Here is a 57,671-nt window from a genome sequence, read left to right on the forward strand (position 1 = left end):
ACGACGACGTCGCCGCCTGGAACGTGAACGGCAGCGCGCTCTACACCGCGGGAAGCAACGGCCGCGCCGTAATCCGCCGCGACCTGACGACCGGCCAGGTCGTCACGGTCGAGCACCCGTTCGCGTCGATCGCGGCGCTGGCGGTGAACGCGGACGAATCCGCCTTGCTCGTCGCCGGCGACTACGACGCCGGCGACGGCAACGGCCTCGTATCGGGCCTGTGGCTGTACGACCGCGCCGCGGCGACGACGCGGCGCCTCGGCACGTGGGACGCCTACGGGATCGACATGCGCGCGCTGCGCTTCTCGCCCGCCGGCGGCAAGGCGCTGGTGCGCATCGACTCCTCGCAGGTCAGCGTGATCGATCTCGCCACGCGGCAGGTCGCCGTGGTGGCCGACGACGCGCTCGCGCGTCCGGTGTGGTCGCCGGACGGAACCTCCGTGGCCTTCTCGAGCGAATCGGATGGCGGCCTGCACGTGCGCCTCTACGACGTGCGCCGCGGCACGTCCAGCGACGCGCTGGAAGCCGATGCGCCGATCGAGGCGATCGCCTGGCGTCCGGACGGACAAGGTTTCGCGTTGCTGACGTGGTCCGACGCCACCGGGGCCGCCGTCGAAATCCACGCGCGGCGCGCCGACGGCGGCTACGACCTCGAACGCACCGATCCGGTGGCGCAGGACGGTGGCGCGGACCTGACCTGGACGCCGGCCGGCCGCCTGCTGCTGCTCGATTCGCACAGCGGCTACACCCAGCAGCCCGCCGGCTGGTTCTGCAGCGATGCGCTGCCGCTCTTGCCCGGCGCCAACCTGATCGACGCGACGGCGGCCGACGCCTCCGGCAACGTCAGCCTGTCCTCGCTGCCGATCGAGCTCGACCGACCGGCGACATCGGTGGCCGACCTCGCGGTCAGCGCGACGGACATCCTGTTCGCTCCCGCCACCGGCGCACCGGGCGGACGCTTCGGCGCGGTGGTCACGCTGCGCAACCGCGGCGGTGCGGCGGCTGCGGCCACGCTGGTGCAGTTCGATCTCACCGCGCCCGACGGCGGCCTGACGCACCCGCAGCCGGTGACGCCGCTGCACGCGCTGGCGCCCGGCGAGGCGCAGAGCCTCAGCCTCGATTTCGGCACGCTGGCACAGGCCGGCGCCTACCGCCTGCGCGTGGCGGTCGATCCGCAGAACGCGATCGACGACGCCGACCGCAGCAACAACGTCGCCAGCGCGACCTTGCAGCTGATCGCCGGCGACCTGCCGGCGATCACCGCCGGCGTCTCGCGCGGCGTGTACGCGCCGGGCGAGGAAATGCGCGGGGACGTCGACGTCGTCAATCCGGGTGCGCCGTTCTCCGGCCGCGTCGACGTCGCGGTGATCGACGCCGGCGGCGTCCTGGTGAAGAACCTGGGTTCGACCCCGCTCGACGCACTCGGCTTCGGCGCCGCGTGGCACACCTCGGTGCGCTGGATTCCCGATGCGTTCGCCGGCGACTACCGCCTGCGCGCCGAACTGCGCGATCGCACCGGCGCGCTGGTCGCCAGCGCCGCCGCGCCGTTCGCGATCGAGGCGTCGCGCACGTTCGACCTGCGCCTGCAGCCCGACCGCTCCAGCGCCTCGCCGAACCAGGCGATCGCGCTCGCCACCGACCTCGTCTTCCTCGCGGGCAACGCGCCGATGCAGGGCGCGCAGCTGCGCTGGACGATCCGCAACGGCAGCGGCGGCGTGGTGTGGAACGCCGAGCAGGCACTCGGCACGCTGCTGCCCGGCTACGCGCTGCATCGGACCGTGACCTGGCCCGGCGCCGCCGCGCCGGGGCCGTATCGCGCCGAGGTGCACCTGGTCGGCGGCGCGCTCGACCAGCTCGCCGGCGCCGACCTCCTCGTGCAGGCGCCGGGCGAGACGGCCGCGCTTGCCGGCACGCTCGCGTTCGATCCGGGTACGCCGTTCGTCGCCGGACGTCCGATGCAGATCCGCTATCACGCCGGCAACGTCGGCACGCTCGCGCTCGCCGGCGCCCAGCTGCGCCTGCGCGTGAGCAGCGCGCCCGCGCAGCCCGCGCTGGCGCAGCGCACCGATACGGTCGATCTGGCGGCGGGACAGGGCGCGGACGGCGTGCTCGATCTCGCCGCGTCGCCGCTCGCCCTCGGCAGCTACGCCGCCGTGCTCGATGCGCACGTCGCCGGCGATGCGGCCGGCACCTGGCGACCGCTGGCGCAGGCCGGCTTCGCGGTGGTCGACGGCCTGCCGCCCGACATCCGCGTGCTGCAACCCGATGCGAGCGTCGTGCAGCCGGCCGTGGTGCCGCTCGCCGCGGTGATCCTGGACAGCCACTCGGCCGTCGCGGGTGCGGAAGTGAGCGTCGACGGCGGCAACTTCCAGCCGCTCGCGCTGCGTGCCGACGGCACCTGGGGCCGCGGCCTGGTCGGCCTCGGCGACGGCGCGCACCGCCTCGCCGTGCGCGCCCGCGACAGCTGGGGCAATCCGGCGCAGACCGGCGAGCTGCCGTTCGTCGTCGACGCCACGCCGCCGCGCATCGACATCGCCGGCGTCGCCGACGGCGAACTGGCCAACCATCCGGTCACGCCGCTGGTGACGATCAGCGACGACCATCTCGCCTCCAGCGAGACGGTGCTGGGCAGCCAGCCATTCGTCTCCGGCAGCACGCTGGAGCAGGACGGCGTCTACGTGCTCACCGCGCGCGCCGTCGACGCCGCCGGCAACGGCAGCGCGCGCATGGTCCGCTTCACCATCGACCGCACCGCGCCGCCGATCGCGATCGGCGCGCCGGCCGACGGCACCGTCGTCGTCGAGAGCAGCGTCGAGGTGACCGTGCAGAGCGAGGCGGCGGCGCGCGTGCTGCTCGGCAGCGGCAGCTACCACGCCGAGCTGGTCGCCGACGCGGCCGGCATCGCGCGATTCGCCGCGGTGCCGCTGGTCGAGGGCGACAACGCGATCAGCGCACAGGCCGTCGACGCCGCCACCAACGCGAGCCCGACGGTCTCGGTCCACGTGCGCTACCAGGCCGGGCAGACCGCCGCGGTGACCGGTACGCTGCAACCGCCGGGAGCGGAAGTCGCCGCCGGCGACACGCTGCGGCTCGGCGTGCGCGTGACCAATCCGAACGCCGCACCGCTGCCGGCGCAGGCGTTGCGCGTCAGCGTGCTGTCGGCGACGCAGCAGCCGCTGGCGCAGCAGGAGTTCAGCCACGTCTTCGCGGCGAACGAGGTCTACGAGACGTCGTTCGACTTCGCCACGTCCGGCTGGGCGCTCGGCACGTTGTCGCTCAAGCTCGAGCTCGGCGACGGCGGCAGCTTCACGCTGCTCGACGCCAAGACCGTCGCGCTGGTCGACCGCGCGCCGCCGCAGATCGCCGCGGTGGCGCCGACGGCCGGCGCGATCGTGCGCAGCCCGGTCGCGCTGCAGGCGACGGCGAGCGATGCGCTGAGCGGCGTTACCCGCGTCGAGGCGAACATCGACGGCGGCGACTGGCTGGAACTCGCCGCGGGCGCACCGCCGAACTACGCCAGTGCTGCGCAGGCGCTCGCCGACGGCGACCATACCTGGTCGGCGCGCGCCGACGACGGCGCCGGCAACCAGGGTCACCTCGATCCGATCGCCTTCGTGGTCGACTCCACGCCGCCGCGCATCACCATCGGCGGCGTCGCCGACGGCGACCTGCTCGCGCACGCGGTGACGCCGACGATCGAGATCGTCGACGCGCATCCACGCAGCAGCGACATCCGCCTGAACGGCCAGCCGTTCGTCTCCGGCACATCGGTGACGGCGAGCGGCGACTACACATTGAGCGTGACTGCCGTCGACGCGGCCGACAACACCAGCGAAGCCGGCGTGCACTTCACGCTCGACTTCGATGCGCCGACCGTGGTCTTCACCGCGCCGGCCGACGGCGCCGTGCTGACGCAGCCGAGCGTCGAAGTCAGCGGCAGCACCGAAGCGCGCGCGACGGTGCATCTGACCGTCGGCGGCTTCAGCGTCGACGTCGTCGCCGGCGACGACGGCATCTTCACCGTGCCCGACGTACCGCTGCAGCCGGGTGTCAACGCGATCCAGGCGCAGGCGACCGACCGCGTCGGCAACGTCGGCCCGGCCGCGAGCCTGTCGGTGACCTACCAGCCGGCGGCGCCCGGCGCGATCGTCGGCACGCTCGGTGCGCTCGCCTCGCCGGTCGAGCGCGGCCGGCCGCTGGCGGTGCCGTACACGCTCGGCAACGTCGGCGACACGGCACTGGCCGCGCAGCCGATTCGTGTCGAGTTGCGGCCGGCCGCGAGCGAGGACGTGCTGGCCGAGCAGTCGTTCGACGTCGATCTGGCCGCGCACGAGGAGATCACCGACCAGACCTCGCTGGCCACGTCCGCCGTGCCGCTCGGCCGCTACCGCGTGCTGCTGCTCGCCTGGCTGCCCGACCAGGGCGGCATCTGGACGACGCTGGACACGGCGGCGATCGAGGTCGTGCGGGCCGGCTGCACCTACGATCCGGACGTGCTGTTCGCGAACGGTTTCGAGGCGCCCGCCGACCTGATCTTCTGCGACGGCTTCGATCGCCGCTTCGACCTGCGCTCGCGCGTCGGCGCGTCGTCGGAGGCGCTGCTGTCGCGCGTGCCGTACCTGGCGCGCAATGCCTTCGCGGTGATGCGTTCGCTGGCCGGATTCGCGCGCGTGGTCGGCGACCGGCCGCGACTGGCCGCCTGGTGGCGCAGCATCGGCTCGGACGGCCGGGTGCGCGTCGTGCTGCACGAGCGCTCGGACGAGCGCCGACACGGTGCGTTCGCGCAGGAACGCGTGAATGGGGGAGCGGGATGATTCGACGTTCGACTTCGGTCGCCTTGCGCGTGCTGCGCGTCGCGTTGCTGTCCGCGGCGCTGGTCGGTGCGTGCGGCATCGCCGCGAAGCCGAAGGCGTCCAGGCCGGCCGCGGCCAAGCTGAGCGCGCAGAAGCCGGCGTCGATGCCGCGCGTGTCTCCGGTGGTGGCGGATCTGCTGGCCGGCGTCGACGCGCGCGCGTCGGTGGCGCAGGCATTGTCCGAACTCGCGCCCTCCTCGCCGCGCAAGGTCGCGCCGGGCGACGGCGCGTTCGCCGGTTACGTCACCGCGCTGACGCGTGTCGGGCAGGGATTGGACGCCGCGCGCCGCGGCGCCGCGGCGAACGCGACGCCGGCGTTGCGCCAGGCGATCGACGCGGCGCAGGCGGAGCGCCTGCTGGTCGACGCGCGCCTCGAAGCGGTCGGCGCGGAGATCGCCGCGAAATCGCTGCCGGCGCTGGCGCGGCAGCGCTGGGAAAGCCATCGCGCCGCGCTGACGGCGATGATGGACTCGCTCGACCGCGACCTCGCCACGCTGCAGACGCAGCTCGCCGGCGGCCGCCCGCCCGGCTCCGCCGGACCCGGTGACCTGCCGGAACGACTGAAGCAAAGCGCCGGTGCCGTGCGCGTGTTCGGCGCGAATCCGTTGCCGGTGCATCGCCCGCATCTGCCGGCGCGTGCGCCGTCGACCGCGCCGGCGATCGCGCCGAGCTACGCCGACCGCTCGCGCGAGGTCGAACCGGTCGCGGAGGACCTCGGCAGCAGCGACGAGGCGCCGCAATCGACGGCGGTGCTGAGCAAGGCGCAGAGCCTCGGCTACGACTACACGCGCATTCTCGATTTCGTGCGCAGTCAGGTGCGCACGCAATGGTATGCCGGCGCACAGAAAGGCGCGGACGGCACGCTGGCCACGCTGGCCGGCAACGACGTCGACCAGGCCAGCCTGCTGATCGCGCTGCTGCGCGCGTCCGGCGCGCCGGCGCGCTACGTGCGCGGCGTCGTCGAGGTGCCGGCGGCCGATCTCGCCGCTTCGCTCGGCGTGCACGTCGACGAAGTGGGGCGTGCGTTGACCGTGGCCGGCGTGGCGAACGAGCCGGTCATCGCGGGCGGCCGCGTCGGCGCGTATCGCATCGAGCACGTGTTCGTCAGCGCGCGCGTACCGTTCTCGGCCTATCGCGGCACCAGCGCGGAGCGCTCCGGTGCGACCTGGATTCCGCTGCTGCCGGCGCTCAAGCCGCACGTGCTGGTACCGGCGAGCGGAATCGTCGCGCAGGCCTCGATCGACGTCGGCGCGCTGGTCGACGGCTACCTGGAAGAAGCGCAGACGGTGTCGCCGCTCGCGCAGCTCGAGGCGCGCGTCAATGCATATCTCAACACCTTGCCGCCGCCACAGTCGCTCGACGAGCAGCTCGGCCGGCACGACGTCGCCGCGCCCGCGTTGCAGGTGCTGCCGGCCGGGCCGCCAGTGCCGATCCGCGCCGTCACCGGCGAGTTCGCGGTGTTGCCGGACGAACTGCGCCAACGCGTCTCGATACGCGTGCGCGCCGGCGGCGAGGAAACCGCGGCGATGGCGCTCGAGCGCGACGTGCCGGTGTCGGCCTTGCGCGGCCGGCGCGTCACGCTGTCCTACGAGCCGGCCTCGATCGACGACGGCGCGATCGCCGACGGCTACGGCGGGCTCGGCTCGACGCCGCCGTACCTGATCAAGCTGCGCGTGGTGCTCAGTGTCGACGGCGTGCCGCTGGTGCACGGCACCGCGGCGGTCGACGCCGGCACGTCGCTGCGGCTGGAAGTCACCTTTGCCGGCCCCGGCGGCGAGGTCGACTACGCCCAGCAACTGATCGCCGGCGGCTACGACGCGCTGGTGTTCGACGTGCAGGGCGAGGCGCCGGCACTACAGGGCGACGACGTGTCGCTTCCGGGCGACAGCGAACCGCCGGCGGCGAAACTGCTCGCCAATCTCGGTGCGCGCTACCTGGCCGCGTGGAACGCCGAGGACGAGGCGCTGGCGCGCCTGCTCGGCGTGACGCCGCTGCGGCCGTTTCCGTCGCTGCTGCTGGTGACCAGCCAGTATCGCGTGGACCGCATCGACGGCACCGTCGACGCGCTCGCCTGGCAGGGCGTCGCGCTGGACGCCGGCCTGCGTCCGGTCGAGCCGGTGGCGCAGGGCGAGGACGCCGGTGTCGAGGCGGACTGGACGCGAATGTCGGCCCTGCAAGGCAGCGTGCTCGAGCACGCCGTGTTCGAGCAGCAGTGGGCGGTCGACAGCGTGTCGGCCGACAACGGGCTGGCGCAGGCGCGCGCCGCCGGCACGCCGATCCTGCATCTGGCGCCCGGCGCCGACACCGCTGCGCTGAACCAGCCGGCCGAAGTCGTCGCCGCCGTGCGCGGCTGGCTCGATCGCGGCTACGGCGTGGACATCCCGCGCGATCCGGTCCTCGTGCAGCACTGGCGCGGCGCGGTCTGGCGCGTCGAGAACGCCGCGAGCGGCGAGGCCGGCTACTTCATCGCCGGCGCGCTCGCCGGCGGCGCGACCGCGATGCCGCCGGAGCTGTGGTACTTCCAGGACCTGGCCGAGCTGCTCGCCAATCCGTACGCACAGCAGCCAAACGAGGATCCCGACGCCGCGGTGGCGATCTCGCTCGATGCGAGCACGCAGAACCAGAAGGGCGTCGCCGACACCGATCTCGAACGGCCGCTGCGCGCCGCGCTGCGCGACGTCAATGGCCGTCCGGTGCAAGGCGGCACGGTCGTGTTCGCCGTCACGGAAGGCTCGCCCAAGCTGATCGACCCGAACGGCCAGCGCGTCTCCCAGCTGAGCGTGCTCACCGACCGCCGCGGCGTGGCCGAGGCGCGCGTGCACCTCGGCGAGAAGGCCGGCGACTTCGGCTACTACGTGCTGGAGCCGTCGATGACCTACCCGCAGTGGGTGGGCCTCGGCCAGGTCAGCGTGACGGCGCCGAACGACCACGGCGTGCTCTACGCCGGGGAGCAGTTCCGGATGGGCACCTGGCCGGGCGAGCCGGGCAAGATCGACTTCGGGCTGGTCTCCGGCGACTGGATGAATCCGGGCGTGAGCTACCAGGCGATGGCCGCGACGGTCACCGATGCGCACGACAACGAGATCTCCAACGTCCACCTGTCGATCGGCGTGTCCACCGCCTATGGGCAGTCGCCGCCGGCGTGCGTCGACGAAGCTCCCGGCCCGATGTTCCCGGCCGCGCTGTTCGCTCCGGGGCAGTGTCCCGCCGGCGCCTACATGCTGACCGGAAACACCTGCGCCGGCGGTTCGCTCGACGTGATCTCGCGCCCGGCCGGCGCGCCGTTCAACGTGGTGCCGCCGAGCGCGGCGCTGGCGACGGTGACGGTGACGTTCAACGCCGGCAGCGCCTCCAACAGCGTCAAGCTGTACACCGACGACAGCTTCTACCAGCAGCTCGCCTGCCAGCACGACAACGCCCTGGCCTTCCTCGGCTGGGCCACCACGCCGCCGGTCGGGCAGGTGCCGCTGCTCGGCCAGTTCCTGGCGCCGATCGACGCGGCGCGGCCGGGGGAGGTGTTCCCGGTCACGCGGCGCGGCGACATCGTGCGCGGACGCATCCGGCGCAGCAGCCCGCCGACGGTGGAATGGACGCCCGTCAACGACGCGCAGATCACGTTCGCGCTGACCAACGCCAGCGGCGAGAACCTGCGCAACATCGGCGGCGGTTCGTACCTGTGGGAGATGCGTGCGGGCGCCACGCCGGGGCAGATCCGTGGCAACGTGTGGGCGTACATCCCGCCGGAGAATCGTCGGTTCGCGTTGCAGCTGCTGTCGCCGAACGCCGACCAGCCCGGCGGCGACGGCATCCTGCACGGCTGGGTCGTCGATCCGGCGGCGCCGCAGGTCGATCCGCCGATCGTTCCGCTGACGCCGTTCAACGCCAGCGACGCGGCGATCCGGATCACGGCGAACTTCCGCCCGTCCGACTACCGTGCCGCGCCGCTGAACCTGCAGCTGCTCGCCGACGAGGAGGTCGTCGTCGACTGTCCGGTGCCGCTCGGCGACGCGGCGATGTTCTGCAAGGCGGACCGCGGCCTGCGCATCGAACCGGACCGCCGCTACGTCGCGCGCACGGTGCTCAACGACGGCACGCCCTACCGCATGGTGTCCGGCGACACCGAAGTGCACTTCGGCCAGGGGCTGATCGCCGGCTACGGCGTGGTGCCGGTGTCTTCCGATCCGGGCGCGAATCCGCCCGCGCCGCCGCTCGATCCGCTGCAGGTCGCCGCGCTGATCGGCGGGCGCTATCCGCAGCGGATCAAGATGACCACCGATCTCGACGTGGCCACGCAGTACGTCTGCCCGATCGGCGAATCGTTCGCGTTCATGCTGGCGCAGGACGCGCACGTGACGCTGAAGTTCCTGCGCCTGGACAGCAGCGGCAATCCTTCGCCGATCTCGGCCTGGACGCCGCTCGACGACGAGGCGATGACGCAGGGCGTGCACACGCTGGCCTTGTCGCCGCAGGAACTGCGCTTCGGCGAGTACGCCTACGAACTCAGCGCGGTCGGCGCCGACGGCAGCACCGAGGTGCGCCGCGGCCGCGCCAGCAACGTGCTGAACCGGCACGACTCGCTGCCGCTCGCGCATCCGATCGTGAAAGGCGTCGACGTGTTCTCCGGCAACGCGACGATCAGCGAGCAGGACATCGCGCTCGGCGGCCGCGGTCCCGGCATCAAGCTGACGCGCACCTACGCCAGCCACCAGGGCGGCCAGCGCGGCGTGCTCGGCTACGGCTGGACGACCGAACTCGACGGCCAGGTGCGCGCGACCGGCTGCAACGAACGCATCGTCAGCGGCAGCGCGGGGCAGGGCATGACCTTCGTGCCCGACTACGTCGACGCCACCGGCGCGCAGGTGTTCAAGCCGCTGCACGGCTACCACGCGACGCTGGTGCAACGGCAGGGCGAGTACGACCTGTACGCCAAGGACGGCACGCGCTACCACTACGGCCAGTTCGACCCGACCGGTCCGCGGCTGAACCTCGTCGTCGATCCGAACGGCAACCAGGTCGATTACCTCTACGAGACGCAGGGCGGCGTGCCGCGCGTCGCGCACGTGCGCGACGGCGCCGGCCGGCAGATCGACCTCGTCTACCAGACGCTGTCGTTCACGCAGACCTTCGGCGACATCACCGTGCACGACAGCGCGCTGCTGCTGACCCAGGCCAAAGGTCCGCTCGGCCTGATCATCGACTACACCTACGACGCCGACGGCAACCTGCAGCGCGTGCAGCGCAGCGACGGCAGCGGCAGCGGACGCGCGCAGAGCTACGTCTACCACGACTACGGCGGCCTGATTTCCGGCAGCCCGACGGGCGATCCGCTGTACTTCCATTTCGGCTACCGGCTGGAAGAGGCGGCCAACGCGCTGAACAACGCCAAGCGCAGCTACGTCTACGACCTGCAATGGTCCGGCGTGGACACGCCCGACGGCATCCTGTACGTGCCCGAGCAACGCGTGAAGAAGCTGACCGAACCGGACGGCGGCGAGACCGCGTTCGTCTACGACGGCGTGCGCGGCCTCAGCCCCGTCGGCAGCACGGTCACCGACGCGCGCGGCCATCCGACCACCTACGCGCTGAACCGCTACGGCGCGGCCGAGCGCGTCACCGATGCGGTCGGCACCACGCAGACCGAATGGGACTTCGCACACCTGCTGCCGCACCGGGTCACCGATGCCGAGAACACGGTGACCACCTACGTCTACGACGCCAACGGCAACACGCTCAGCGAGGAGATCCAGCACGCCAGCGGCACGCAATCGCGCAGCTGGACCTATCGCGCGGCAGAGGAGTTCGATCCGCCGTACGTCAGGAACCGCCCCGGCACCTACACCGATCCGCGCGGCATCGTCGCGACCTATACCTACGATGCGCACGGCAACCGCCGCAGCGTCGAGCGCGGCGGCGTCACCGAACGCGACGACTACCAGGCCAACGGCGACCGCATCACGCACACCGACGGCACCGGCAAGATCTGGCGCTACGGCTACGACGACTACGGCACGCCGAGCACGGTCGAGGATCCGGCGCGCAACACGCGCACGACGACCTACGACGCGCGCGGTCGCAAGATCGCCGACACCGACCCGAACGGCAACACGACCAAGACTCGCTACGACGCCGACGACCGCCCGCTGGAGATCACCTATCCGGCCGTCGCGGCGGGCACCGGCAAGCGCGTCTTCGCCTACGACGACGTCGCCGACCGCAGCACCGAGACCAATCCGCGCGATACGCAGACGGTATCCGCGTACGACGCGATGGGCCGCCTGGTCGGCGTGACCACGCCGGCCGGCACGCGTTCGCTGCACTACGACCGCAACGGCAACAAGCTCGACGAAAGCGACTTCGCCGGCGGCGTGACGCGCTACGAGTACGACGAGGCGAACCGCCTCACCTACAAGCGCGAATCGGAAGGCCGCACGACGCGCTACGAGTACGACCGCCTCGGCCACGTCGTGCGCGAAACCGTCGGCGAAGGCGACACCGCCGCGGGCTCGGCGCGCGTGACCGAATACGTCTACGCCGACCCGGCCTACCGCCGCACGGACGTGCGGCGGCGGCTGACCGGCCCGGACGGCGACACCTGGGCCGTCGAGCACACTGGCTACGACGGCAACGGCAACGCGGTGCTGACGCGCGACGCGCTCAATCGCGAAACGACGCGCGAATACGACCAGCGCGATCGCCTGCGCGTGCAGCGCGAGCCGCTCGGTCGCACCACCACGATCGCGTACGACGACGCCGACCGCAAGACGAAGGAGACCCTGGCCAACGTCGGCGGCTCCGGCGACCAGGTGCGGGAATGGAGCTACGACGACGCCGGGCGCGTGCGCGCCACCGTCGACGCGGAAGGTGCGCGACGCACGACGGAGTACGACCGCAACGGCAACGTCACGCTGGGCCGCGACGGCAACGGCGGCACGGTCATCTCCACCTACGACGCGCTGAACCGCCTGCTGACGCAGAGCGGTCCGGAAACCGGGCAGGCCACCGCCTACGGCTACGACCTCAACGGCAATCGCACCCGCGAGGTGTGGGCGAACGGGCGCACGATCACGCACGTCTACGATCCGCTCGACCGGCGCACGGACAGCAGCGACGAGGAAGGGCGCTTCGAGCACCTGACCTACCGGCCCGACGGCGAGATCGAGACGCGCACCGACGCGAACGGCCGCGTGACGACCGACCACTACGACGGCCTGCGCAGGCTCGTCCGGCAGGAGCTGCCGCGCGTAGATGGCACGCCGCGCGAGCTCAAGATGCGCTACGACGTGCACGGCGACGTCGTCGGCGAGACGGATGCCGGCAACCACGAGACGATCCACGACTACGATAGCCTCGGCCGCCGCACCAGCACGCGCCTGCCGGACGTCGACGGCGCGAGCGCGACGCATACCACCGCCTACGACCTGGTCGGCAACGTGAAGTCGCAGACCGACGCGCGCGGCAACACGACCACCTTCGAGGTCGACGAACTCAATCGCCGCGTCCTGCAGACCGATCCGGCCGACGGCAGCGGCGAGGTGCACACGCAGTCCTGGCGCTACGACGCCGCCGGCAACGAAGTGGAGCACACCGACCGGCGCGGCATCGCGACGCTGACCAGCTACGACCGCATGAACCGCGTGACGGGCCGCATGCGCGACCTGCTGATGCTGGAGACGCTCACCCGCGACGCCGAAGGCAACGTGCTGACCAGCCTGGACGCCAAGCGCCGTCTCACCACCGACACCTACGACCGCGCGAACCGGCGCCTCAGCGAGACGCGCCCGCTCGACGCGAAGCGCAGCTGGACGTATTTCCCGCTCGGCGACGTGAAGAGCGAGACCGACGCCGACGGCCGCACCACGACCTACACCTACACGCCGCGGCGCTACCTGGCGACGCAGACCAACGCCGCCGGCGAGACGACGACGCACACCTACGACGGCGAAGGCCATCGACTGACCACGGAGCGCCCGCTCGGCGAGAACAGCACCTGGCACTACGCCTACGACGCGGCGGACCGCCTGCGGACCGTGACCGACCCGGAGCGCAACGTCACCACCTACGGCTACGACGCCGACGGCAACCGCACCTCGATCGAAGACGCCAACCATCACGTCACCACGTTCGGCTACGACGCGCGCCACCGACTGCGCAGCCGCAACTACCCGAGCGTGGGCGGCGTTGCCGCGGTGCACGCGTGGACCTACGACGCCGACGGCAATCCCGCGGTCGAGACGACGCCGAACGGCGACGCGATCGCGACCACCTACGACGCGCTCGGCCGACTCGCGCGCGCCACCTACGCCAATGCGCAGCCCGGCGCGGTGTCGGCGACGGACTACCGCTACGACGGCAACGGCAACCAGGTCACGCTGACCGAACAGGTGCAGGGCGGGGCACCGCGCAGCGAAACCCGCCGCTACGACCGCTTCGACCGCCTCGAGCGCGTCGCCGACGTGCTCGGTCGCAGCGTCGACACCGGCTACGACGAAGTCGGCAACCGCACCAGCCTGATCGACGCCGACGGTCGCACCACGGTGTGGACGTACGACGCGCTCAACCGCAACCGCACGGTCGCGGTGCCGGGCCAGGGCACCACGAACCTCGACTATTTCCCGAGCGGAAAACTGCAGCTCGTCACGCGTCCGGACGGCAGCACCAGCGAGACCGGCTACGACCTCGCCGGCCGCATCGAGAGCATCGCGCACGCCAAGGCCGGCGTCGCGATCGCCCGCCTGCACTACCGCTACGACCTCAACGGCAACCGCGTCGAGCAGAAGGAATCGAACGGTGCGGCGACGGCGAACGGCGAGGAGACGACCACCTACGTCTACGATCTCGCCGACCGGCTCACGGAGATCACCGAAGCCGATCCCGCCGGCGGCGCTGCGCGGCACGCGGTGTACCGCCTCGACGCGGTCGGCAACCGCATCGAGGAGACGATCACCGCCGGCGGCGGCCAGACGATCAGCCACAGCACGTTGGCCTACGACGCGCGCGACCGGCTGACGAATCGCGACGACGCGACCACCGGCACGCAGGCCGTACTCGGCTACGACGCCAACGGCAATGCCACCGAGCAGACGATCGGCGGCACTACGCGCACGTTCGGCTACGACCCGCGCAACCGGTTGATGACGCTGGAGCAGCCCGGCGCGCCGCCGTTGACGTTCGACTACGACAGTCAAGGGCAGCGCCTGCGCAAGGCGCAAGGCGGCGCCGAGACGCGCTACCAGTACGACGACGGCAGCCTGCTGGCCGAGACGAACGCGATCGGCAATGGACTGGCGCGCTATCACTACGGCGCCGGCCAGCTGATCAGCCGCACCGAACTCGGCACCACGCCGACGCAGCGGCACTACCTGCTCGACGCACTGAAGACGCCGATCGTGCTGCTGACGCAGGACGGAGCGATCAGCGCGAGAACCAGCTACGACGCCTGGGGCGAGGTGCGCCGCCAGCAGGGCAGCGGCGGCGCGACGGTCGAGCCGGACCGCACCCGGCCGATCGCGGATCTGGCCAACACCGACAACCAGCCGATCGGCTTCACCGGTTACGTGAAGGACGCCGAAAGCGGCCTGTACTACGCGAAGGCGCGCTACTACGACCCGGTGATCGCGCGCTTCGTCGCGGAGGATCCGGAGGCGGGCGATCCGATGCAGCCGCCGAGTCTGCATCGGTATTTGTATGCGTATGCCAATCCGACCGTCTACACCGATCCGTATGGCCGCTGCCCGCTCGAGTCGTTCCGCTGCGGTCTGGAAACCTCGGTCGCGTTTGCGCCGAACGAGAAAGCGCGCGAGACGGCGAAAGGGGTGCTCGCTCACTACGACGCGCAAATGCAGGCGCGTGCCGATCCGGTCGCGACCGGTATCGCCCACAGTTTCATCAATGCTACGCGGAGCCTGACTCAGCTCGCAGGAGACGCGCTCTACACGATTCCGGAAGCACTGCTGCCCGATAGTCTGGATGCGGGTTCGCGCGTGCGCCTCGGTGCTTTCTTCGTCGGCATGGGCAATCTCATCGCGCATCCGATCGACACGATCGGACAGAACTACGCGGCGACTCTCGACGAAGCGTCGAGTTTGCGCCAGAGCGGAAATGAGTTCGCCGCGCGGGCGAAAGCGACCGAAGCCAATACGGACATGGTCAGCCTCGCGTTCGGCGGTCCCGGACTGGCGAGGGGCGTGACACGCTTGGGCACTCGACTGGCTCCGAGCGCGTTGAGAGCCAGTTTGCCCGAGGCGCAGCAAGCGAGGAATGCCTTGCAGGGAGCTCTGCGGGCTGTGGAAAACCCGTCGGGCGGAGGCCCCGATCTCAGGCCGGTCAGCCCGGTCACTCCGGGCTACAATTTGGAGCGGCGACTGGAGTTGATTGCGGACTCCGAGTTCGATGCCTTGAATCGAACGCCGAAGGAACCCGTACCGAGTGGCAGCACCTATCAGGAGCGGTTCAATCAGACTCCCGCCAATAACGGATGGTGGTCCGGAGAACGCGGCGAATCGACGTTCTATTCAAGCGATCCCGGAGTGAAGAGCATCACGAGGGACCGCGGAGTCGGCTATGCGGACGCGCGCCCGAACTTCTCGCCGTACGCAGCAGCCGAAGTCGACATCCCGAACATGACGATCAATCGTCGAGCGAATTTCTCACAAGCGGACCAGGTGCTGGCCGACCAGATGGGAGTGCCGAAAAGGGAAGTCACGCGTTGGAGAGAAGAGAACAAGTACACCTGGCACGAAGACGATACGACGCGCATGCAGCTCGTTCCCACCGATATCAATGGAAAGCACGGACATCTCGGCGGCATCGGTGAACTTAAGCGGCAGAAACAGCCATAGGGAAAGAGCGATGCCAAAGTTGATTGACGCGGTGGCGGGTGAACTCGATTACGAGTACGGATGGTGTCGGACGGTGAGCGTGGAATTCCTCGGGAAGACGCGTTCTATCCAGCTGGCCTTCTCTGGCGAGGAAGATCGAGAGCTGGACGAGGGGCAGCGCGAGGCGTTTTCGGCGTTCTGGTCTTCGAAGGAACGATTGCTGTCGGACGCCGAAGCGGCGATCTTCGAGCACTATCAATCGATCCGCCCCGACGTACTGGCGAGAGTGTCCGCGGATGTCCGCGAGGAAATGGCTCCGCCTGTCGAGCGTACGGAGGACCTCGATCGAGTCGTTCGTCTGGAGACGCTGTTCTTTCCCGATGACTTCGGTTCTGGCAAACGGGTCGCGGGCTTGCTCGCAGATTGCAGTTGGGATCCCGCTCTCGGCTTGGCCGTGCGTTTCGAAGACGAACGCGTCGTGGAGGTAGGGCCGCAAGACATCGTGTTGTGATCGGCGGATGCCGAGACAGTCGCCGAAAAACCTCGTCGGCTTCCAACCGAATTGCTCTGCTTCCGTCACTCTCGGTGACGAAGACGAGGACATCGTGCTTCCATTACGACGAGCACGACGAGTGCCAGCAAGGCGCATAGACTAATCCACGTCGCAACGAGCCGATCGACCGTGGAACGAAATGCCTGCACGCCCCGGTGATCGCCAGCCGGCAACTGGAACAGCAACGCACCGATTCGATCGCAGGACGTGGCGACCTCCGCCCCGTCGACTTCGATCGCCCAGCCCGGAAAGCAGAGCGTCTTCACCCGCACGGTCGCTTCGTCGGCAGCTCGCACGTCCCATACGCGTCGTTCGTCGCGGTCTTCCAGCAGCGTGACAGTCGCCTCACCGCGGAGCGTGGTCCAGGCCGGACCGGAATTGCGCATCAAACCGAGTGGTGCCGCGCGCGGGACGTGTTCCGGCGGGTCGAGGCGTGGCGCTTCGAGCGCCCAGGCGATCTGCGCCGGCGTCGTGCGCGCGACCGGCGGCAGCACGATTCCGCCGCCGCAGACGAGCGGCAGCGACAGCGCGAAGGCGGCCGGCGGCAACGACGCGAGCGCGACGGCAGCGAGGCGCGAAGCGGGGCCTGCGTGGCGCACCGCGAGCGCGATCGCGGCACCGGCGACCAGCGCGAACAGCGGCAGCCAGCGCCAGCCGAATTGCAGCTGCGCGGCGCCGGGCACGTAGCGGTAGAACGCGGTGCCGAGCGGCGTGGCGAGTGCGAGCAGGACGAACGCGGCCACGCCGAGGCGCCGGATGGCGGCGCGATCGGACGACGTGGCGGATGCCGAGCGCTCCACGAACACCCAGGCTGCCGCGAGCGCGGCGGCCAGCGTCAGCGCGGTCGCTTCCAGATAGAGACCGTCGCCGCGCGCGCGGTGCAGCGAGTCGATCGACGGATCGAACAGCAGGTTGCGGCGCCAATCGAGCGCGCCGCCGAGCAGCGCTTCGGCGTGCACGTAGCGCAGCTCCCATAGCGCCGGCAGCCAGTAGAACGCGGCGAGCGCGAAGCCGAGGCCGAGGCCGGCGGCGATCGTGACGATTCGGCGCCGTCCTTCCGCCGAGGCCAGGTCCGGCAACGCGAGCAAGGCCAGCGCGACGCCGAGCATCAGCGCGCTCGGCAGGTGCGCCAGCAGGACGCACGCGAACGGCACGCCGATCGCCGCCACGCCGGCGCCGCGGCGCGCGCTCCAGGCGCCGAGCAGCACCAGTGGCGACAGCGCTGTGGCCAGCGCCGCGGCTGGCAGGTTGTAGCGATAGATCAGCATTAGCAGTGGTGGCGACAGGATGGCGGCCGCCGCCGGCATGGCCGCCGCGGTACCGCCGAAGACTCGATACCAGCGCCAGGCCGCGAAAGCGCCGACCGCGACGGCGGTGGTGTAGACGAGTTTCAACGCCGTCAGCGCCGAAGCGCCGCACGCCGTCGCGGCGGCGGCCAGCCAATAGGCCAGCGGTCCGTAGAACACGAACGTCGGCGCTCCGTAGCCGCCGTTCGCCGCGGCGATCCAGCGCGGATACGCGGTGCCCTGGCCGACGGCGCGCGAGAACTCCTGGATCCAGAACAGGTGCAGCGGCCAGTCGAAGTACGCCGCCACGCCCGGCACCAGCCACAGCGGCAGCACCGCGACGATCACGGCGATGCCGATCGCCCACGCGGCGCAGGGCGGCGTGTCGGCAGGACGGGTCAGCACGGCGGGCTCCGCATCGGAGTATTGAACGTCGTCGGTAACGGCTTGACCAGGACTTCGATTCGCAGGCCGCGCACGAGTCGCCGGCGCCGCCCGCTTCGGCATCGGTTGCGTTCGGAGTCGGAGCGGGTATGTTCGTTTCTTTTCGCAGTCCCGCTCCTGCATGCAGGCATTCCGGTTTCCCTGGCGCCTCGCCGCGCTCGCCGTCGCGGCGCTGACCTGCGGCTCGGCCGTCGCCGCGGCGGAATCGGGTCGGCGCTGGGTGCAGCATCACTACGGTTCGGTCGACGGACTGCCGGTCGGCAGCGCGAACTCGGCGCAGATCGACACCGATGGTTTCCTGTGGCTGGCGACGCACGACGGCCTCGCGCGCTTCGACGGCGAACGCTTCGAGGTGCACGAGTCGATGCGCTTCCCGGCGATGTCGGGCAACCGCGTGCATTCGCTGCGCAAGGACACGGCCGGTCGCCTGTTCGCCTATACCGAGCACGGCGACTGGCTGCAGGTGCGCTCCGGTTCCGTCGAGCGCGTCGATCTCGGCGCCGACGGCTCGCAGGACGTGCGCTACGTGGATGCCGGCAGTCTGTGCGTCACCACCGCCGCTGCGATGCATTGCCCGGACGGCAGCGGCGCGTTTCCGGCATGGGTGCGTTTTCCGGCGGCCGCGGATCCGGCGCTGGCGCTGCGCGGGCCGGACGACGCGGCTTGGCTGATGACGCGCTCGGGCGACATCTGGCGACACCGGCAGGGCGAATGGCGGCTCGCGCGTCGTGTCGCGGCACGCGCCGGCTCGTTGCCGCCGCTGTATGCGGCGACGCTCGCCGACGGCAGTTTCTGGACGGAAGTCTCCGGCCGCCTGCTGCGCGTGTCGCGCGACGGAACGGAGACGCTCTGGACCGGCGAGGAAGATCCGCATGCGGTCACGCAACTGCAGCGCGCCGCCGACGGCCGGCTCTGGATCGGCGCCGCCGACGGCGTCTTCGTGGTCGAGGCCGGACGGCCGCGGCGCGTCTTCGTCGACGCGGCGACGACGTCCGCGGAGGGATATCGCAGCTGGCAGGCGCCTGACGCTGCGGTCTGGGTCGCCGAAGCCGGGCGGTTGTGGCGACTTGCGTCGGACGCGCCCGCGGCGTCGCCGGCGCCGTCACCGGTGCTGGCCAGCAGCGGCGAGATCCGCGACGTGCTGTTCGGCGAGGAAGGCATCGTCTGGGCGATGACGTTGCGCGACGGGCTGTACCGCCTCAATCGCGCGCGCGTGGAACTGCTCGACGCGGCTGCGGGACTGGCCGGCGGCAACATCTACGGCGTCGCGCAGGGCACCGACGGCACGATGTGGCTGGGCAGCCTCGGCAACGGTCTGTTCTCGATCGACGCGGACGGCCGTGTGCAGCGCTACGGGCGCGAGCACGGCCTGCCCGGTGAGAATCCGTGGCTGGTCGCCACCGCGCCGGACGGCAGCCTCTACGTCGGCACCTACGCGCCGGGATTGTGGCGACGCGCGCCCGGCGCGGCGCGTTTCGAGGCCGTGCCGCTGCCGGAAGAACTGCTCGGCGAGCAGGTGCTGGCGGTGGCGTTCGACGCCGCCGGGCAGGCATGGCTCGGCACCACCGCGGGCGCGTGGCGGCGCACGCGCGAGGGATGGCAGCGGCAATGGCCGCGCGAGCCGCGCCGGGCGAAGGTGAACGCGCTGGCGATGGCCGACGGGAAGACCTGGTTCGGCGGCGCGGAAGGCGTGTGGCTGCAGCGCGGCGAGGAGGGGCACGCCGTCGCGGGCGCGCTGCTCGAGCGGACCTCGGTGCGCGATCTCCATCTGGCCGGCGACGGCGCGTTGTGGATCAGCACCGACGGCCGCGGCCTGGTGCGCGTGGCCGCCGACGATCCGTTCGGCCGCAAGGCGATGCAGCTCGGACGCGCGCAGGGCTTGCCGTCGAACAGCCCGCACACGGTGCGCGAGGACGCGCACGGCCATCTGTGGGTCAACAGCAACCAGGGCATCTTCCGCATCAGCCGTCCGGGTCTCGCCGCGCTGCTCGCCGGCGAAGGGCACGGCCTGTCGCCGCTGGTGCTGGGGCTGTCCGACGGCCTGACCGAGCTGGAAGGCAACGGCGGCGTGCAGCCGGCCGCGGCGTGGGATCGGCAGGGACGGTTGTGGTTCCCGTCGCAGAGCGGCGTGGTGCGCTTCGATCCGCTGGAGATCCCGCTGCACGAGCGTCCGCCGCGCGCGGTCATCAACGGCCTGGAAAGTGAAGGACGCGAGGTGCCGGTCGGCGCCGACGGCGGCCTGCCGGTCGGCGTGCGCAACGTGCTGATCCGCTACGGCGCCGCCGATCTCGGCGGCAGCGGCGAGAACCGCTTCCGCTATCGGCTGCTGCCGCAGGATCACGGCTGGACCGACGCGCTGTCGGAGCGCTCCGCCGCGTTCGCGGCGCTGCCGCCGGGGCGCTACCGGTTCGAACTGCTCGCCGGCAACAGCGACGGCATCTGGGCGCGCGCGCCGACCGGATTGGAATTCGAGGTGCCGCCGCGCTGGCACGAGACCACCGCGGTGCGCTTCGCGGCGCTGGCCGGAATCGGATTGTGCCTGCTGGCGCTGGTGCGCCTGCGTCTGCATCGCCTGCGCCGGCGCGCGATCGAGCTGGATCGGCAGGTGCGCCAGCGCACGCAGGAACTCAGCCACGAGAAAAGCCTCGCCGAGGCGACCTTGTCGGAGCTGGCGGAAACGCACGCGGAACTTGCGCGCACGCATCGCCAGATCGAGGACCGCAACCTGCGCCTCGCGGCGCAGGCGCAGCGCCTGGAGACCCTCGACCAGTTCCGTTCGCGCCTGCTCGCCGACGTCAGCCACGAACTGCGCACGCCGGTGATGCTGGTGTCGCTGCCGCTGCAGGAGTTGCAGGCGCACGCCGGCGCACTCGGCGCGGCCGAGCGCGGACGGCTGGATCTTTCCTTACGCCAGCTCGATCGCCTGCGCGGGCTGGTCGAACAATTGGTCGGGCTGGTGCAGGCCGAATCCGGCCAGATGCGCCTGCGCCTGCGCCGGCTCGACCTGCCGGCGCTGCTCGGCGACATCGTCGCCGGCTATCGCCCGATGATCGAGCGCGTCGGCGCCGAGCTGGTGCTGGAGGCCGATCCGGAACACTGCGTGCTGTTCGGCGACCGCCAGCACCTGACCACGGTGTTCGGCAACCTGATCGACAACGCGATCAAGCACGCGCCGCCCGGCAGCCGCGTGACGGTGCGCCTGCACGGCAACGACGAGCACGCGGTGGTCGAAGTACAGGACCAGGGACCCGGCTTCGATCCGACGCTCGCCGCGCAATTGTTCGAGCGCTTCTTCCGCGTCGAGGGACCGCCGCGCCAGGGCCGCGAAGGGCTCGGCATCGGGCTGGCGCTGGCGCGCGAGCTGGTGGAGCTGCACGGCGGCCGCATCGCCGCCGCCAGCGCGCGCGGCGCCGGCGCCACCTTCCGCGTCGAGCTGCCGCTCGGCAGCGCGCATGTCGCGCTGGACGAACTCGCGCTCGACGGCGCGGCCCAGGAATCGCCGCCGCGGAGCGAAACGCACCGCGACGGCAGCGGCCGCGTGCTGCTGGTCGAGGACCATCCCGACCTCGCCGCCTATCTCGCCGAGCGCCTCGGCGAGCGCGTGCCGGTGGTGTGCGCCGCCAGCGCCGAACAGGCCTGGCGGATGCTCGCCGACGACGCCGGCATCCGGCTGGTGGTCAGCGACGTCGTGCTGCCGGGCATCAGCGGCGTAGATCTGTGCCGCCGCCTGGCCGACTCGGCGGAGGCCGAGCGCCGGCCGGTGATCCTGATTTCCGCCAAGGCGGCCGACGTCGATCGCGAGGCCGGCCTCGCCGCCGGCGCCTGCGCGTACCTCGCCAAGCCCTTCAGCTTCGAGACGCTGCTCGACGCGATCGAGCGCGCCTGGCCGGCGGCCGCTCCGCGCCTGGCCACACCGCCGGCCGACGGCGCGGACGTCGATCCGCTGCTCGGCATCGCGCTCGACCGGCTCGAGCAGGCCGACTTCTCCATCGCCGACTGGGCCGGGCGGGCGCACCTGTCCGAGCGCCAGCTGCGCCGCCGCGTGCACGAGCTGAGCGGCCAGTCGCCGCAGACCTGGCTGCGCGAACAGCGCCTGCTGCGCGTGCGCCACCTGCTGCGCAGCGGCGCCTGCAAGACGCTGGCCGAGGCCGGCGCGCGCTGCGGACTGGACAACCCGGCCTACCTCTACCGCAGCTATCGCGCGCGCTTCGGCGAACACTGAGGCGTCCGCAACTCGTTGATCTTCTGCGAATGTCCGTTTCGCGACGGACACGATGTCCGTTGCGTGCATGCCGGCGTCCGCTCAGGACATGGGCAGTTCCGGTGCGTTCGACCACGATCGCGGCAGGGTCCGCTGCCACCCGTTCCTCCTGCGACGCGCACGCGGGCGGGCCGCGCAGGACCGATCACGGAGAACGTTCATGACGAACCTCGCACGTCGGGGAAGGCACTCGCGTCGGTGGCTGCTGCTGTTGCTGTGCGGCGTCGGCGCACCGGCGCTGGCGGATACCTTCACCGTCACCACCACCGCCGACAGCGGCCCCGGCAGCCTGCGACAGGCCATGCTGGACGCGGCGGCGAGCGCGCAGGAGAGCACAATCGCGTTCGCGTCGTCGGCCGACGGCGTGATCACGCTGGCCTCGCCGCTGCCGCCGCTGACGGCCGGCGGCGGGGATCTCACCGTCACCGGCAACGGCGCGGCCAATACGGTCATCGACGGCGCCCAGGCGCATCGGCCGTTCACCGCCGAGAGCGCGCCGGGCCTGAACTTCACCTTGCGGCACCTGACCGTGCGCAACGGGCGCGGCGGCGGCAGCTCGCTCTATGGCGGCGCGATCTACTTCTCCGGCGCGTCGCTGACCATCGACGGCGTCGATTTTTCCGGCAATGTTTCCGGCGGCGGCGGTTCGTCGGGTGACGGCGGGGCGATCTTCGCCTCCGCGAGGGTGACCATCGAGAACAGCCTGTTCGCGGCCAATCGCGCCAGCGTCGGCGGTGCGTTCGAAATCTGGGACGGGCCGCTGCTGGTGCGCAACACCACGGTCACCCGTACCGAAGGAAACAACACCGTCATCGTGTTCGGCGGCGCCGCCGGCGCGCAGGCGCGGCTGGTCAACGCGACGGTGGTCGGCAACGAGGCGCGCGGCATCCGCTTGCGCATGAACGCGTCGTTGTCGATCACCAACTCGCTGGTGGTCGGCAACGGCGCCAACGACATCGGCACCACGGACAGCGCGACGGTCGACCTCGCGACGTCGTTCAACAACGTGATCGGCGTCCAGTCCGGCACGGGCTTCGCCGACGGCAGCAACGGCAACCGGGTCGGCGTGACCGACGCCCGGGTCGGTCCGCTCGGCGACTACGGCGGCGCCACGCGCACCGTGGCGCTGCTGCCCGGCAGTCCGGCGCTGAACGCCGGCACCGCCAATGGCAGCGACGTTCCCGCCGTCGACCAGCGCGGCCGCGCGCGCGTCGGCACGCCGGACGTCGGCGCGTTCGAGTCGCGCGGCTTCGCCTTGATGCGCACCGGCGGCAGCGGGCAGTCGGCCACGGTGAACACGGCCTTCGCCGCTCCGCTGGCGGTGCGGGTCGTCGCCACCGACGACGGCGAGCCGGTCGAAGGCGGCCGCGTGGTCTTCGACGGGCCGGTCAGCGGCGCCGGCGCCGTGCTGACGCCGTCCGCGATCGACGCCGGCGGCAACGCGCGGGCGACGGCCGTCGCCAACGACGTCGTCGGCGGTCCGTACACCGTCACCGCCGTCGCGGCCAACGGCGACGGGGCGGCGCTGCGCGCGGAGTTCTCGCTGACCAACCTCGACGGCAGCTGCGCCGCGTTCGTCTTTCCCTACACGCTGTCCGGCACCGACAACGCCGCGCGCGTGGCCGAACTGCGCCAGGCGATCGAGTGCGCCAACGCCAACGGCAGCGACGATGCGATCGACCTCGGCGGCGCCACGCTGGTGTTCGCCGACGCGCCGTACGTCGACTCGAATGGCGTCGATGCGCTGCCGGTCGTCACCAGCGCGCTCACCCTGCGCAACGGCGCGCTGGAGCGCGCGGCGTCGGCGCCGGCGTTCCGTTTCCTCGACGTGGCCGCAGGCGGCGACTTGACCGTGCACGCGATGCAGCTGCGCAACGGCACGTCCGACGCCGAGGGCGGGGCGATCCGTGCCGACGGCCAGCTGCTGGTGAAAGCCAGCGTGTTCGAGGACAACCGCGCCGCGACGCGCGGCGGCGCGATCGCGACCCACGCGGCGATGACCATCGTCACCTCGCGCTTCGAACGCAACGCCGCGGTGGACGGCGCCGCGATCGCCGGCGGAGACGCCGACGCGATTCCCGGCGGCGACGTGACGCTCGTCGCCCAATCGCGCTTCGAGGCGAACGGCGACGGCAACAGCCGTTCGGTGATCTGGAACAAGAGCTATTTCGCGATGGTCGGCAGCCTCGTCGCCGGCAACCCGCTGTCCGCCGCGGGCAGCTCGCTGCTGGCCTTCCACGACGACACCGCCGTGGCGGAACTGCGCAACGTCACGATCGCGGACAACGCGGTGCAGGGCGCGCTGATGTCGTGGCCGCTGCACGGCGTGCAGCTGCACAACAGCATCGTCTGGGACAACCAGTACGGCAGCCTCGGCAACGTCTCGCCGAACCACAGCATCGTGCCGGGCGCGCCGGCGGTGAACGGCAATCTCGACCAGCCGCCCGGCTTCGTCGGCACGCCCGGCGACTATCGCCTCGATGCCGGCAGCCCGGCGATCGACGCCGGCGACAACAACTACGGCTTCAACGACGCCTTCGACGCCGACGAGGACGGCGACACCAGCGAGATGGCGCCCGACCTCGCCCTGAATCCGCGTCCGCTCGACGACGCCGGCGTGGTCGACACCGGCAACGGCGAGGCGCCGGTGATCGACATGGGGGCCTACGAGTACCAGGTCGATTCCGTCGCGGCCGGCATCACCGTCACGCCGACCGGCGGACTGGTCACCACCGAGGCCGGCGGCACGGCGACCTTCACCGTGGTGCTCGATCGCTACCCGGGTGCCGACGTCACCGTTCCGGTCAGCAGCAGCGACACCGCCGAAGGCACCGTCGCGCCGGCCAGCCTGATCTTCACGCAGGCCGACTGGAACCGGCCGCAGACCGTCACCGTCACCGGCATGGACGACGGCGTCGCCGACGGCGATCAGGCGTACACGATCGTGACGGGTGCGGCGAGCAGTGCCGATCCCGCCTACGACGGCATCGACGCGCCGGACGTGGCGGTCGTCAACGAGGACGACGACGACGCGACCCATCACGTCGGCGGCACCGTCGTCGGCCTCGTCGGCAGCGGTCTCGCGCTGTCGCTCGACGAGGCGGGCGAAACGCTGGCGCTCGACGCCGACGGCAGTTTCGCGTTCGCCGCGGCACTGGCGCCGGGCGCGACATACACGGTCACGGTCGTGACCCAGCCGCACGATCCGGCGCAGGTCTGCGTCGTCGTCAACGGCAGCGGCACGATCGGCGGCGCCGACGTCGACGACGTGGTCGTCAACTGCGGCTCGTCGGTCAGCTACGCCGTCGGCGGCACGGTCGTCGGCCTCGCCGGCGGCGGCCTGATGCTGCAGCTCAACGGCGGCGGCGACCTCGCCGTGTCCGCCGACGGCGACTACGCGTTCCCGTCGCGCCTCGTCGACGGCGCCGGCTACGTCGTCACCGTCAAGACGCAGCCGCAGGGCCAGCTGTGCACGCTCGCCCACGCGACCGGCGCGATCGCCGGCGCCGACGTCACCGACGTGGACGTGAGCTGCGCGCCGTTGCAGGCGAACCTGCATCTCAGCGTGGACGATGGCCATGCGTTCGCGCGCTACGGATACGTGCGCGACTACTTCGTCACGCTCGGCAACACCGGCAATGCCGCCGCCGACGGCGTGGCGATCGCCGCCGTCTTCAGCGCGGCTTTCGACGTGCCGAACGTGCATTGGCAATGCCTCGGCGGCGCGGCGAGTTGCAGCGGCAGCGGATCGGGCGGCTTCTCCGACAGCGCGAACATGGCGGCCAACGGCAGCGTGACGTGGATCGTCAGCGTGCCGGTGCTCGGCGGCAGCGGCGAATCCGCAGCGACCTTCACGGTCGGCGGCAGCGACGTCGCGGACGCCGCCGACACCGACACGCTGGTCATCTTCCGCGACGGCAACGACGTGCCCTACGGCGACGGCACCGAGTCGCTGCGCCTGGACGACGAGCAGAGCAGCGTGTCGATCGACTGGCCGCCGGCGAGCGGCGAAGGCGTCCGTCGCGTGCGCATGCTGGAAACGCCGCTCGGCCGAGTCGAAGTGCAGAGCCTGATCTGGCAAGGCGCCGACTTCGTGCGCCTGCTCGGCACCGATGCGGTCGGTCGACAGCAGGTCAGCGACTGGGCCGCAGTGACCGCCGGCACGCCGCTGGTCGTCGGCCTCGTCGCCGGTGACGGCGGGACTTCCCTCGTGCTGCTGGAAGGCGCGGCGCGCGCCCTGGCCCTGCCGCAAGGCACGCGCGACAACCCTGGAGACATTCGATGAGCGGCCAGATGGCGTATCCGGCGAGGAAACGAGAGCGTCACGGAGAGAACCTGTGTCCGGCGTCGATCGGGCGAACGTCGCGGCGGCTCGCCGCGGCAGCGCTGTGGCTCGGCGCCGCGGGTCTGCCGAGCGGGCTCGCGCAGGCGCAGGACGGCGGCGGCGTGTGCCGCGTCACGGCGAGCGGCACGGCCGGCGGCAATGGCAGCAGCTGGACGCAGGCGACGGTTCTGCCGGTCGCGCTGGCCAATCCGACCTGCCTCGAGGTGTGGGTCGCCGCGGGCGCGTACAAACCGGTGATCGGCATCGACCGCGAGGCGAGCTTCGTCATCCGGTCCGGCGTCGCGGTTTACGGCGGTTTCGCCGGTACCGAGATCGATCGCGACCAGCGCGATCCGGCGCTCCATCGCAGCGTGCTGTCCGGCGACGTCGACGCCAACGACGACGTCGACGCGCTCGGCATCACCGTCGACGCCGCCGGCATCGTCGGCGACAACAGCTATCACGTCGTCCGTTTCGACGGCGGCGCCGCGGTCGAGACCGTGCTCGACGGCTTCACCGTCACCGGCGGACTGGCCAACGGCACCGACAGCCCGAACGCCAGCGGTGGCGGCGGCGTGCTGTGCGGCGGCGCCGGCGCCGGACAGGAGTGCCGGCCGACCTTGCGCAACCTGGTCGTGCGCGGCAATTCCGGCATGACCGGCGGCGGCATGCTCTGCGTCGGACAGGACCGGGGCGTGTGCGGCGCCAGCCTCGACCGCGTCGCGTTCGTCGGCAATGCCGCCGTGATGGGCGGCGGCCTGATGAATGCGGCCATCACCAGCGGCAGCAGCAGCCCGACCCTCGACAACGTCACCTTCCACGGCAACCGCGCCGAGCAGGGCGGTGGCGGCGTCGGCAATCTCGCCTTCGACGGCGGCGTCAGCAGCCCGGTGCTGCGCAACGTCACCTTCCACGGCAACGAGGCTTTCAACGGCGGCGCGCTCGCCAGCCAGACCTCGTCCGGCACCAGCGACGTGACGCTGGTCAACGCGATCCTGTGGGGGGACGCGCCGAACGAGATGCTCCTGGCGAGCGCCACCGCCACGTTCAACCACGCCCTCGTGCAGGGCGGATGCCCGCCGGGCGCCGACTGCATCGACGTGCGTGTCGGCGATCCGCGTCTGGGCGCGCTGCAGGACGGCGTCACGCCGACGCTGCCGCCCGGCGCGAACAGCGCGGCGATCGACGTGGTCGACTGCGACGACGCGCCCGCGGCGGATCAGCGCGGCGTCGCGCGTCCGCAGGGCATCGGCTGCGACATGGGCGCGGTGGAAGTGCGCCAGGCGCGCCTCACCGTGACGGTCAGCGGCGACGGCAAGGTCGGTGCGCTCGGCACGCCGCCGCCGCTCGGCCCGGCGATCGCCGATTGCCGGCAGGGCCAGGGCGGCTGTACCGCGTGGTATCGCGTGGAGCCGGACGCGCCGACGATCACCTTGACGCTGCATCCCGACGCCGGCCGCGTCGTGCAGTCGGCGAGCGGCTGCGGCGGCGTGCTGGCGGGCAACGGTTTCACCTTCGCCACCGCCGCCCTCACGGGCCATTGCACGGTGGCGGTGACGTTCGCGCCGGCGACGCATCGCATCGGCGGCACCGTCACCGGTCTCGCCGGCAGCGGCCTCGCGCTCGCGCTCAACGGCGCTGCGGAGACGCTGCCGGTCGATGCCGACGGCAGGTTCACGTTCGCCACCGCGATCGAGCACGGCGCTTCCTACGCGGTCACGGTGGACACGCAGCCGAGCCAGCCCACGCAGCAGTGCGTGGTCGTCAACGGCAGCGGCACGGTCGGCGACGTCGACGTCGGCAACGTGGTCGTCCATTGCGGCGCCGCCGTCACCTACAGCGTCGGCGGCACGCTCAGCGGTCTCGCCGCGGGCGCTTCGGTCACGCTGTCGATCAACGGCGGCGACGCGCTGACGCTCGCCGCCGACGGCGCCTACGCGTTCGCGCCGCGCTTCGCGCCGGGCGACGGCTACCTCGTCGCGCTGACGGCGCAGCCGGCCGGCCAGCACTGCACGCTCAGCCACGCCGAGGGCACGGTCGGCAGCGCCGACGTCACCGACGTCGAGGTGACCTGCGCGGCCGGCGGCGCGCAATTGCAGCTCACCGTCACCGACGGCGGCGCGTTCGCGCGCTACGGACAGGTGCGCGACTACGTCGTCACCTTGAGCAACACCGGCAACGGCGCGGCGGAGAACGTGGCCGTCGGCGCCACGCTCGATTCCGCCTTCGACGCGGCCAATGCGCAGTGGACCTGCATCGGCGGCGAACCCGGCACGGCCTGTACCGCGCAAGGCGCGGGCGGTTTCGCCGACACGGCGACGCTGCCGCCCGGCACGCACCTGGTGTGGATCGTGAGCGCGCCGATCCGCGGCGACAGCGACGCCGGCGAGGCGACCTTCCGCGCCCGCGCCGACGGCGCGGCGGAGGCGAGCGACACCGATACGCTGGTGATCTTCCGCGACGGCATGGACGTTCCGTATGCCGACGGCACCGAAGCCGTGGACCCGGCGCGCGCCGCGGCCGCGGCGTCGCCCGCGACCCATTCGCCGTCGCTATCGCAATGATCGGAAGGAACGATTGGATCTATCGGCAGCCGGGCTCCAGACTGCGTCGGATCGTCCACGCAGCCAGCCGAGGGAAGCCATGTCGACCGAATCGAAGTGCCCGTTCCACCACGCCGGCAACGGCCGTTCCAATCGCGACTGGTGGCCGAACCAGCTGAACCTGAAACCATTGCAGCATGCCTCGCAGTCCGATCCGATGGGCGAGCGCTTCGACTACGCGAAGGAGTTCGAGAGTCTCGACCTCGCCGCGGTGAAGAAGGACCTGCTCGCGCTGATGACCGATTCGCAGGACTGGTGGCCGGCGGACTTCGGCCACTACGGGCCGCTGTTCATCCGCATGGCCTGGCACAGCGCCGGCACCTATCGCACCGCCGACGGCCGCGGCGGCGCCGGCTCGGGCCAGCAGCGCTTCGCGCCGCTCAACAGCTGGCCCGACAACGTCGGCCTGGACAAGGCGCGCCGCCTGCTCTGGCCGATCAAGCAGAAGTACGGCAGCAAGATTTCCTGGGCCGATCTCTTGATTCTCACCGGCAACGTCGCGCTGGAGTCGATGGGCTTCAAGACCTTCGGCTTCGGCGGCGGACGCGTCGACGCCTGGGAGCCGGACGAGAACGTCAATTGGGGTTCGGAAGCCGCGTGGCTCGGCGACGAGCGCTACTCCGGCGATCGCGAGCTGGCCAATCCGCTCGCGGCGGTGCAGATGGGCCTGATCTACGTCAATCCGGAAGGTCCGAACGGCAATCCCGATCCGCTCGCCGCGGCGCGCGACATCCGCGACACCTTCGCGCGCATGGCGATGGACGACGAGGAGACCGTCGCGCTGATCGCCGGCGGCCACAGCTTCGGCAAGACGCACGGCGCCGGTCCCGCTTCGCACGTCGGCCCCGAACCCGAAGCGGCCGGCATCGAGGCGCAGGGCCTCGGCTGGGCGAGCAGCTTCGGCACGGGCAGGGGACGCGACGCGATCGGCAGCGGCCTGGAAGTGACCTGGACGACCACGCCGACGCGGTGGAGCAACAACTTCTTCGAGAACCTGTTCGGCTACGAATGGGAGCTGACCAAGAGCCCGGCCGGCGCGCACCAGTGGCAGCCGAAGGGCGAGGTCGCGCCGACCATTCCCGACGCTTACGATCCGGGCAAGCGGCATCTGCCGACGATGCTGACCACCGATCTCTCGCTGCGCTTCGATCCGGCCTACGAGAAGATCTCGCGCCGCTTCCTCGCGCACCCCGAGCAGTTCGCCGACGCGTTCGCGCGCGCCTGGTTCAAGCTGACCCATCGCGACATGGGACCGCGCGCGCGCTACCTCGGCGCGGAAGTGCCGGCGGAGGAACTGATCTGGCAGGATCCCGTTCCCGCGCTCGATCACGCGCTGGTCGACGCGCAGGACGTCGCCGCGCTGACGCAGAAGATCCTCGCCTCGGGCCTGTCGATCGCGCAGCTGGTGTCGACCGCGTGGGCGTCGGCGTCCACCTTCCGCGGCTCGGACAAGCGCGGCGGCGCGAACGGCGCGCGTATCCGCCTGGCGCCGCAGAAGGACTGGGAGGTCAATCAGCCGCCGCAGTTGGCCGAGGTGCTGGCGACGCTCGAGGGCATCCGCGGCGAGTTCAACGCCGCGCAGTCCGGCGGCAAGCGGATTTCGCTGGCCGACCTGATCGTGCTGGCCGGCGGCGTCGGCGTCGAGCAGGCGGCGAAGAACGCCGGCTACGTGGTGACGGTGCCGTTCACGCCGGGGCGCACCGACGCCGCGCAGGAACAGACCGACGTGGAATCCTTCGCCGTGCTCGAACCGGTCGTGGACGGCTTCCGCAACTACGCCAAGCGCCGCTACGGCGTGCCGGCCGAGGTCCTGCTGATCGACAAGGCGAACCGGTTGAACCTGAGCGCGCCGGAGATGGCCGTGCTCGTCGGTGGCCTGCGTGTGCTCGACGTCAACGTCGGACGCGCCGCGCACGGCGTGTTCACGCGGCGCCCGGAGACGCTGAGCAACGACTTCTTCGTCAACCTGCTCGACATGGGCACGGAGTGGAAGCCGGTCGGCGATGCGCAGGAGCTGTTCGAAGGACGCGACCGCAAGACCGGCGAAGCGAAGTGGACCGGCACCCGCGTCGATCTGGTGTTCGGATCGAATGCGCAGTTGCGCGCGCTGTCGGAGGTCTACGCCAGCGCGGACGCGCAGGCGAAGTTCGTGCAGGACTTCGTCGCGGCGTGGAGCAAGGTGATGGAGCTGGATCGCTTCGATCTGGCGCGGGCCTGACGATCGGGCGCAGGGTTCTTCGATCGCCGATTGCCTCGATCCGCCGGCAATCGCGGATCGGGGCGGACGTGCCGCACGGCACGTCCGGATCGCGCCCGCGTTCGCGGACGCGTCGAGAACATCCGCATCCCCTTCGCCGCCGATCGACCGCTCCCGGACGGCCGTGAAGGAAACGCTCCCGGTTCTTCGTACTTAAAGCCGAACGCTCGCGATCGAGGGGTTCGTCCGTCTGCCGCCGGAGGCTGCTGCAAGCGGACGCCCGTCGCGCATGTCGATGCGGCGCCCGCCGGCATCGCCGTCGGCGGGCCGCTTCGGCGCGGGGACGCGCGAGCCATACGAGCCAGCAGGATCAGGAGAGGAATGCGATGACGGCCGCCGGTGCACCCATCAAACCGCAATGGTGGAGCAAGGCGATCGCCTTGGTCATCGCCGTTTCCGGCCTCGTCCTGCTGCTGGGCGGCGGCTATCTGATCACGCTCGGCGGAAGCGGGTTTCCGGCGATCCTCGGCGCGCTGATGCTGACCAGCGGCGTGCTGCTGCTGCGCGGCAGGCGCAGCGGCGCGCTGGTCTATCTGGCCGTCTTCGTCGTGTCGCTGATCGTTACGCTGATCGAGTCCGGCGACCGCTTCTGGGGCTGGGTGCCGCGCATGGGCTACGTCACGGGCCTGGCGTTCTTCGTGTCGCTGATGCTGCCGTCGCTGTACGGCCCGGCGAAGCGCACGCTCGGGCGGCTGCTCGCGGCCGGTTGTCTGCTGTTCGCGGGCGGGGCGTTCGTGGGCGCGTTCGTGCCGCACTACAGCGACGTGCTGGCCGGGGCGCCGGCGGCTCCGCTCGTCGCGGACGGATCGACGAGCGCGCGCGCGGCGCAGAAGGAGAACGAGTGGAAGGCCTACGGCCGCGACGACGACGCCACGCGCTATTCGCCGCTGAAGCAGATCACGACGCAGAACGTCGATCGCCTGAAGGTGGCGTGGACGTATCGGACCGGCGACCTGCCTCTGCCCGGCAAGCCGAACAAGTGGGCGGCGGAGACGACGCCGATCATGGTCGGCGACGGCCTCTACCTCTGCACGGCGACGAACAACCTGATCAAGCTCGATCCGAAGACCGGCAAGGAGCTGTGGAAGTACGACGCCGGCGTGAAGTACGAGAGCATTCCCTACACCGCCGCGTGCCGCGGCGTCACGCACTACGTGTCGAAGGTCTCCGCCGAGACGGAGGCCTGCCACGAGCGCGTGTTCGAGGCGACGCTGGACATGCGCATCGTCGCGGTCGACGCCAGGAGCGGCCGGCCGTGCGAGGGCTTCGGCAGCAACGGCCAGGTCGACCTGACCTTGGGTATGGGCAAGTGGGTTCCGGGACAGATCGCGGTGACCTCGCCGCCGCCGATCGTCAACGGCACCGTCGTGGTCAACCACCAGGTGCTCGACAACCAGCGCCGCTGGGCGCCGTCGGGCGTGATCCGCGGCTACGACGCGGAGACCGGCGCGTTCAAGTGGGCCTGGGACGTCAATCATCCGGGCGGCGTCTGGCACGACATCCCGGGGCCGGGCCAGGAATACAGCCGCGGCACGCCGAACTCGTGGGGCACGATGACGGGCGACGATTCGCTCAATCTGGTCTACGTGCCGATGGGCAATTCCGCCGCCGACTACTACTCCAAGACGCGCACCGACGCGGAGAACCGCGTGGCCTCGTCGATCGTCGCGCTCGACGCCGCCACCGGCGAGGAGAAGTGGGTGTTCCAGACCGTGCACGTCGACGCCTGGGACTACGACATCGGCTCGCAGCCGACGCTGTTCGAATATCCCGGCGCCGGCGGCGAAAAGATTCCGGCGATGTTCATTCCGACCAAGCGCGGCCAGACCTTCGTCGTCGACCGCCGCAACGGCAAGGCGCTGCTGCCGGTGGAAGAGCGCCCGGCGCCGGCCGGCGACGTGCCGGAGAATTCGCGCGCACCGACGCAGCCGTGGTCGACCGGCATGCCGCGCCTGGGCTTCGCCGATCTGCGCGAAGCGAGCATGTGGGGCATGACGCCGTTCGATCAGCTGTACTGCCGCATCAAGTTCCGCCAGGCGCACTACGTCGGCGAGTTCACCCCGCCGATGGCGCCGCCGCAGTCGTGGATCGTCTATCCCGGATACAACGGCGGCAGCGACTGGGGCAGCGTCGCCTACGATCCCAATCGCGGCATTCTCGTCGCCAACTGGAACGCGACGCCGATGTACGAGCGTCTGCTCACGCGCGCCGAAGCCGACGCCAAGAAGCTGTACGCGATCGACAATCCGAAACACGAAGCCGGCAAGGGCGGCGCGGAAGGCCCCGGCGCGATGGAGGACACGCCCTACGCGGTCGACGTCGCGCCGTTCATCGTGCCGGGGCTCAACACCCTGTGCAACGAGCCGCCGTACGGCATGATCACCGCGATCGACATGCACGCGCAGAAGGTGATCTGGCAGCACCCGCTCGGCACCGCGCGCGCGAATGGCCCGTTCGGCATCCCGACCTACATGCCGATCAACGTGGGCACGCCCAACAACGGCGGTCCGGCGCTCACCGCGGGCGACCTCGTCTTCGTCGCCGCGGCGACCGACAACCTTATCCGCGCGCTCGACCTCACCACGGGCAAGGAACTGTGGAGCGACGTCCTTCCCGCCGGAGGCCAGGCCTCGCCGATGACGTACGCGGTCGACGGCAAGCAGTTCGTGGTGCAGATGGCCGGAGGCCACCACTTCATGATGACGCCGCCGGGCGACTACGTCGTCGCCTACAGCCTGCCGTGACCGCATGCCGCGACGTCTGGCGCCGCATGCACCGATCGCCCGCCGCGGCGGATGCCGGGGCGTGATCGAGCGCCGCGGCGCCGGCCGGAATGCCGGGCGCGACGAGCCGTCGTTCGTCGCGCCGTTCGAGACCAACCCCAGCGCACACGGACCGGCGCTGTAGAGCACGCGTCGCGCCGCACATGGATGTGCGGCGCTCCGAGGCGATCTGCCTCGGGCGCTCGCGCCGTCTCCCGATCTTCCTCATGACTTTCCATCCGCCATCCGACAGCGACGCCCTGCGCCTGGTCGATCTCACCGCCGAGGAGCTGCGCCTGTACGAGATCCTGCTGCGACAGCCGGACAGCGCGCTGCAGGAACTCGTCGCCGGCGGCTGGGTGCAGGCCGATGCGGAGCGCGTGCTGCGCGCGATCGAGCGCAAGGGACTGGCCAGCCGTTCGCTGCAACAGCCGCCGCGCTATCGCGCGACGCCGCCGGACGTCTGCCTCGGCCCGCTGGTCGGCAGGCAGCAGCGCGGCGTGCAGTCGGCGCGCCGGCTGCTGGAGCGGCTCGGCGCGATCCGGCCGCGGAGCGAGGTCGGGTACGAGGAGGTGCAGGCCGAGATCGTCACCGGCCAGCGTTCGCTGGCGCAGGCGATGGAGCGGCTGTACGCCTCGGCGCAGGAAGAAGTGCTCCGTCTGGAGCGGTCGCCGTACGTCGACGAGCTGACCGGGCAAGGCGAGCAGAACACGCCGCCGCCGCGCCAGGGCGTGCGCTGCCGCACGATCCTCGATACCGATGCGTTGGCGGCGCCGGGTCGGCAGGAGCAGGCGCACGTCCAGATCGGCCGGGGCGAAGAGATCCGCATCGGTTCGGGCGTTCCCGCCCAGGTTCTGATCGTCGACCGCCGCGTCGCGCTGGTGCCGCTGCACGTCGACTGCGCCGCGCAGGTCGGCCTGCTGCTGCATCCGTCACGGCTGTTCGACGCGGTGCACGCGTTGTTCGAGCTGCTCTGGAAGCAGGCCGTCTCGTTCGGCGCCGACGACGCGCGCGACAGGATGGACAAGGAAGTGCAGGAACTCGTCGCGGTGCTGTCGACCGGCAGCAAGGACAAGGTGGCGGCGAGCCAGCTCGGTCTTTCCGCGCGCACTCTCGAGCGGCGCGTCCAGGACATGTATCAGCACCTGCACGCGCGCTCGCGCTTCCAGGCCGGATGGAACGCCGCGCTGAGATCGCTCGAAAACGGGCCGGGAAGAAAGTCGCCCGGATCGGGCTGACGACGGTCGGGCGCGCTGCGCCGGCGGAGGCGGCCGGCGCGCGATCCTCCTCGCCGCGCGCTATGGCCGGGCGCGTTCCCGCGCGGGTTCCTCGCGCGGCAGGTCGGGCAGGTCGTAGCCGCCGCCGAGCGCCTTGATCAGCGTGATCTCCGCGGCCAGGCGCTTGCCTTGCGTGTCGGCGAGCTGGGCCTCTTCGCCGAGCAGCGGGATCTGCGCCTCGAGCGCGGCGACGCGCGAGACCAGGCCGCGCTCCCTGTGCGCGTTCGCGTCGTCGGCGCCGACGCGCACCTCCCGGTATTTCTCCTGTTCGAGCCGCGCCTGTTCCTCCATGCCCTGCACGTGGTTGGCGGCGACGGCGACGTCGCGCACCGCATTGAGCACGGCCTGGTTGTACTGCTCGATCAGCGTGTTGCTGGTGGTGCGCGCCTTGCGCAGGTTGGCGTTGAGCTGGCCGCCGTCGAACAGGGGCAGGGTCAGGCCCGGCACCAGACGGAACTGGCGGCTGTCGATGTGCAGCACGTCGTCGATGCGGATCGCATTGAAGCCGAGCAGGGCCTTGATGTCGAAGCTCGGATAGAACGCGGCCCTGGCGGCGTCGATCTGGTCGAACGAGGATTCCACGTACCAGCGCAGCACGACCAGGTCCGGCCGGTGCGAGAGCAGCGCGTAGGACAGCGAGGCCGGCAGCTGCGGCTGCGGCGGCGGCAGCGGCGCGGCCTGGATCGCGGCGAAGTCCTCCGCGCCGGCGCCGACCAGCGCGCGCAGCGCTTCGCGGAAGCTGATCACCTGCGTTCGCGCCAGCGACAGCAGCTGTTCGGTCTGCAGCAACTGCTCGGAGGCCTTCGAGACCGTGGTCTGCGTGATCAGGCCGCGCGCCTTCCGCGCCTTCATCGCGGCGACCGATTCGGCGAGGATCTCGCGCGTCTGCTCGAGCAGCGCGATCTTGCGCAGCGTCGTCTGCAGGCTGAAGTAGGTCTGCGCGATGGCGGTAGCGATCTCCAGCTCCACCGCGGCCGCTTCGGCGAGCTGCGCGTTCTGCGCGCCGATGGTGGCGTCGACGGCGGAGCGCTGCAGACCCCACAGGTCGAACACGTAACTGCCGGCGATGCCGGCCGAGGAGACGGTGCCGCTGCGCGCGCCCGAGTTGTAGCCGCCGTCGTCGAGGCCGGGCACCGGGTCGGTGATCGAGAACGGGCCGACGCGGCCGTTGGCGTCGGACCACTGCTGGTACACGCGGCCGAACGCGGCGGCCTTGAACTGCGTCGCCGCGCGCGCGCGCTGCACGTCCGCGCGCGCCTGCTCGACGCGGTCGCGCGCGACGCGCACGCCCGGCGAGTCGGCCAGGCCGCGTTCGATCAGCGCGTCGAGCTGCGCGTCGCCGTAGCGCGTCCACCAGCGCGCCGGCGGCCAGCCTTCGCGGGCGAGGCGGATGTCCTTGGCGAGATCGATCCGCTCCGGCGCGATCAGCGGCTGCGGCGCGCTGTCCTCGCGCATCAGCGCGCACGAGGACAGCATGCCGAGCAGGACGAGCAGGCCGCTCCTGATCCAGCGCGAGCGGCCCGGGCGCGGCGTGTGGAACTTCGGTGTACGACCGGTCATGGATACGCGGCTTCCCTGTGGGAGAACGACTCGTCCGTTCGCGCGGAGGACGTGGTGAGGTACTGCACGCGCGCGGCGAGCCGGTACAGCGGGCGCCGCGCGAGGTCGTAGGCGTCGTCCGCGGTGGCGGCGGGCGGCACCGGCAGCGGGCCGGCCACATCCGGCGGCAGCGCGTGGAACATGTCGCCGGTCGCGGCCAGTTCGTCGGCGTAGCGCCGCAGGCGCGCGGCGACGTCGGCCTGGGCGCGCGCCAGCGCCTCGCGCTGGGCGGCGTCGAGCATGCCGGCATGGGTGTCGAGCGCGCGGCGCAGGGCGCCGGCGTCGATCAGGATCTCGCGCGCCTGCTCGATCAGGCTCTGCAGGCGCAGCGTGGTCTCCTCGTGCTCGCCTTCGTTCTGCTGCCAGTTCGGCTCGAACGCGACGCGTGCCAGCGTTTCCTCGCAGGCGCCGAACGCCGCCCAGGCCCGCGACGCGGCGACGGGAGCGGCCAAGGCTTCGGCGTCGGAGCGGTCGCCGAGCAGCTGCGCGATGCTGCGCAACAGCGCGCCGATCTGTTGCGCCAGCGGCTTGCCTTCCGATTCCGGCCACAACAGGGTGTGCACGAGATAGGACACGGCGATGCCGAGGCCGATGCCGACCAGGCGGTCGCGGATGCCGGTGAGATCGGTGCTGGCGGAGAAATCGCCGAGGGTCGCCAGCGAGAAGGTGAACATGATCTGCATGCCGGCGTAGCTGATGCGTTCGGAGCCGGCCGAGAGATACGCCGACGCCGCCAGCACCGGCAGCGAGATCGACAGCAGGCCGAAGAGAGAGTCCAGCTGCGGAATCAGGAACACGGTGAACGACAGCGCGAGCGCGCCGCCGATCAGCGCGCCGATCACGCGCAGGCGGCCCTTGCGGCTGGAGGCGCCGAGCGAAGGCTGCGCCACGATCAGGCAGGTCATCATGACGGTGTGGATGCCGGTCCAGTCCACGCCGACGTAGAAGACGTAGCAGATCATCATCGCCAGCAGGGTCTTCAGCGCGAACTGCACGTAGACCGGGTTGCTGCGCGCGTCGGCGGCGAGCAGGCCGCCCTTCGGCTCGGCGGCCGCGGCGGCGGCCGGCGCGCTGCGCTCGGACAGCGCGCGCAGCGTGTGCCACATCTCCGCGCGCGGCGAGTGCGATGCGGCGTCGTCCGGTATGGTGAAGCCGTGCAGGTCGAACGGCGTTTCGGCCTGGATGCATTCGTCGAGCCGCCGCACGGCGGCGCGCAGCGCGGCGATCGACGCGGTCGCCGCCGCGGTGCCGGCCGGCTGCAGGTGCAGGGCCTGCTCGCGGAGTGACGACAGCGCCGCGGCAAGCACCAGATGGCGCGCCTGGCCGCTCTGGAACGCCTTGTCGCGCATCCAGGCGAAACGCAGCAGCTTCTGCACGGCGAGCACGCCGCGCGGCAGGTCGTCCGGATCGAGCGCGGGCGCGTCGCTGCGCTCGCCCGCGGCGCGCGCGAGTTCGCCGTCGACCTGCAGCAGCTGGCGATGGACCTCGGCCTTCAATTGCCGCAGCGGCTCGGCCGGCAGCAGCAGCGAGTTGATCAGCATGCAGACCATCAGCGGGTAGATCGCGGCGATCCACGCCCACAGGATCGCGCGCACCACCAGTTCGGGGCTGCCGATCAGGTCGAAATAGCCCTGCACCGCGGTGATCACGGTGGCGACGATGTAGAACACCGGGCCGAGCTTGGAGGCGCGCATCAGGAACAGGCAGCCGAACAGCAGCACGGCCACCATCACGATGCGCCAGGCCGGATAGCCGAAGGTGAACTTCGCCAGCAGGATCGCCGCGGCGATCGCCAGCGTGATGCCGAGGAACATCATCAGCCCGACCAGCCGGGTCAGCACGAGGTTCGCCTGCGTGGCGAAGAAGACGACGAACAGCGACACCGCCAGGAACGGCACCTGCAGCGCCTGCGACGCGACGATCACGATCGCGCACGACAGCAGGCAGCGCAGCGCGATGTTCCAGCGCCCGGGATAGGCGCGCAGTTCCGCGGCGAGGGAGTGCGCCGGCGCCGCCCGCTCGCTGGCGGTCGTCCCGCTCATCTCAGGTTCCGGCCGCCGCCTGCGAACGCGCCTCGCCGCGATGCAGGATCGCCACCGCCGACGCGCCGAGGCGGAACAGCCCCGCGTCGGGCTTTTCGATCCTGATCTTGACCGGGAAGCGCTGTGAGACGTGCACCCAGTTGATCGTCCTCGACACGCGCGGCAGGCCGTCCAGCCAGGTGCCGCCGTCGGTCGGGGTGACGCCGTAACCGACCGAATCGACCGTGCCTTCGAAGCGCCGGCCGCTGTCGCTCATTAGGTACACGGTGCAGCGCGTGCCGGGCCGGATGTCCTTCAGGTCGGTCTCGCGGAAATTGGCGACGACGAACCATTCGTCGGTGGCGATCAGGGTAAACACCGGCTTGGCCGGCGAGGCATACTGCCCGGCCTGGGTGTCGAGCGAGACGATGCGGCCGTTGAACGGCGCGCGCACCGTGGCGTATTCCACGCGCAGTTCCGCCTCGGCGACCTGCGCTTGCGCCGCCGCCTTCTGCGCCACCAGCGCGTCGACGCCGCTGACCGCGGCGGCGGCCTGCCGCGACTGCAGCAGCACCGCGTCGAGCTGCGCCTGCGTGGCGCGCTGCGCGGTGCGCGCCTTGTCGATGTCTTCCGGCGAGGCGTAGCCCTGGCCGAGCAGCGGTTCGAGGCGGCGCAGGGTGTCGGCGGCCTGCTTGGCGTTGGCGCGCGCCGCGGCGACCGAGGCGGCCACCGACTGCGCGTTGTACTGCTGCGCGTCGACCGTGCGCTGGGTCAGTTCGATCTGCTTGTCGAGTGCGTCGAGCTGCGCCTTGGCCTGCGCCAGCGTGGCCTCGAACGGGCGCGGGTCGAGACGGAACAGGAGATCGCCCTTGCGCACTTCCTGGTTGTCGCGCACCGGCATCTCGACGATGCGCCCGGCGACTTCCGGCACGACGTTGATCTTGTCGGCGTAGACGTAGGCGTCGTCGGTCTTCGGCGAGCGGTCGACCATCCACAGCGCGGCGACCAGCAGCACCAGCGCCAGCAGCGCGATCAGCAGGGCGGGAAGCTTGCTCTTCTTGGAAGCGGGCGTAGTCATGGGTCCGTTCCGGTCATTGGTGGAAGACGAGCAGCCAGATCAGCACGGCGAAGATCGCCGTCAGCGCCGGATAGCTCAGCGGCAACGGTTCCAGCACGGCCACGCGCTTGTTCGCGGCGAGCGACAGGTGCACCGCCACCGTGGCGATCACGCCGCCGGCCATGCAGAACAGCCAGTCGGGAAAGCCGGCGCCGAACAGCACGATCGACGGCGCCATGCGGCAGCCGGCAAGAGGCAGCGCGGCGAGCAGCAGTGCCGCCGGGCCGAAGAGGTGTGCGCGGCGACTGCCGCCGCGGCGGTCTCGCTCAGGACATGTCATCGTTCCCCGTCCATTCTCGTCCTCGCGTTTCCTATGCTAAGCGACGACGCGCCATTCCGGCGCGCAGCGCTGCGACGGCGTCGCCGCCGCGCCGGCTTCCGCACACGGTTTCCTCACATCGTCAGCCATTCCGGTTTCGAGGAACCCCTCGGGACCAGAATGGTGCGGTCGAAATGCCAGGGCGTTCTGGACAGTACCGCCTGGTCGGTGATGCCCTGGTAGGTGCCGAGCGGCGTTTCCGCGACGAAGGTGTCCGGCGCTACGTAGGCGTGCTCGTCGCTGGAGCCGGCCGTCTCGGCGGCATAGCGCTTGTCGAAGATGCCGAGCGCGAGCTGCCAGAGCACGGTGCGCGTCAGCGACACCACCACGCGGTAGCTGCCGCCCTCGGCGGCGCGGCGACGCAGCGCGGAGAGCACGCCGACGGTGCCGAGCCAGCCGGCCACGTAATCGCAGATCGGCACGATCGGCGGTTGCTTCGGCTGCCCGATCGTGCCCTCGATCGCGAACAGGCCGGTGACGGCGGCGCCGATCTCGTCGAAGCCGGGCCGGTTCGACCACGGGCCGTGCTCGCCGTGCAGCACCACGCTGACATGCACCAGGCCGGGACGTTGTTCGGCGAGCGTTTCGGCGTCCATGCCGTGATGGCGCAGGAAGCCGGGGCGCTTGTTGGCGAAGAACACGTCGGCAGTGTCGATCAGCTCGCGGAAGCGTCGGCGGTCCTCCGGCGCGTCGCCGAGCACCGTCGAGCGCATGCCGACCTGGGTGGTCCAGAAGAAGCTCTCGATCTCGGTGTCGTTGGGACGCCAGACATTGAGCACGTCGGCGCCGTACAGGGCGAGGTCGCGGCCAATCGCGGCGCCGGCGATGACGTGCCCGAAACCCATCGCGCGAATGCCCTCCAGCGGTTTCACGGCATTCCTGCTGAATGGCATCGGCTCGGATTCGCCGATCTTCTCGACCTGGACCAGCGGCATCTTCGACAGCACTTCGCTGTACTGCCGCTCGCGGCGGAATTCCTCGTTGGTGCGCACCATGCCGAGCACGATGCCCCGTTCGGCGGCGGCGTTCTCCAGTTCGAGCGCGTTCCATTGCAGCACGGCGTTGCGCACCGATTCGGTGCTGTCGCTGCAGCGCAGGAAGTTAAGCGTGCGGTGACGCAGTGCGGGGTAGAAGTTCAGCGGCAGAACGTGGCGGCCGTCGCGCGTCTCGTGGAACAGCGGCATCTTCACGAACGGGTTGTATTCGTCCGCGCCCATCGCCGGCGGGCGGCCGTTGATCAACTCCCACTTGCCTTCGAAGAAGCAGCAGAAGCGGCGCAGCGCCTTGCGCACGTCGACGTGGACGTCCTGCTCGATACCGGTGCGCTCCTTGAACAGCGTGGCCGCGGCGACGGTCTTCGCCGCCAGGCCTATTGCCGACATCGTGCCGAAGCGGATCGGACTCGGTAGGATCGGATCGGCACCGTAGAAGCTGAGCGTGCCGCCGAGGTCGGCCACGCGCATGCCGACGTCGCCGAGCACCTCGTCGACGCCGCCGTGCAGGTCGAACGCGGAATCCGTCGCCGGCTGGGACAATTTCGTCCGCAGCGTTCCGGAGAGACGGTCGGTGGGCGAGTTCGTGGGGGAAGAGACGATGCTCATGAGCGATTCCCTTGGTGTTGGACGGCTGAGGAAAAGGCATCGCGCGCGGCGGCGCGGCGGGAGACTCGCCTACGGACGCAGCGGCATTTCCACGTACGCGACGCCGGTCAGGTTTCCCTGCGCGGCGAGCAGGGTCTTGTGGTCGGAGCCGTCGAGGTTCGCGCTGTAGAGCGAGCCGGCGAGATCGGTGATGAACATCCGCCCATGCTTCAGGTCCAGCGACAGCCCGATCGCCTCCATCAGGTGCGTGACGAGAATTTCCGGCTCGACTTTCCTGCCGGGCACCGGATCCATCGGCGCACGGTTGACCGTGTTGCCGCGCGGCGGGTCGCCGCGGTCGGTCCAATAGAGCATCCGGTTGGCCGGATCGAGGTCCAGGTCGATCGGTTCGGGCAGGCCATCGAACAGGAGTTCGATGTCGTCGCGCGTGGCGGCCGTCCGTCCCGTCGGCATCTGGATGTCGGCGCGGAAGATGCGTCCTTGGCCGGCGTTGTCGTCGCCCTTCTGGGTCCAGTAGAACTTGCCGCCCGCGTGGTCGACGGCGATGCCGACGCACCAGTTCCTCGCGTCGAGCCGGTCGCTCTCGCTGGAACCGGTCTGCACCAGCGTCTCGAGCTGCGAGCCGTCGGCGTTGCAGCGCATCACGCGCATGCCTTCGCGGTCCGACCAGTACAGCTTTCGATCGGTCGGTTCGAAGACCATCTGTTTCGGCGTGAACGTGCCACCTTGCGGAACGATCACCGTGACGTTGCCGCCGTCCAGATCGGAGCGATGGATGGAGCCGTCGTTGGCCTTCGGGTTGATCCCCATGTTGGTCCAGTACAGGTGGCCCTTGGTCGGATCCACGGTCAGCCCGTCGGGCAGCTTGCGGCCTTCGCTGACCAGGGTCTTGAGATCGGATCCGTCGGTATTGGCGGAAAGAATCCGGCCGCCGCCCAGATCCAGGAAGAACACGCGTTCCATCGTGCGTGCGGTCTGCTCGTCGCCAAGCTGCGAATTCATGTCGTCGTTCTCCTGCGTTCGTTTCGCTTCAGGCCAGCCCGTGCTCTTTGCGCAGCGCCAGAAGGCCGATCAACACGCGGTTCTCCTCGTCGGTCAGCTCGGCGACGGAGCGGCCGCCGGCCTGTTTCAGCACGCCTTCGAGGATGGTTTGCTTGAGTGCGTCGTCGACGTCCGGAGTGCCGAGTGCCTGCATCATTCCCGTCAGCGGGCCCATCAGGTGATCCATGAAATGCTGGATGCCACCGACGCCGCCGCCGAGATGCCACTGCAGACTCTGGCCCATGCAGCCCCAGCGCATGCCGGGGCCGTAGCTGACCGCGGCGTCGCAGTCCTCGACGCTGAGTACGCCCTGCTGCACCAGATAGAGCATTTCCTTGTAGAGCGCCGCCTGCAGCCGGTTGGCGACGTGTCCGGGCAGCGCCTTGCGCAGGCGGATCGCCTTCTTGCCGATCGCATCGTAGAACTGCATTGCGTTTTCGATGGTCTGCTCGGAGGTCTTCGCGCCGCCGACCACTTCGACCAGAGGAATGACGTGCGGCGGATTGAACGGATGGCCGATCACGCAGCGTTCCGGATGGGCGCATTCGGCCTGGATCACATCCATGGTCAGGCCCGACGAGCTGGATGCGAGGATCGCCGCCTTCGGCGCGTACGCGTCGATCTGGGCGAAGAACTTGGCCTTGAAGTCGGGCCGTTCCGGACCGTTCTCCTGCACGAAGTCGACGCCGTCGAGTCCCCGCTGCAGATCGGCGGTGAACGTGAGCCGTTCGCGGCTGGCGCCGGGGGACAGGCCGATCTGCTGCAGGATCGGCCACTCCCTTTCGATGTACCGACGCAGCGCGTCTTCTGCGTTGGGCGCGGGATCGATCGCGATCACGTCGAAACCGCGCGCCAGATAGAACGCGGTCCAACTCGAACCGATGACGCCGGTGCCGACGATCGCGATGCGTTTGACGGATGTTGCGAAAGACATGTTCGGATCTCCTTGGGGGCCTTCCGGCGGGGCGTTGCCCGAACGGGGCTCAACGGCGCGGCAGGCTGGGCGAATGGCTGCGGAAGCGTCGTCGTGGTTTCAGGCGCGGTTGGTCTGTTCGATCGAGAAACTCTCGACGTGCGGAATGCCCGGCAGCTCCCCGGCCACGCGCGAGATGAATTCGCCGCGCGTCATCGAATCGGTGATCACCAGGAAGCGGAACTGGAAGGCGCCTTCCTCGTAGGTCACCGACAGGCTGTCGGTGACCATCGCCAAGCCGTGGTCGTGCAGGAACGCGTGCACGCCGCCTTCCTGCGGGCGGTGCCCCTGGCGGTAGCGCAGCGAAACCTCCAGCGCGATCTGCACGCGGAGGCGGCGTTCCATGCGCGGCACCAGCACCATGCAGGCGATGAACAGCGCCGTGACGCAGGCGGCCGCGACGTAGTGGCCGAGTCCGACCAGGATGCCGATTGCGGCCGAGGACCAGACCGACGCCGCCGTGGTGAGGCCGCGGATGCTGGTGCCGCTCTTGACGATGATGCCGGCGCCCAGAAAGCCGATGCCGGTCAGGATGCTGCCGACGAAGTTGGTCAGCTGGCCGGACGCAGCCGTCAGCGCGCACGCGGCCGTGCACACCAGGCAATAGACCTGGGTGCCGGCGGCGCGCCCGTGCGAATAGCGCTCGTAGCCGAGCAGCCAGCCGAGGAACAACGCCAGCAGCACGTGCGCGACGATCGGGAAATCGGACGACAGGATGGGCGTCATCGTGCCGCGCTCCCGCTCCGGCCGTGCCCGCCGGTGCTGTGCTCGCGCCGGTCGGCGCGCGTGGCGGAAAGCCGGCCGAGCTGCCGCAAGGTCGCTCATTCCTTCCCGGCGTGCCGGGATGCTGCGCGCCGCGCACGCGGCGTTCGTTCGACGGCGGCTCCGCGCGCGTCGACCGCGCTCGCTCCGGCGCGCCGCATCGGTTCGGCGACGGACATGGCGGTTTTTCTCCCTGGAAATCGACTTCCCTGTAGGTACGTAAAACAGCTCCGCGAACCTTCCGCGTCGTGCCGATCGGCCTCGGCTGCGTTCGCGCTGGGCGGCGGGCGCGACGCAGGTCGTGTGTGATCGCGACTGCACGGGCGATCACAAGGTATCGGGAGATCGGCGCAGGAATGCTCTCGCCAGCGTCGTCCGGGATGCGGGAGGGGGGCGGTTTCCCGGACGACGCGGCGAGAGACTTGACCGTTGGCGAGGACGCCTTTTCCGAAGAGTGCGGGCGGGCGGCGCAGGGCGCGTGCGTCAGTCGCCGATCGCATAGGCGAAGACGTAGTCGCCGCGATCGCCCGTGGGACTGGACCGATTGCCGCCCACGGTGAGCACGAGGTATTGCTTGCCGTGGGCGCCGAGGTAGGTGACGGGCGTGCCTTGCGAGCCGATCGGCAGGCGTTCCTTCCACAGCTCCTTGCCCGTGGAGGTCTCGAAGGCGCGCAGTGCGAAATCCATGGCGCTACTCGACTCTCAACTACGTAAAGCCTCGCCGCGGTCCTTCATTCCGCGGGTCGCGAGGCGGGATTCCGCGCCTCAGTCGGGAAGCAGCAAGGTCGCGGTGAAGAACGCGCCGATGTCCGCGCCGCTGCTCGGCGATTCCAGATAGCTGCGCACGCCGAGCTCGAAGTCGACCAGCTGCGACCCCAGCTTCGCCAGGCGATGGCCGCTCACGTTGAGGGGCACCGTGGCGCCGCCCTTGCCTTTCCAGTTGTAGGTGTTTTCCATGTTGGCGCTGACGCGCCATCCGTTGTGGAAGTCGTACGTCGCGAACGGCTGCAGCAAGGTGTTGGCGTAGTCTTCGCGATTGCTGCGCCCGCCGACGGACCAGACGTGGGCGAGGAGCACGCCGTAGGTCCAGGAACCGCGCTGCACCAGCACCACGCCGGTCGGCCCGAGTCCCCAGCGGCCCTGGCCGATCCATTTGTGCGTCGCCGTCGGGAGCTGGATCGACGGCCCGACGCCCCAGATGACGCCGTTGGAGACGGCCTTGGGCGAGAAGAAGAAGCTCTGGTTGACGTCGCCCATGCCGGAGTCGTGCTTCGGCACGTCGTTGCGCTTGACGAAGGCCGGAACGATGGTGCGGCTGATCAGGTTCCAGTTCTCGTTCCACGAGAAGGGCACGACCGGCTTGAGCTTGAGGACGTAGCTTTCCGTGTCGTTCGGGCCGACGTCGAAATTCGCGTCGGCCTCGATCGGGATGCTGATCAGCGAGGCGACCGGGTTGGAGAGCTTCTGCGTCAGCGACGCGTCGCCGCCCGCCGCCTCGGCGGCGTTGCCCGCCGTCGAGACGAGGCACGCCGCGCAGGCGATCGACATGGAAAGGACGGCGGCGCCCACCACCGGCCTGCCGGACGGGGAGCCCTTGCCTCCGTTCGCCTCGGAACGTTTCGGGTGATTCGGGGCCAGGCACTCGCCTTGCGTGAAGGGACGCCCGAGCGGCATCGCCGGGAAATGGCGCTTGATCATCTTCGTCTCCTTGAAGTTCGAACAAAGCCCCATGCGTCGAATGCCGAATCGCGTCAGCGTTGCTGGTGCAGGTCCATCACGCGTTCCATCAGCATCATGTTGTGATTGAGGTGCGACATGATCCACAGCGATCCGGACACGACGATCGCGACGATGAGCACGCCGAACGCGAGCGCGAGAATGTTGTTGGTGTTGTCCGGCCCGGTGTTGAGATGCAGGAAGAACACGAGGTGGATGCCCATCTGCGCGACCGCGAGCACGCCGAGGGCGACCGGGATGCCGGGTTTCCACAGGAACGTGTCGTGCAGCACCAGGAACGAGGCGGCGGTCAGCAGCAGCGAGACGACCAGGCCGATCACGTAGCCGCGCACGCCGGCCGACAGGCCGCTGTCCTCCGGCAGCTCGTCGCCCGGCGCGAGCTGCCCCTGCCATTCGGTTTCCTTCTCGGCGCTCATCCGGCGGCTCCCATGAGATAGACGATGGTGAAGATGGCGACCCAGACGATGTCGAGCGCGTGCCAGAACAGGCTGAAGCACAGGAAGCGCCGGATCAGCGTCTCGTTGAAGCCCTTGAACCAGAACTGCGCCATCATCGTGCCGAGCCACAGTCCGCCGACGGCGATGTGCGCGCCGTGGCAGCCGACCAGGGTGAAGAACGCCGACAGGAACGCGCTGCGCTGCGGGCCGTTGCCGGCTTCGATCAGCTCGTGGAATTCGCGCATTTCCAATGCGAAGAACGCCAGCCCGAGCAGGCCGGTCGCGAGCAGCCAGACCTGCGTCCAGATCCGGCTGCGCACCGACACGGCGAGCGCCGCCATGCCGCAGGTGAAGCTCGACAGCAGCAGGCAGAGCGTCTCCACGGCGACGTTGCCGATGTCGAACAGCTCGCGCGCGCCCGGCCCGCCGGCCGTCGCGTCCTTGAGCACGGCATACGCGGCGAAGAAGCCGGCGAACATGATGAAGTCGGACAGCAGGAAGACCCAGAAGCCGTAGCCGACGACGATGCGCTTGTGCGCCAACTCGTCCGTGCCGTGGCGGGCATCGACGGAGCGGGCGCCGTGCGAGGTGGCTGCGACGCTCATGCCTTGACCCCCGCGCGGGCGAGAACGTCCTGGCGCACCGCGCGCCGCCTCGCGTCATAGGCGGCGACCTCGGTCGCCGGAATCTCGTACTCGTCCTCGTCGCGCCAGGCGAACACGACGAAGCCCGCGAACGCGCCGGCCAGGGCGAGGATCGCCAGCCACCAGATGTGCCAGATCATCGCGAAGCCGAACACGACGGCGAAGAACGCCGTGAAGAATCCGGTCGGACTGTTGCGCGGCATGTGGATCGGTTCGTAGCGCGGCGGGCCGTCGAGCTGCCTGGCCTCGAGCGCGGCCTGCTTGATGCCCCAGTACGCCTCCTCGCCGCGCACGTCGGGCAGCACGGTGAAGTTGAACGAGGGCGGCGGCGAGGTGGTGATCCATTCCAGCGAGCGGCCGTCCCACGGGTCGCCGGTGGCGTCGACCAGCGCCTCGCGCCGGCGGATGCTGACGACCAGCTGCGCGACCAGGCAGAGGATGCCGAGGAAGATCAGCACCGCGCCGAACATCGCCACCACCAGCCACGGCTGCCAGGCCGGGTTGTCGTAGTGCTGCATGCGCCGCGTCATGCCCATGAAGCCGAGCGCGTAGAGCGGCATGAAGGCGACGTAGAAACCGATGCACCAGAGCCAGAACGAGGCCTTGCCCCAGCCGTCGTGCAGCTTGAAGCCGAACGCCTTCGGGAACCAGTACATGTATCCCGCCAGCGCGCCGAACACCACGCCGCCGATGATGACGTTGTGGAAGTGCGCGATCAGGAACAGGCTGTTGTGCAGCACGAAATCGTTCGGCGGGATCGCCAGCATCACGCCGGTCATGCCGCCGATCACGAAGGTGATCATGAAGCCGACCGTCCACAGCACCGGCGCGGTGAAGCGCACGCGGCCGCCGTACATCGTGAACAGCCAGTTGAACACCTTCACCCCGGTCGGCACCGAGATGATCATCGTCATGATGCCGAAGAACGCGTTGACGTTGGCGCCGCCGCCCATCGTGAAGAAGTGGTGCAGCCAGACCATGAACGACAGCACGCAGATCACCATCGTCGCGGCGATCATCGAGCGGTAACCGAACAGCGGCTTGCCGGAGAAGGTGGCGATCACTTCCGAGAAGATGCCGAACGCCGGCAGGATCAGGATGTAGACCTCCGGGTGCCCCCACGCCCAGATCAGGTTGACGTACATCATCGCGTTGCCGCCGGCGTCGTTGGTGAAGAAGTGGAAGCCGAGGTAGCGGTCGAGCAGCAGCATCGCGAAGGTCGCGGTCAGGATCGGGAACGCGGCGACGATCAGCAGGTTGGAAGCGAGCGAGGTCCAGCAGAAGATCGGCATGCGCGTCAGCGTCATGCCGGGCGCGCGCATCTTGAAGATCGTCGCGACCAGGTTGACGCCCGACATCAGCGTGCCGATGCCGGAGATCTGCAGCGCCCACAGGTGGTAGTCGACGCCGACGTCCGGCGAGAACTGCAGTCCCGACAGCGGCGGATACACCAGCCATCCGGCGCGCGAGTACACGCCCAGGCCGAGCGAGAGGTTGACCAGCGCGACGCCGGCGGCGGTGATCCAGAAGCTGACCGAGTTCAGCGTCGGGTACGCCACGTCGCGCGCGCCGATCTGCAGCGGCACGACGTAGTTCATCAGCCCGACCATGAATGGCATGGCCGTGAAGAAGATCATGATCGTGCCGTGCGCCGAGAAGATCTGGTTGAAGTGATCGGGCACGAGATAGCCGGCGTCCGGGCCGCCGAGCGCCATCGCCTGATGCGTGCGCATCATGATCGCGTCGGCGAAGCCGCGCAGCAGCATGACGAAGCCGAGCAGGAAGTACATGACGCCGACGCGCTTGTGGTCGACGCTGGTGATCCATTCCTTCCACAGATACGTCCAGTGGCCCTTGATCGTGATCCACGCGAGCACGGAACCGATCACCAGCAGCACGACGAGCACCGTCACCAGCGCGATCGGCTCGTTGGTGGGGACCGCCTCCCAGGTCAGCTTGCCCAGCATGTCGGCTCTCCTGCGTCTTTCAATGCGAATGGGCGGGCGCGGGCCGCGCGCCGCGGCCTGCGTTCGGCGGCGGATCGGGCAGCGTGTGCGACTGCATCACGACGTTCCGGAACAGATCGGCCTCGACCGCGCCGTAGGCGCGCGGCTGCTTCTCCACGCCGGGCTCGGACAGCGCCCGGTAGGCGGCCATGTCGAGCCGATCGCTGGTGCCGCGGGTGCGGTCGAGCCAGACGCTGTAGTCGGCCGCGTCGACCGCGCGCAGCTTGAAGTGCATGTCGGGAAACCCTTCGCCGCTGAACTGCGCCGAGAGGCCGTCGAACTCGCCGGGCGCGTGGGCCAGCAGGTGCAGCTGCGATTCCATCCCGGCCATCGTGTAGATCTGGCTGCCGAGCTGGGGCACGAAGAAACTGTTCATCACCGTCGCCGAAGTCAGGCGGAAATGCACCGGCGTCGCCGCCGGCACGACCAGCTCGTTGACGCTGGCGACGCCTTCCTCCGGATAGATGAACAGCCATTTCCAGTCGAGCGAGATCACCTGCACCTCGACCGCCGGCTTGTCCGAGTCGATCGGCTTCCACGGATCCAGGTCGTGCGAACCGACCCAGGCGATGCCGCCGAGGAACAGCACGACCAGCACCGGAATCGCCCAGACGATGAACTCGATGCGGCCGGAGTAGACCCATTCCGGCGTGTACTTCGCGCGCGTGTTGGAGGCGCGGAACCACCAGGCGAAGGCCAGCGTGAGCACGATCACCGGCACCACCACGAACAGCATGATCACGAACGAGTTGAGCAGGATGCTGCGTTCGGCGTCGCCGATCGGGCCCTTCGGGTCGAGCACGCCGCCGCCGCAGGCGGTGAGCAGTACGGCGGACACGAGGCCGAGCGCCGCGAGCCGCCGGAGGCCCCCGCGCGTGCGCACCGCGGAAGGCGCTGCGTCCTGCGCGACGAGGGGTGCTGCGTTGTGAGAGCCGGGGATCATAGAAGGCCTGTTCCACGCTGGAGAGGGCGGGCCAATGCGGTCGCCGCTGGAGTGCGCGCCCTGATCGGACCTGCCGGCACTCGAATGGAGACGCGACATCGCAGTCGCGGCGCCGGGCGTCGCTGGCGTCGACCAAGACGGCGCGATCGCCACGCATCGGTGATGGATGAAGAAGGGTCGTCCCGTTCCGACACCTCGAAGAAGCCAGGAAGCTCGTTTCGCGCGCGCAGTCGGCGTGCGTTGTCGTAAGTACGTCGGAACGCATCGGAATCCTTCACCTCCCGCGCTGCGCCGGACCCGTGCGGGACGGCAAGTCGGCGGAGCGCGAAATGAAGGGAACGGCGGCCGTTCTTCGTACCCGATACGAAAGGCAGTCCCAGGCCTCGCCGTTCCGGCCGAGGTCACGTCGAACCATGGCCGTCCAACCGCGTCCCGTCATTTGCGAGCACTGCGACTCGATCCATCAGCGCAACGAGCTGCGTCGCGACGAGATCGCGCGCTGCACGCGCTGCGGCGCCGTGCTGTACCGCTCGACTCGGCTGGACGTCGATCAACTGCTCGCGTTGACGCTGACCGGGGCGATCGTCTTCGTCATCGCCAACGCCTCGCCGGTGATCCGCATCGCCGTCGGCGGCATGCACAACGACGCCAACCTGCTGGGCGCGATCGGTGCGCTGTTCCGCGGCCCGTCGCTGGTCGTGGCGCTGGTCGCCGCGGCGACGCTGTTCGTCGTGCCGCTGCTGCAGATCGTCCTGCTCGGCTGGGTGCTGCTGTTCGCGCGCCGCGGACGCCGCGCGCCGGGCTTCGGCGGCGCGATGCGCGCACTGCACTGGATCCGCCCCTGGAGCATGACCGAGGTGTTCCTGCTCGGCGTGCTCGTCGCGATCGTCAAGCTGTCGGGCCTGCTGCACGTGATCGCCGGGCCGGGCACCTGGGCGACGGCGGCCCTGACCGTGCTGATCACGGTGATCAGCAAGCGCGACGTGCGCACCCTGTGGGACCAGCTGCCCGCCGGCGGCGCGGCGAGGGCCGGCGCATGACGGCGGCGCCGCGCGCGGCGGAATTCGGACTGGTGGGCTGCCACACCTGCGGCCTGGCCTGTCCGCTCGACGAGGCGAGATGCCCGCGCTGCCGCTCGCGCCTGCATCCGCGCAAGACCGATTCGCTGGCGCGCACGTGGGCCTTGCTGATCGCCGCGCTGATCCTCTACGTGCCGTCGAACACCTTGCCGGTGATGTACGCCGGCATGCTCGGCCACGGCGACGAGAGCACGATCCTGCACGGCGTGGTCGAGTTCTGGAAGGCGGGCTCGTGGGACATCGCGCTGCTGATCTTCATCGCCAGCGTGGCGGTGCCGTCGACGAAGTTCCTCGCCCTCGGCACCCTGCTGGTGACCGTGCAGCGGCGCAGCGCCTGGGCGCCGCGGCAGCGCGCGCGCCTGTACCGCTTCGTCGAGCTGATCGGCTACTGGTCGATGCTCGACGTGATCGTCGTCGCGCTGGTCTGCGCGCTGGTGCAGTTCCGCGTGCTCGGTACCGCCGAGCCGCGGCTCGGCATCGTGTTCTTCGGCCTGGTGGTCGTGCTGACGATGCTGGCGGCGATGAGCTTCGACCCGCGCCTGATCTGGGATCGCGGCGAGCGCGATCGAGCGGGTGCGCACGCGACTGACGGAGACACGCGCGCATGAGCCCGGCATCGAACCATCGCGACGATCCGGCCGGCGCCGCGCCGGCGCTGCCGCCGGTGCAGGTGGCGCGCCGCAGGCGCTGGAGCGCGAGCCTGATCTGGCTGGTGCCGATCGTCGCCGCGCTGGTCGGCCTCGGCATGGTGATTCGCAGCTGGTACGCGGAAGGACCGCTGATCGAGATCTCGTTCCTCACCGCCGAAGGCCTCGAGGCGGGCAAGACGCCAGTGAAGTACAAAGACGTCGTGATCGGGCTGGTCGACACGATCCACCTCGCGCCGGACCGCAGCCGCGTCGTCGCGCGCGTCAGCCTGGACAAGGACGCCGCCGGCTTCGCCACGGCCGATTCGCGCTTCTGGGTCGTGCGTCCGCGCCTGGGCATGGGCGGCGTTTCCGGCATCGGCACCTTGCTGTCGGGCGCCTACATCGGCACCGACCAGGGCTCCTCGCGGGAGGCGAAGAAGCGCTTCGTCGGCCTGGAGCGTCCACCCGCGGTGGTCTACGGCTCTCCCGGCAAGCGCTTCACGTTGCGCGCGACCGACATCGGTTCGCTCGACGTCGGTTCCCCGATCTACTACCGGCGCATCCAGGTCGGGCGCATGGTGTCCTACGCGCTGGATGAGGACGGCAGGCGAATGCGCGTGGAGATATTCGTCGACGCGCCGTACGACCGTTTCGTCACCGATTCGTCGCGCTTCTGGAACGCGAGCGGCGTCGACCTCAACCTCGACGCGAGCGGGCTCAAGCTCAACACGCAATCGCTGGCGACCGTCGTCGCCGGCGGCATCGCGTTCCAGGCGCCGCCCGGTCCGCAGGAGGCGACGCCGGCCGGGGAAGGCGCCGAGTTCGCCTTGTTCGAAGACGAGCAGACCGCGATGGCGCCGCCCGACGGCGAGCCGGAATATCTGCAGCTGCGCTTCGAGCAGTCGCTGCGCGGCTTGAGCATCGGCGCGCCGCTCGACTTCCGCGGCATCGTCGTCGGCAAGGTCGTTTCGATCACGCTCGACTACGACCTCGCCAGGCAGAGCTTCCTGCAGATCGTCGGCGTGGTCATCTATCCGCAGCGCTTCGACCGCGCCGCGGAGAAGTTCGCGCAGCTGGGGAAAGGCGTCAACGACGCGACGACGCGCCTGGCGAACTTCATCAAGCCGCAGATCGCGCGCGGCCTGCGCGCGCAGGCGCGCACCGGCAACCTGCTGACCGGACAGCTGTACGTCGCGCTCGACTTCGTGCCCGACGCGCCCAAGGTCGAATTCGACGAGAAGGCGCGCCCGGTGGAACTGCCGACCGTGCCGGGCAGCCTCGATCGCCTGCAGGAGCAGATGGGCAGCATCGCCGGAAAGCTCGACAAGATCCCGTTCGAATCGATCGGCCGGCGCCTGGACAGCACGATCGCCCGGCTCGACGAAGCCCTGCGCCAGGTCAACGAATCGACCCTGCCGCACGTGACCGCGACGCTGAGCGGCGCGCGCGGACTGTTCGGCGACGCGCAGCAGGCGGTGAACGCCGGTTCGCCGTTGCAACAGAACCTGGCGCAGACGCTGGCCGAGATCCAGCGCGCCGCGCGCTCGCTGCGCGTCCTCACCGACACTCTCGGCGTGCACCCCGAATCGCTGCTGCGCGGCAAGCGCGCGGATCCGCCGCCGCGTCCCTCGACCGAGCGGGAAGCTGAAGGAACCCCACCATGACCTCGCGCCTCGCCCACCTGCCGCGTGCGGCGATCGTCGCCGGCGCCACGCTGCTCGGCGCTTGCGCGAGCACCGCGCCGGTGCGCTATCACAGCCTTTTCGGCACCGCGGCCGACGCCGCGGTCGCCACCTCGCCGGCGGCATTCCTGATCGACGTACGGCCGGTGACCATTCCCGCGCAGGTGGACCGGCCGCAGCTGGTCGTGCGCGACGGCGGCGGCGTGCTGCCGCTCGAGCAGGAGCGCTGGATCGCACCGCTCGCCGACGAGGCGCGCGCGGCGTTGTCGGCGGATCTGTCGCGCGCGCTGGCGGCTACCGACGTCGCCGGGCAGCCGCGACCGGCCGGCGCGAAGGTGCTGAACGTCAAGATCGACCTGCGCCGCTTCGACTCGGCGCCGGGCGCCTATGCCGCGGTCGACGCGGTCTGGAGCGTGAGCGTGGACGAGGCCGGACGGCCGCCGCTGGTCTGCGGCAGCAGCATCCGCGAAAGCGTCGGAGCGGGGTACGACGAACTCGTGCGCGGGCATCGGCGCGCGCTCGCCGTGCTCGCCGGCCGGATCGCGTCCGCGGCGCGCGGCTATGCCGCGGATCGTCGCGACGGGTCGTGCGCCGAGCCGCAAGCCGTGATGCGGTAGCGCTTCACTGCTTGCGGAGTTCCTGCTTCGCGATCGTGCGATAGAAGGGATCGACCACGGCGGCGCGCAGGACTTGTTGCGCGCGGGTGCGGATCGCCACGTCGCTTTCGGCATCGGTCCTCGTGCGCCCCTGCGACTGCTGCCGGCACAGACTCGCCATCAGCGCGGCACCGGCGATTTCGCCGCCGGCCTTCGGCGCATCGCGTTCGAGCTGTTTCCGCAACGCTTCCAGGTCGGCCAGCGCGGAATCGGCGCAACGTCCCTCCAGGTAGTCCAGCTGTGCGATCACCGCGCGGGCCTGCAGCACCCGGCCGTCGCCGGCCGGCATGACGGCCGGCGCGAACCCCGCCGCCGTGTGCGCCACTTCGCGCGCGCGCACGCGATCGCCGGCGTCCCGTTCCGCCTTCGCCAGCTCGATGCGCGCGAGCAGCGACGTGGGACTCCTTTCGCCGAACGAGGCAGTCCAGCCCATCAGGGCCTGCTCCTGATAGCGCCTCGCTTCCGCCGGCTGGCCGCGCATGCGCAGGATCTGGCCGAGCTTGTACTGCATGCCGGTAAGCATCGGCGCGATCTTCAGCGGTTCGACGCGCGCCAGGAAGCTGCGCGCGGCGGCTTCGGCCTGCGCGTATTCGCCGGTGCGGAGCTGGACGTCGATCAGGGTCGTCTCGGCGTCGAGCGCGAGATAGCTGTCCTTGCCGTATCGCGCCGCAAAGATCGCATGCGCACGTTGCGCGTAGGGCGCCGCCGCCGCCGCATCGCCTTGGAGGATCTTCCTTACCGCCAGGATCTGTGAGCTGTTGGCGACGAGGTCGCTCTTCTCGTCGTAGCGCAGGCCGAGTTCGAGCGCCTTGCCCACCAGAGCTTCCAGTTCGTCGAGCTTGCGTTCGGCCAGCAGCACCTTCGACAGGGTGATCAAGCTCTCGATGTATTCCGGGTGCTGCTCGCCGAGGACGCGCTTGTGCGACTCGGCGACGCCGCGCAGCAGCGCTTCGGCTTCGGCGAACTGGCCGACGGCGGACAAGCCGGCGCCGAGCTGCGACTGATAGTTGATCCGCGCCGGATCTTCCACGGGAAGGATTCGGCTGGCGATCGCCATTCCCTCGCGCAGCAACGGTATTGCGTCGGCGCCTTTGCCGGTCTGCGCGAAGACCAGGGACAAGGCCGACAAGGCGTCGGCGAGCTGGCGCTGTCCGGTCTCGCCTTCGGCGCGCGCGAGGTCGATCGCTTCGCGCAGGAGCGCCTCCGCCCGGTCGTAGCCGCCGATCTGGCGTTCGAGGCTGCCGCGGACGATCAGGGCGGGCACCAGCAGCGTGCGTTGCGCCGTCGGCAGCTGCCGCTGGACGGTGATGACGCGGTCGAGCAACGGCCGTACCCGATCGGAATTGGCCTGCTTGGCGTAGATCGCGTTCGCCGTATCCAGGTCCAGCTGCATCGTCGCCGCGGCGGTGTCGCCGAGCGTCGTCGCGGCGATGCCGCGCGCCTTGTCCAGCGTCGCCAGCGCCGTGTCGTACTTGCCGAGGTTGAGGTAGATGTTGCCGAGCGTGCCCAGCACCTGCGCCTGCAGGTCCGGTTGCGCCTTCAGCTGGCTTTCCGCGCGCTGCATGCCGATGTCGACGAGTTGGACCGCGTCGGGAATCGTGCCGAGCGTGCGTTCCGGCGAGGCGGACTTGAAGAGGTCGAGCAGGAAGTCGCGCGTGGCGACGGCCAGGCGCGATTGCTCGTCCGCGCGCGCGGCCTGCTGGCGCAGCCGGTGGCCGAGCCAGCCCATGCCGACTAGCGCCGTGAGCAGGCACAGCAGCGCGAGCGCGGCGAAGCCGACCGCGAGCCGATGCTGCGCGACGAACTTGCGCACGCGGTAGATGCGTGCGCCTTCCACGGCGAGCACCGGCCGGTCCTCGAGATGGCGGCGCAGGTCGTCGCCGAACTCGGCGACAGTGCGGTAGCGCGCTTCGGGCTCCTTGCGCAGCGCCTTGGCGACGATGTGGTGCAGGTCGCCGCGCAGCACGCGCTGCAGCGCCGGCTCGCCGAGGCCGCGCTCGGCGGCGACGTCGCGCGCGGCGGGACTTCCCGGCGCCGCCAGTCGCGCGCTCATCGCGGGCGCGTCGCGTTCGAGGATCTCGCGCAGCAGGTCGAACTGCGAGACGTCGTCGCCGCCGTACGGCCGCCGCCCGCACAGCAGCTCGTACAGCAGCAGGCCGAGCGCGTGCACGTCGGTCGCGGTCGTCACCTTGTCGCCGCGGATCTGCTCGGGCGCGGCGTACACCGGCGTGAGCAGGCGTGCCCTGGTTTCGGTCGCGGGCGCGTCGGGGTCGTCTTCGTCGAGCAGCTTGGCGATGCCGAAGTCGAACAGCTTGGCGGTGCCGTCGCGGTCGACCAGCACGTTGCTCGGCTTGATGTCGCGATGGATGACCGAATGCCGATGGGCGTACTCGACCGCCTCGCACAGATCCAGCAGCAAGCGCAGGCGCTCGGGGACGCCGAGCTTGCGCGCATTGCACCAGTGCATCAGCAGTTCGCCGTCGACGTACTCCATCGCCAGCCAGGGATGGCCGTGTTCGTCGAATCCGCCGTCGATCAGGTGCGCGATGTGCGGATGGGAGAGGCGCGCGAGGATGCGGCGCTCGCGCGCGAAGCGCGCCTGCGCGTCGCCGCGCAGTTTCTCGCTGCGCACCAGCTTCAGCGCGACGGTCTGCTCGGGCGAGACGTCCGTGCGCTGGGCGAGATAGACGACGCCCATGCCGCCGGTGCCGAGCAGGGCGGTGATGCGGTACGGCCCGACGTGACGGCCGATCAGTTCCTGCGCGCGATCGTCGATCTGGAATTGCAGGCCCTTGGCGAGCGTGCCGAGCGGCCGGTCGAGGATGCCCTTGTCCTGCGCGTCGCGGCGCAGCAGTTCACGCAGCTCGGCGGCGAGCCGCGGCGCGTCCCGGCAGGTCGTGTCGATCCACGCCTCGCGGATCCCTTCGGGCTGGTCGAGCGCCTCGCGCAGCAGCGACACGATGTCGCGGCTCACGGGTCATTCCGCCA

General features: G+C 70.4%; 30 protein-coding genes (2 of these 30 cut by a window edge). 13 read left to right on the forward strand and 17 right to left on the reverse strand.

Going from position 1 to position 57,671, the window contains the following annotated elements; genetic code table 11:
- The 3 genes in view from J7520_RS14855 to J7520_RS14865 are tightly spaced (at most 10 nt apart) and all read left to right on the forward strand, a layout consistent with a single transcriptional unit that may run on beyond the window.
- Positions 1 to 4,814 carry the 3' end of a CARDB domain-containing protein gene (locus J7520_RS14855; RefSeq protein ID WP_291189643.1) on the forward strand. Its footprint begins 12,886 nt before the window's first position, so 4,814 of the gene's 17,700 nt are visible here — the last part of the coding sequence; its start codon lies off the left edge, out of view; it ends in the stop codon at positions 4,812 to 4,814.
- Positions 4,811 to 15,691, forward strand: a complete 10,881-nt coding sequence (locus J7520_RS14860) for an RHS repeat-associated core domain-containing protein (protein WP_291189646.1) — start codon at positions 4,811 to 4,813, stop codon at positions 15,689 to 15,691. Before J7520_RS14855 ends, J7520_RS14860 begins: the two co-directional genes overlap by 4 nt.
- Positions 15,692 to 15,701: 10 nt before the next feature.
- The gene (locus J7520_RS14865) at positions 15,702 to 16,181 is read left to right on the forward strand and encodes a hypothetical protein (protein ID WP_291189649.1); all 480 of its coding nucleotides are present in this window, start codon (positions 15,702 to 15,704) and stop codon (positions 16,179 to 16,181) included.
- A gap of 65 nt (positions 16,182 to 16,246) precedes the next feature.
- Here the strand turns inward: J7520_RS14865 and J7520_RS14870 are convergent, their stop codons facing one another.
- Positions 16,247 to 17,914 carry a 6-pyruvoyl-tetrahydropterin synthase-related protein gene (locus J7520_RS14870; RefSeq protein WP_291189652.1) on the reverse strand — a complete coding sequence of 556 codons (1,668 nt, stop codon included), beginning with the start codon at positions 17,912 to 17,914 and terminating at the stop codon, positions 16,247 to 16,249.
- Positions 17,915 to 18,074: 160 nt separating this feature from the next.
- Between J7520_RS14870 and J7520_RS14875 the strand changes: the two genes are divergently transcribed.
- The 6 genes from J7520_RS14875 (at position 18,075) to J7520_RS14900 (ending at position 35,398) form a co-directional block, all read left to right on the forward strand.
- Positions 18,075 to 22,175 carry a hybrid sensor histidine kinase/response regulator transcription factor gene (locus tag J7520_RS14875; protein WP_291189655.1) on the forward strand — a complete coding sequence of 1,367 codons (4,101 nt, stop codon included), beginning with the start codon at positions 18,075 to 18,077 and terminating at the stop codon, positions 22,173 to 22,175.
- A 199-nt stretch (positions 22,176 to 22,374) separates the two neighbouring features.
- Positions 22,375 to 26,499, forward strand: a complete 4,125-nt coding sequence (locus tag J7520_RS14880) for a right-handed parallel beta-helix repeat-containing protein (protein ID WP_291189658.1) — start codon at positions 22,375 to 22,377, stop codon at positions 26,497 to 26,499.
- Entirely contained in the window at positions 26,496 to 29,102 is a 2,607-nt protein-coding gene (locus J7520_RS14885; RefSeq protein WP_291189661.1) for a choice-of-anchor Q domain-containing protein, read from the forward strand. The genes J7520_RS14880 and J7520_RS14885 overlap by 4 nt, the downstream gene beginning before the upstream one ends.
- A gap of 79 nt (positions 29,103 to 29,181) precedes the next feature.
- Positions 29,182 to 31,359: a catalase/peroxidase HPI gene (katG, locus tag J7520_RS14890; protein ID WP_291189664.1), complete on the forward strand. Its 2,178-nt coding sequence runs from the start codon at positions 29,182 to 29,184 to the stop codon at positions 31,357 to 31,359.
- Between the two features lie 365 nt (positions 31,360 to 31,724).
- The gene (locus J7520_RS14895; RefSeq protein ID WP_291189666.1) at positions 31,725 to 34,142 is read left to right on the forward strand and encodes a membrane-bound PQQ-dependent dehydrogenase, glucose/quinate/shikimate family; all 2,418 of its coding nucleotides are present in this window, start codon (positions 31,725 to 31,727) and stop codon (positions 34,140 to 34,142) included.
- 245 nt (positions 34,143 to 34,387) lie between these two features.
- Entirely contained in the window at positions 34,388 to 35,398 is a 1,011-nt protein-coding gene (locus J7520_RS14900; RefSeq protein ID WP_291189669.1) for a hypothetical protein, read from the forward strand.
- A gap of 60 nt (positions 35,399 to 35,458) precedes the next feature.
- Here the strand turns inward: J7520_RS14900 and J7520_RS14905 are convergent, their stop codons facing one another.
- From J7520_RS14905 to cyoA, 14 genes are all read right to left on the reverse strand, one after another.
- Positions 35,459 to 36,997, reverse strand: a complete 1,539-nt coding sequence (locus J7520_RS14905) for an efflux transporter outer membrane subunit (protein ID WP_291189672.1) — start codon at positions 36,995 to 36,997, stop codon at positions 35,459 to 35,461.
- Positions 36,994 to 39,078, reverse strand: a complete 2,085-nt coding sequence (locus J7520_RS14910; protein ID WP_291189675.1) for an FUSC family protein — start codon at positions 39,076 to 39,078, stop codon at positions 36,994 to 36,996. The genes J7520_RS14905 and J7520_RS14910 overlap by 4 nt, the downstream gene beginning before the upstream one ends.
- Position 39,079: 1 nt before the next feature.
- On the reverse strand, positions 39,080 to 40,135 hold the full coding sequence (gene mdtN, locus J7520_RS14915) for a multidrug transporter subunit MdtN (protein ID WP_291189679.1): 1,056 nt from the start codon (positions 40,133 to 40,135) through the stop codon (positions 39,080 to 39,082).
- Positions 40,136 to 40,148: 13 nt separating this feature from the next.
- A complete protein-coding gene (locus tag J7520_RS14920; RefSeq protein ID WP_291189682.1) occupies positions 40,149 to 40,352 on the reverse strand; it encodes a YtcA family lipoprotein in 204 nt (67 codons plus the stop codon).
- Positions 40,353 to 40,567: 215 nt separating this feature from the next.
- A complete protein-coding gene (locus tag J7520_RS14925) occupies positions 40,568 to 42,094 on the reverse strand; it encodes a CoA transferase (protein WP_291189685.1) in 1,527 nt (508 codons plus the stop codon).
- A gap of 69 nt (positions 42,095 to 42,163) precedes the next feature.
- Positions 42,164 to 43,096, reverse strand: coding sequence for a hypothetical protein (locus J7520_RS14930; RefSeq protein ID WP_291189688.1), 933 nt, complete (start codon positions 43,094 to 43,096; stop codon positions 42,164 to 42,166).
- Between the two features lie 28 nt (positions 43,097 to 43,124).
- On the reverse strand, positions 43,125 to 44,069 hold the full coding sequence (locus J7520_RS14935) for a 3-hydroxyacyl-CoA dehydrogenase NAD-binding domain-containing protein (protein WP_291189690.1): 945 nt from the start codon (positions 44,067 to 44,069) through the stop codon (positions 43,125 to 43,127).
- A 99-nt stretch (positions 44,070 to 44,168) separates the two neighbouring features.
- Entirely contained in the window at positions 44,169 to 44,834 is a 666-nt protein-coding gene (locus J7520_RS14940; protein ID WP_291189693.1) for an MgtC/SapB family protein, read from the reverse strand.
- A 519-nt stretch (positions 44,835 to 45,353) separates the two neighbouring features.
- Positions 45,354 to 45,557, reverse strand: coding sequence for a hypothetical protein (locus J7520_RS14945; protein WP_291189696.1), 204 nt, complete (start codon positions 45,555 to 45,557; stop codon positions 45,354 to 45,356).
- Between the two features lie 78 nt (positions 45,558 to 45,635).
- Positions 45,636 to 46,568 (reverse strand): transporter, encoded by a 933-nt coding sequence (locus J7520_RS14950; RefSeq protein ID WP_291189699.1) that lies wholly within the window; start codon positions 46,566 to 46,568, stop codon positions 45,636 to 45,638.
- 53 nt (positions 46,569 to 46,621) lie between these two features.
- Entirely contained in the window at positions 46,622 to 47,023 is a 402-nt protein-coding gene (cyoD, locus tag J7520_RS14955; RefSeq protein ID WP_291189702.1) for a cytochrome o ubiquinol oxidase subunit IV, read from the reverse strand.
- On the reverse strand, positions 47,020 to 47,649 hold the full coding sequence (locus J7520_RS14960) for a cytochrome c oxidase subunit 3 (protein ID WP_291189704.1): 630 nt from the start codon (positions 47,647 to 47,649) through the stop codon (positions 47,020 to 47,022). The genes cyoD and J7520_RS14960 overlap by 4 nt, the downstream gene beginning before the upstream one ends.
- The gene (gene cyoB / locus J7520_RS14965) at positions 47,646 to 49,655 is read right to left on the reverse strand and encodes a cytochrome o ubiquinol oxidase subunit I (protein ID WP_345776920.1); all 2,010 of its coding nucleotides are present in this window, start codon (positions 49,653 to 49,655) and stop codon (positions 47,646 to 47,648) included. Before cyoB ends, J7520_RS14960 begins: the two co-directional genes overlap by 4 nt.
- A gap of 19 nt (positions 49,656 to 49,674) precedes the next feature.
- Positions 49,675 to 50,532, reverse strand: a complete 858-nt coding sequence (cyoA, locus tag J7520_RS14970) for a ubiquinol oxidase subunit II (protein ID WP_291189707.1) — start codon at positions 50,530 to 50,532, stop codon at positions 49,675 to 49,677.
- Positions 50,533 to 51,050: 518 nt separating this feature from the next.
- Between cyoA and J7520_RS14975 the strand changes: the two genes are divergently transcribed.
- Genes J7520_RS14975 through J7520_RS14990 form a run of 4 tightly spaced genes read left to right on the forward strand, consistent with a single transcriptional unit; the run spans position 51,051 to position 54,644 of the window.
- Positions 51,051 to 51,677 carry a paraquat-inducible protein A gene (locus J7520_RS14975; RefSeq protein WP_291189710.1) on the forward strand — a complete coding sequence of 209 codons (627 nt, stop codon included), beginning with the start codon at positions 51,051 to 51,053 and terminating at the stop codon, positions 51,675 to 51,677.
- Positions 51,674 to 52,324 carry a paraquat-inducible protein A gene (locus tag J7520_RS14980; RefSeq protein WP_291189712.1) on the forward strand — a complete coding sequence of 217 codons (651 nt, stop codon included), beginning with the start codon at positions 51,674 to 51,676 and terminating at the stop codon, positions 52,322 to 52,324. Before J7520_RS14975 ends, J7520_RS14980 begins: the two co-directional genes overlap by 4 nt.
- Positions 52,321 to 54,009 carry an MlaD family protein gene (locus J7520_RS14985; RefSeq protein WP_291189715.1) on the forward strand — a complete coding sequence of 563 codons (1,689 nt, stop codon included), beginning with the start codon at positions 52,321 to 52,323 and terminating at the stop codon, positions 54,007 to 54,009. Before J7520_RS14980 ends, J7520_RS14985 begins: the two co-directional genes overlap by 4 nt.
- Positions 54,006 to 54,644, forward strand: a complete 639-nt coding sequence (locus J7520_RS14990) for a PqiC family protein (protein WP_291189718.1) — start codon at positions 54,006 to 54,008, stop codon at positions 54,642 to 54,644. Before J7520_RS14985 ends, J7520_RS14990 begins: the two co-directional genes overlap by 4 nt.
- 4 nt (positions 54,645 to 54,648) lie before the next feature.
- Here J7520_RS14990 and J7520_RS14995 read toward each other — a convergent pair whose 3' ends face one another.
- A complete protein-coding gene (locus tag J7520_RS14995; protein ID WP_291189721.1) occupies positions 54,649 to 57,657 on the reverse strand; it encodes a serine/threonine-protein kinase in 3,009 nt (1,002 codons plus the stop codon).
- A 3-nt stretch (positions 57,658 to 57,660) separates the two neighbouring features.
- Positions 57,661 to 57,671, reverse strand: partial view of an ECF-type sigma factor gene (locus J7520_RS15000; RefSeq protein ID WP_291189724.1) — the 3' portion only. It continues 526 nt past the right edge of the window; only the last 11 of its 537 coding nucleotides appear in the window; its start codon lies beyond the right edge, outside the window; it ends in the stop codon at positions 57,661 to 57,663.

This window comes from Dokdonella sp. (assembly GCF_017744955.1).
Taxonomy (GTDB): Bacteria; Pseudomonadota; Gammaproteobacteria; order Xanthomonadales; family Rhodanobacteraceae; genus Dokdonella_A.

Bases quoted from the DNA above. Each gene is read 5' to 3' on its own strand.
- J7520_RS14860 (WP_291189646.1), top strand. From the start codon at position 4,811: ATGATTCGACGTTCGACTTCGGTCGCCTTGCGCGTGCTGCGCGTCGCG.
- J7520_RS14865 (WP_291189649.1), top strand. From the start codon at position 15,702: ATGCCAAAGTTGATTGACGCGGTGGCGGGTGAACTCGATTACGAGTAC.
- J7520_RS14875 (WP_291189655.1), top strand. From the start codon at position 18,075: ATGCAGGCATTCCGGTTTCCCTGGCGCCTCGCCGCGCTCGCCGTCGCG.
- J7520_RS14880 (WP_291189658.1), top strand. From the start codon at position 22,375: ATGACGAACCTCGCACGTCGGGGAAGGCACTCGCGTCGGTGGCTGCTG.
- J7520_RS14885 (WP_291189661.1), top strand. From the start codon at position 26,496: ATGAGCGGCCAGATGGCGTATCCGGCGAGGAAACGAGAGCGTCACGGA.
- katG (WP_291189664.1), top strand. From the start codon at position 29,182: ATGTCGACCGAATCGAAGTGCCCGTTCCACCACGCCGGCAACGGCCGT.
- J7520_RS14895 (WP_291189666.1), top strand. From the start codon at position 31,725: ATGACGGCCGCCGGTGCACCCATCAAACCGCAATGGTGGAGCAAGGCG.
- J7520_RS14900 (WP_291189669.1), top strand. From the start codon at position 34,388: ATGACTTTCCATCCGCCATCCGACAGCGACGCCCTGCGCCTGGTCGAT.
- J7520_RS14905 (WP_291189672.1), bottom strand. From the start codon at position 36,997: ATGACCGGTCGTACACCGAAGTTCCACACGCCGCGCCCGGGCCGCTCG.
- J7520_RS14910 (WP_291189675.1), bottom strand. From the start codon at position 39,078: ATGAGCGGGACGACCGCCAGCGAGCGGGCGGCGCCGGCGCACTCCCTC.
- mdtN (WP_291189679.1), bottom strand. From the start codon at position 40,135: ATGACTACGCCCGCTTCCAAGAAGAGCAAGCTTCCCGCCCTGCTGATC.
- J7520_RS14920 (WP_291189682.1), bottom strand. From the start codon at position 40,352: ATGGCGCCGTCGATCGTGCTGTTCGGCGCCGGCTTTCCCGACTGGCTG.
- J7520_RS14925 (WP_291189685.1), bottom strand. From the start codon at position 42,094: ATGAGCATCGTCTCTTCCCCCACGAACTCGCCCACCGACCGTCTCTCC.
- J7520_RS14930 (WP_291189688.1), bottom strand. From the start codon at position 43,096: ATGAATTCGCAGCTTGGCGACGAGCAGACCGCACGCACGATGGAACGC.
- J7520_RS14935 (WP_291189690.1), bottom strand. From the start codon at position 44,069: ATGTCTTTCGCAACATCCGTCAAACGCATCGCGATCGTCGGCACCGGC.
- J7520_RS14940 (WP_291189693.1), bottom strand. From the start codon at position 44,834: ATGACGCCCATCCTGTCGTCCGATTTCCCGATCGTCGCGCACGTGCTG.
- J7520_RS14945 (WP_291189696.1), bottom strand. From the start codon at position 45,557: ATGGATTTCGCACTGCGCGCCTTCGAGACCTCCACGGGCAAGGAGCTG.
- J7520_RS14950 (WP_291189699.1), bottom strand. From the start codon at position 46,568: ATGATCAAGCGCCATTTCCCGGCGATGCCGCTCGGGCGTCCCTTCACG.
- cyoD (WP_291189702.1), bottom strand. From the start codon at position 47,023: ATGAGCGCCGAGAAGGAAACCGAATGGCAGGGGCAGCTCGCGCCGGGC.
- J7520_RS14960 (WP_291189704.1), bottom strand. From the start codon at position 47,649: ATGAGCGTCGCAGCCACCTCGCACGGCGCCCGCTCCGTCGATGCCCGC.
- cyoB (WP_345776920.1), bottom strand. From the start codon at position 49,655: ATGCTGGGCAAGCTGACCTGGGAGGCGGTCCCCACCAACGAGCCGATC.
- J7520_RS14975 (WP_291189710.1), top strand. From the start codon at position 51,051: ATGGCCGTCCAACCGCGTCCCGTCATTTGCGAGCACTGCGACTCGATC.
- J7520_RS14980 (WP_291189712.1), top strand. From the start codon at position 51,674: ATGACGGCGGCGCCGCGCGCGGCGGAATTCGGACTGGTGGGCTGCCAC.
- J7520_RS14985 (WP_291189715.1), top strand. From the start codon at position 52,321: ATGAGCCCGGCATCGAACCATCGCGACGATCCGGCCGGCGCCGCGCCG.
- J7520_RS14990 (WP_291189718.1), top strand. From the start codon at position 54,006: ATGACCTCGCGCCTCGCCCACCTGCCGCGTGCGGCGATCGTCGCCGGC.